Source organism: Nonomuraea sp. NPDC049486 (genome assembly GCF_040676925.1).
GTDB lineage: Bacteria > Actinomycetota > Actinomycetes > Streptosporangiales > Streptosporangiaceae > Nonomuraea > Nonomuraea ferruginea.
Window position 1 is genome coordinate 163,510 of record NZ_JBFAPV010000006.1, and the last position, 55,293, is coordinate 218,802.

The following is a 55,293-nucleotide window of genomic DNA, read 5'->3' on the forward strand; positions in this document are numbered from 1 at the left end:
CGCCGCGCACGACACCCCGTACGGGCGGGCGGCGGTGTCGTGGCGGCGGGCGGGCACGGAGCTGACGGTCGAGGTGACGGTGCCGCCCGGCACGACGGCCGAGGTCGATCTGCCGGGTCGGGCCCCGGTGCAGGCCGGGCCCGGTGAGCACGTCTTCACCTGTGACCACCGCGCGGCGGATGACGACCCGCCGATCCCGGCCACGGCGGGCCCGTTCCCGCTCCCCGAACCCGTCGCGACGTCGTAGGTCACGAACGGGCGGGGCGCCACCGGCGTGGTGTCCCGCCCCTTCCTCACTCCGTCAGGTGAAGGGCCTGGCCACCTCGTCCAGGATCTCCTCGCCGACCTCCAGCAGGGACCGGGCCTCCTCCTCCTCGATCCACTGGAAGGTCGCCAGGCGCAGCGCCCCGAGGAAGGCCGCCGCCATCACCCGCGGCCGTGCCGGGGCGCGCCGGTCGGCGATGGCCTGCGCCAGCTCGCGTTCGAGTGCGGCGTGGTTGGCGAGCTGGCGTGCCAGCAGCGCCGGGTGCTTCTTGGCCAGCCGGGTGCGGATCGCCCACTCGCGGTCGGGGGTGCCGACCTCCTCGTACAGATCCAGGATCGTGGCCCGCATGGCCTGCCACGCGCTGTGGCCGGGAGGCTGCTCCTGCACCAGCGCCACCAGCCGGCGGAAGCGTTCCTCCTCCCCGTACAGGAGGGCGTCTTCCTTGCCGGCGAAGTAGTTGGAGAAGGTGCGGCGGGAGATGTTGGCGGCGTCGGCGATGGCCTCGACCGTCACGCCGTCGAAGCCGTGCTCGACGACGAGCCGCAGCGCCGCCTCGTGCACGGCCTGCCGGGTCTCGGCCTTCTTGCGCTCGCGCAGTCCCAGCGTCGTGGTGTCCATCTTGCGGTCACTCTACCCGCCGGGAATAGATGCGCAATGCGCAAACTTTCTCAATGGGAAGTAGAGTATCCGGTCGTCACCCCGAGATCCGAAACGGAGGTCGCGCGTGAGCGCACCCATGACAGCACCTGCCGAGCCGATGACGCATCGGCAGGTGCTGAAAGCCCTCAGCGGGCTGCTGCTGGTCCTGTTCGTCGCCATGATCAGCGGCACGATCGTGTCGGTCGCGCTGCCCCAGATCATCGGCGCGCTGAAGGGCACCCAGTCGCAGTACACCTGGGTCGTCACCGCCTCCCTGCTGGCCGCCACCGCGTCGACGCCGATCTGGGGGCGGCTGGCCGACCTCTTCAGCAAGAAACTGCTGCTCCAGATCTCCATCGTGATCTTCATGGTGACCTCGCTGGCCTGCGGGTTCGCCCAGAACACCGAGCAGCTCATCGCCTTCCGGGCGCTGCAGGGGCTCGGCATGGGCGCGCTGCAGATCCTGGTCCAGGTCCTGATCGCCGCGATGATCAGCCCCAAGGAGCGCGGCCGCTACAACGGTTACCTCGGCGCCGTCATGGCCGTGGCCACCGTCGGCGGGCCGCTGCTCGGCGGGCTCATCGCCGACACCTCGTGGCTGGGCTGGCGCTGGTGCTTCTTCATCGCCGTGCCCTTCACCGTCGTCGCCCTGGGCCTGCTCCACAAGACGCTGCACGTCGCCACCGTCCGCCAGGACAACGTCAAGATCGACTATGCCGGGGCGACCCTCATCGCGGCGGGCGTGAGCGTGCTGCTCATCTGGATCACGTTCGTCGGCAACTCCTTCGACTGGCTGTCGTGGCAGACCGCGGCCATGGCCGGCGGCGGCGCCGTCCTCCTGGCGCTGGCCACCTGGGTGGAGACCAGGGCCGCCCAGCCCGTGGTGCCGCTGCACGTCATCCGCCGCCGCACCCCCGCCCTGGCCATCGTGGCCAGCCTCGCGGTCGGCATGGCCATGTTCGGCGGCTCGGTCTTCCTGGGCCAGTACTTCCAGATCGGCCGCGGCTACACCCCGACCGAAGCGGGCCTGCTCACCATCCCGATGATGGCGGGCGTGCTGGTCTCCTCCACGATCAGCGGCCGCATGGTCTCCAGGAGCGGCAAGATCAAGCCGTACATCGTGACCGGCTCGATCGTGCTCACCCTGGGCTTCCTGGTGCTGTCGACGATGGACCACCAGACCTCGCTGTACCTCATCGGCGCCGCCATGGTGCTGGTCGGCGTGGGCGTCGGCATGTCGATGCAGAACCTGGTGCTGGCCATCCAGAACACCGTCCCGCTGCGCGAACTCGGCGCGGCCAGCGGCGCCATCACGTTCTTCCGCTCGCTCGGCGGCACCATCGGCGTCTCGGTCCTCGGCGCCGTCCTCGCCAACCAGGTCGCCACCAGCATCAGCCAGGGGCTGGCCAAGGCCGGCATCCCGGCCTCGGCCAGCGGCGGCGCGGCCACCCTCGACATCGCCGCCCTGCCGGAGCCGATCAAGACGATCGTCCGATCCGCGTACGGGGACGCGACCGGTCACATCTTCCTCATCTCGGCGGGGCTCTCGGTCGTGGGCGTCATCGCCACCCTCTTCTTCAAGTCCGTCACCCTCCGCGACACCCTGGACCTCCCGGACCCCAAGCAGGCGGACGAGCACCCGGTCCCGACCTCCTGACACCGGCCCCTTCCCGTGCCGAGCCGCCAGGATGAATCCGTGACTCCTGATCATCGGGTGACCCGGGTCGAGAAGATGCTCGACGGCGGTACGGGGTTCAGCGCCGCCTGGACGGCCGTGGGGGACAAGGTCACCGTTCCCGTGGCGTCGCGGCCCGTCCCAGACTCCAGGCTCCTGTCCTCGATCGGGCGCGGCCTGCGTGCGTGCGGCCAGACCCGCGTCCTCGCCGCGCCGCTCGGTGCACGGCGAGTCGAGACGATCCTGGTGGGCGATGGCGCCCTCGCGCTCCCGGGTTCGTGGGCCGGCTCCGACGTCGTTATGACTTTGCCCGACATGTCAGGAGCGGTTTTCATGACCATGCGGCAGTACGCCCTCGTCTCCGGCCCTCGTGCGTTCGTCGCGGCCTGCCTCGCCTGCGGGACCGAACAGGCGAAGGCGGATTTCGCGCGGCTCGCGCGGCGGCTCGCCACGACGAATCCCTTCCTGCTGGAGGTCGCGGCGGCTCATCCGCCCCGATGGCCCTCCTGGCGGACGCCGGCGGAGGTGCCACCGGAGTCGGTCACCCGGAGGAAACTCTCGCTGATCGACGGGTTCGTGGCGGGCCGCCTCGACGTCGAGCGGTTCCGCCACGCTTGGGTGGCGGCGAGAAGGGAAGCCATGGCGGCGGGGGAGCGGGCGCACGGCGATCTCGGCCGGCTTCTCGACGAGGCGTTCCACGAGATCGACGACTACGACGTGTACTCCGACGAGCGGGAGTTCACCCGGAGGATGACCGTGCTGCACGCCCGGCTCCACGACATGTCGCGCACGCAGGAACCCGGCTGACAGTCGGGTTCGCCCACTCCACCAGCGCGCGGGTCAGTCCGCCTTCTTCCAGCGGGCGATCAGCTCGTCGTAGTCCAGGGTCTCCGGCTTGCCGCGCTCGTCCGGGAGCTTCGCCACGGGCGCGCCCGGCTGGTCGAACCAGTACTGCGCGTCCCGTTCCTGGTTCAGCTTGGGCGCGCACTGGCCGCCGTAGCCGCGGCGCTCCAGCCGGGACAGGATGTCGTCCTGCTGCTTGGCCAGGCTGTCCATCGACTGCTGCGGCGTGGTCTCGCCCGTGACGGCGGTGGCCACGTTCTGCCACCACAGCTGCGCCAGCCGCGGGTAGTCCGGCACGTTCGTCCCGGTCGGCGTCCACTGCACGCGCGCCGGGCCGCGGTAGAACTCGATCAGCCCGCCGTACTTCTCCGCGTTCTGCTCGAAGTACTCGCTGCGGATGTCGGTGTCGCGGATGAACGTCAGCCCGACGATCGACTTCTTCAGCGACACCGTCTTGGACGTGACGAACTGCGCGTACAGCCAGGCCGCCGCCCTGCGCTCGGCCGGGGTGCTCTTCAGCAGCGTCCACGACCCGGCGTCCTGGTAGCCGAGCTTGTGGCCGTCCTTCCAGTACGCGCCGTGCGGGCTCGGCGCCATCCGCCACTTGGGCGTGCCGTCCTCGTTCACCACCGGCAGCCCCGGCTGGGTCAGGTCGGCGGTGAAGGCCGTGTACCAGAAGATCTGCTGGGCGATGTTGCCCTGCGCCGGCACCGGGCCCGCCTCGCTGAAGTTCATGCCCGCCGCCTCGCGCGGGGCGTACTTCTTCAGCCAGTCGACGTACTTGGTCAGCGCGTACACGGCGGCGGGCCCGTTCGTGTCGCCGCCGCGGCTGACGGACGAGCCGACCGGGCGGCAGTTCTCCACCCGGATGCCCCAGTCGTCCACCGGCAGCCCGTTCGGGATGCCCGGGTCGCCGTTGCCCGCCATCGACAGCCACGCGTCGGTGAACCGCCATCCCAGCGACGGGTCCTTGCGCCCGTAGTCCATGTGGCCGTAGACCTTCTGGCCGTCGATCGTCCCGTCACCGTTCACCTTGCTGGTGAAGAAGTCGGCGATGTCCTCGTACGCGGCCCAGTTGACCGGCACCCCGAGCTCGTAGCCGTACGCGTCCCTGAACTGCTTCTTGATGGCCGGGTCGGTGAACCAGTCGTAGCGGAACCAGTACAGGTTCGCGAACTGCTGGTCGGGCAGCTGGTAGATCTTCTTGTCGGGCCCGGTGGTGAAGCTGATCCCGATGAAGTCCTCCAGGTCCAGCGTCGGCGAGGTGACCGCCTTGCCCTCCCCGGCGATGTAGTCCGACAGCGGCAGCACGTAGTCGCCGCGCGCGTGGGTGCCGATCAGGTCGGAGTCGTTGACGTAGGCGTCGTAGATGTTCTGGCCGCCCTGGATCTGCGTCTGCAGCTTCTCGATCACGTCGCCCTCCTGGATCAGGTCGTGCTTGAGCCTGATCCCGGTGATCTCGGAGAACGCCTTGGCGAGCTGCTGCGACTCGTACTCGTGGGTGGTGATCGTCTCCGACACCACGTTGATCTCCATGCCGCGGTACGGGGCCGCGGCCTTCATGAACCAGTCCATCTCGGCGAGCTGCTGCTCCTTGGAGAGCGTGCTCGGGGTGAACTCGGTGGACACCCACCGCTGGGCGGCCGCCTTGGCGTCGGCCTCCCTGAACTCGCCGCCGCCTGCCGAGCCGCCGCCCTGCGAGCAGCCCGTGACCAGCAGGACGAGCACGGCCGCGCAGATCGTGCTCCTCTTGGGGATCTTCCTGCCGAACGGCATAGCCGCCTCCTTAGTCAGCCCCACATCCCGATCGCCAGCACCACCAGGAACGCCACCGCCAGCGCCAGCCACATGGACAGATCGGTGACGGCGATCCACCCGGCGAGCACGGCGGCCGCGCTGATCAGGCCGATGTACAGCCGGTCCCCCCGATCGGTCTCGATGCGCAGGAACCCCCGCCGCGACACCGGCGGCGAGATCCTCGCCCAGATCGCCATCCCGCACAGCAGCAGGCCGAGGCCGACGAAGACGGCGGCGGTGGGCCCGGTCCACACCATCCAGTCGGGCATCGGCTACACCCTCCCCAGACTGAAACCCTTGGCGATGTAGTTGCGGACGAACCAGATGACGATCGCGCCCGGCACGATCGTCAGCACCCCGGCCGCCGCGAGCAGCCCCCAATCGACGCCCGCCGCGCTCACCGTGCGGGTCATGGTGGCGGCGATCGGCTTGGCGTTCACCGACGTGATCGTGCGCGCGATGAGCAGCTCGACCCAGCTGAACATGAAGCAGAAGAACAGCGTGACGCCGATCGCCGACCGGATCATCGGCAGGAAGATCCTGACGAAGAACCGGGGCAGCGAGTAGCCGTCGATCGCGGCCGTCTCGTCGATCTCGCGCGGGATCCCGGACATGAAGCCCTCCAGGATCCACACCGCGAGCGGCACGTTGAACAGCATGTGCGCGATGGCCACGCCCAGATGGGTGTCGAACAGCCCGACCGCCTGGTAGATCTGGAAGAACGGCAGCAGGAACACCGCGGGCGGCGCCATCCTGTTCGTCAGCAGCCAGAAGAACAGGTGCTTGTCCCCGACGAACCTGAACCGGGAGAACGCGTACGCGGCCGGCAGCGCGATGACGAGCGACATGACCGCGTTCATGGACGTGTAGACGATCGAGTTGACATAGCTGGAGTACCACACCGGGTCGGTGAAGAACGTGACGTAGTTGTCGAACGTCACCCGCTCCGGGATGAGCCGGAAGCTGCCGAGGATGTCCTGGTTCGGGCGGATCGACATGCCGAACATCCACAGCAGCGGCAGCATCAGCGTGATCCCGTACAGCCAGAACACCGTCCGCGCCCACGGCAGCCTCCGCACCGTGCTCACCTCCCGGTCCTGGTCAGCACGGTGAAGAACACGTAGCAGACGATCTGCACGGCCAGGAAGTACAGCAGCGAGAACGCCCCCGCCGGCCCCAGGTCGAACTGCCCGACCGCGATCTTCGACAGCAGGACGCTGAGGAACGAGGTCGCGTTCCCCGGCCCGCCTCCGGTCACCACGAACGGCTCGGTGTAGATCATGAAGCTGTCCATGAACCGCAGCAGGATCGCGATCGTCAGCACCCCGCGCAGCCGCGGCAGCTGGATGTGCCGGAACGTCGCCCACGCCGACGCGCCGTCGATCTGCGCCGCCTGGAAGTACGGGTCGGGGATCGACCGCAGCCCCGCGTACGCCAGCAGCGCCACCAGCGGCGTCCAGTGCCACACGTCCATGACGAGCACGGTGATCCACGCGTCGCCGGCGTCCAGCGTGTAGTTGTAGTCCAGGCCGAGCACGTTGTTGACGGCCCAGCCGCCGAGCCCGATGTCCGGCCGGGCGAAGATCTGCCAGATCGTGCCCACCACGTTCCACGGGATGAGCAGCGGCAGCGCGACCAGCACCAGCGCCGCCGGCACGCCGAGGCCGCGACGCGGCATCACCACCGCCACCGCCACGCCCAGCGGGATCTCCAGCAGCAGCACCTGCGCCGAGAACAGCAGCGTGCGGACGAACGCGGCCCGTACCTCCGGGTCGCGCGCCACCGACCGGAACCACTCCAGGCCGACGAAGAGCCGGTCGTCCGGGCTGAAGATGTCCTGCACCGAGTAGTTCACGACCGTCATCAGCGGGATGACGGCGGTGAACGCGACCGACACCACCACCGGCAGCACCAGGAACCAGGCCCGGTTGGCGCGCCGCTTGCCCTGGGCCCGGTCCTCGGCGGCCGGCTCCGTCCGCCGCGAGGGGAGGGCGGCCGTCACGGGGCGCTCCCCGGCAGCGGCTCGACCACCCCGCACCGGACCGCGTCCCTGAACAGGAACGCCCGGCCCTCCGCGAAGCGCAGGAACGTCACGGAGCCCGGCTCGTGCGCGGCCGCCGCGTCCGTGCGGGCGACCAGCGGGTGCCCGTTCACCTGGGTGTGCACCAGGTCGTACGCGCCCATCCGGTCGATCCCGGTCACCCGGGCGGCGATGCCGGGCGGCGCCTCCTCGCTTGTGAGCCGCACGAACTCCGGCCGCACCCCGATCCGCACCGGCCCCGGCGGCAGGTCGCCGGACGCCCGGCCGACCGCGGCGTCGCCCACCCGCACCAGCCCGCCGGCCACCGCCCCGTCCAGCACGTTCATGCCGGGCGAGCCGATGAAATGGCCGACGAACTCGTGCGCGGGCGACAGGAACAGCTCGCCCGGCTCGCCGGCCTGCACGATCTCGCCGTCGTTGAGCACCACCACCTCGTCGGCGAACGTCAGCGCCTCCGTCTGGTCGTGGGTGACGTAGACCAGCGTGTGCCCGGTGTCGCGGTGGATCTCCTTGAGCTTGCTCCGCAATGTCCACTTCATGGCCGGGTCCACCACGGTCAGCGGCTCGTCCAGCAGCACCGCGGCCACCTCCGGGCGGACCAGGCCGCGGCCCAGCGCCACGATCTGCTGGCGGCCCGGGTCCAGCCGCCGCGACCGGCGGTGCAGGTGCTCGTCCAGCCCGAGCAGGCCCGACACCCGGCGCACCCGCCGGTCCACCTCCTGCTTGGGGTACCCGCGGTTGCGCAGCGGGAAGGCCAGGTTGTCGTAGACCGACATCTGGTCGTACAGCACCGGGAACTGGAAGACCTGCGCGATGTTCCGCCCCGCCGGCGGCACCCCGGTCACCTCGCGGTCGTCGAACCAGATCCGCCCCCGCGTCGGCGTCAGCAGCCCGCTGACGATGTTGAGCAGCGTCGTCTTGCCGCACCCGCTCGGCCCGAGCAGCGCGTACGCCCGGCCGGTCCGCCAGGTCCACGTCATCGGCTTCAGCGCCCACGTGCCGCCGCCGTCGTAACTGTGCGCCACGCCTTCCAGGCGGATCTCAGCCATGCGGGCGGACCTCCGCCCCCAGCGGGGCATGCAGCCGCGCGCCGTCCTCGCCGAACACGAACACCCGCGCCGGATCCACGTACGCCACCGCCGGCTCTCCCGGCTCGTACGGGTGCGTGCCCGCCAGATGCGCCACCAGGTGCGTCCCGCCCTCCAGCAGCAGGTGGACGAACGTGGCGCTGCCCGTCACCTCCGCCAGCCTGATCTCGGCCGGGAACTCCAGCATCCCGGGGCCGGCCCGTTCGATGCCCACCTGGTGCGGGCGCACCGCCACCACCACCCGCCGGTCCGGCCCGGTCAGGCCCGGCGCGGGGAACGAGGCGCCCAGGCACTCGATCCGGCCGTCGCGCACCAGGCCGGGCAGCAGGTTCAGCGGCGGGTCGCTGAGCGTCGCGGCCACCTCCAGCGTCGGCGGCCCGGCGTACAGGTCCGCGGGGTCGCCCCGGTGCCGCACCCGGCCCTCGCCCAGCACCACCGCCGGCGCGGCGAAGGACAGCGCCTCGTTCGGGTCCGCCGTCGCGTACAGCACCACGCCGGGGGAGTCCCTGAACATCCGCTTGAGGTCGGCGCGTAACTGCTCGCGCAGCTTGAAGTCCAGGTTGGCGAGCGGCTCGTCGAGCAGCAGCACGTCCACCGGCCGGGCCAGGGCCCTGGCGATCGCGGTGCGCTGCTGCTGGCCGCCCGACAGCTCGCCGGGACGGCGGCCGAGCAGCTCGCCGATGCCCATCAGCTCCGCGACCTCGCGCACCCGCCGGTCCACCTCGCCCTTGGGGAACTCCGCGGCCAGGCGCAGCGGGGAGGCGATGTTCTCGTAGACGGTCAGCGACGGGTAGTTGATGAACTGCTGGTAGACGAAGGCCACCGACCGCTTGCGCACCGACACGCCGGTGACGTCCTCGCCGTTGACCACCACCCGCCCGGCGTCCGGCGGCAGCAGCCCGGCCACCACCCGCATCAGCGTGGTCTTCCCCGCGGTCATCGGCCCGAGGAGCGTCGTCATGCCACCGGATGACTCCAGGTGGATGTCGTCGAGCCAGATCTCCCCGCGCCGGCGTACGGAGACGCCATCGATGACGAGCGTCACTGTGCCCGGTCCTTCCCGGAACAGGTGTCAGCTACCGCGACGATCGAGACTTTTCACCTCTAGTTAACATGATCCACAACCTCGTGCAAAGGCCGGATTTTGTGGTGCGAAGCGGGATTTATCCGGCGGGAAGATGAGAATCCACAGGCATCTCTTGTACGCAGAGTTACTTTGTGATTACGGTGGGTAGCAATCCCGGGGTGACCCGATTACCCGCCCAAGGAGGGCACATGCGACCCACCACCCGCTCGCTGACGGCCGCCGCGCTCGTGGCCGCCGGCCTGCTCGCCGCTACCCCCGCCCACGCCGTCGTCGACCCGGTCGCGGTCTCGCTCTGTCTGGCCGAGAGCGCCGCCGGTGCGACCAGTCTCGTCGATCCCAGCTCGCCGGGTATCCCGGCCGAGCTCCCCGCCGTCCACTGCCTGGCTCCCTGACACCTTCCCCCAGGCCGGTGGCGAGGGCGGCGCGGTCTCCAGCCGCGCCGCCCGGACGGATCCCCCGGTCCCCGCCCCCGCGCGCGTCCCCCCACTCATGAACGAAGGAGCTGCGATGTCCGACCGAGCCCTGGCCGCCGCCCTCGCCGCGGCGGCGATCGTCCTGCCGTCTCATATCGGCGGCGAACCGATCGCCCGCCTGGAGGCCGTGGTCCAGCACGTGAACATTCTCACGTCCTAGATGTATCCGCAGCTGCGCACCCTTCCCGCCCGGCGACGCGCCGCCAGCCGGCTCGGCTATGTGATGTTCCTGAGCCGCTGGATCCAGGCGCCGCTCTACTTCGGCCTCATCGCCGCCCAGGTGGTCTACGTGTGGCGGTTCATGGCCGAGCTCGTGCATCTCGTCCACCTGGGATTCACCGGCCATCCGGCCGAGACCACCGTCATGCTCATCGTGCTCGGCCTGGTCGACGTGGTGATGATCTCCAACCTGCTGATCATGGTGATCGTCGGCGGCTACGAGACGTTCGTCTCGCGGCTGCGCATCGAGGGCCACCCCGACCAGCCGCAGTGGCTCTCCCACGTCAACGCCAACGTGCTCAAGGTCAAGCTCGCGATGGCCATCATCGGCATCTCGTCCATCCACCTCCTCCAGATCTTCATCAACGCGGCCAGACCGGCCGTCACCGACAGGGAGCTGCTTTGGAAGACACTGATCCACCTGACCTTCATCGCCTCGGCGGTGGCGCTCGCGCTGATCGACCGGATCATGCAGAGCAGCCGCCACCGCTCCGACCAGACGGCCGGTCCCGCCGGCGCCTCGCCGTCACGGGTCTCGGCGGCGTGATCGCCGGCCTGGTGTGCACCGCCGCCCCCGCCGCCCCCGCCGCCGCCGAGGCTCCCGAGACCGCCAAGCCCGCCTCCTCCCTGATCGGCGACGTAATCATCTTCAACGACGAGATCGTCGAGCCGGTCTCCGCGCCGGTCAGCACCTGCGGGGCCGCGCTGAAGCTGCTCAGCACGGGCACCAGCACCTGCGCCGACGCCTCCCGGGTGTCGGACGACGACGCCTGACGAGGGCCCACCAGACCGTGCCCGCCCCTCATCTCCCCCAGCGGGGGCGGGCACGCCATCATGAGAACAGGCACTTCGCTCGATGAAAGTTTCACGAGATTGCCGATAATTTCAGCTCTCCACCTGCTCTAACAGCAGCGTGCGCGCGCGGGCATTGACCCTGTCTCCTGCCTGTCCCTACCGTCCCGGCAGGGATCCCGAAGAGGCCGAAAGATTTCGGGACCGGATCTTGGCAAGCTTCCGGAGGTAGGTGCTCGTGCTTTCGTCAACCCCCATCAGACCCGGCAGCCGGCCCAGGACGCTCGCGGCGGCGGCCCTGCTCGGGCTGCTCGCCGTGTTCTTCCTGCCGGCCGGCCCCGCCGACGCCTCGGCCCCACTGCGCCAGCACGCCGCGGCGCGGGGCAAGTTCATCGGCACCGCGCTCGCCACCGGACCGCTGTCGAACGAGACCCAGTACCGGAACATCGCGGCGACCGAGTTCAACCAGATCACCGCCGAGAACGCGATGAAGTGGGACGCCACCGAGCCCAACCAGGGCCAGTTCAACTTCTCCGGCGCCGACACCATCGTCAACTTCGCCACCCAGAACAACCAGCAGGTGCACGGCCACACCCTCGTCTGGCACAACCAGACCCCCGGCTGGGTGCAGGGCCTGGGCGCCACCGCCATGCGCTCGGCCATGCAGAACCACATCAGCCAGGTCGTCGGCCGCTACGCCGATAACGCCGCCGTCGTCTCCTGGGACGTGGTGAACGAGGTCTTCGAAGAGAACGGCAACCTGCGCTCGTCGTTCTGGTACAACACGCTGGGCCAGAGCTACATCGCCGACGCCTTCCGCTACGCCCGCGCCGCCGACCCGGACGCCCGGCTGTGCATCAACGACTACAACGTCGAGGGCATCAACGCCAAGAGCACCGCCATGTACAACCTGGTGCGCTCGCTGCGCGAGCAGAACGTGCCCGTCGACTGCGTCGGCTTCCAGAGCCACCTGGCGATCCAGTACGGCTTCCCCAGCGACCTCCGGCAGAACCTGGAGCGCTTCGCCGCCCTCGGCGTCCAGGTCCGCATCACCGAGGTGGACATCCGCATGCAGATGCCCCGCAGCTCCAGCAAGGACACCACCCAGGCCAACTACTACCGGGACGTGATCCAGGCCTGCCTGGCCGTGAACGCCTGCGCCGGCGTCACCATCTGGGGCTTCACCGACCGGCACTCGTGGGTGCCCGACACGTTCTCCGGCGAGGGCGCCGCGCTCATCTACGACGAGAACTACCAGCAGAAGCCGTCCTACACCGCCGTCCACAACGCGCTCGACGGCGGCACTCCCTCCGACACCACCCCGCCCACCACCCCGGGCACCCCGGCCGCCTCCAACGTCACCGGCAGCTCGGCCACGCTGACCTGGTCGGCCTCCACCGACTCCGGCGGCAGCGGCCTGGCGGGCTACAACGTCTACCGCGAGCAGGGCACCACGGACCCGCAGCTCGGCCAGTCGTCCACCAACTCCATCAACCTGACCGGGCTGTCCGCCGACACCCAGTACCAGGTGTACGTGCGAGCACGTGACGGCGCCGGCAACCTGTCCAGCCCGTCCAGCGCGGTCACCTTCACCACCACCGGCGGCGGCGGCCCGAGCGGCCCCTGCACCGCCACCGGCACCGTCCAGACCCAGTGGGGCAACGGGTACGTCATCCAGCCCGTCACCGTGACCAACAGCGGATCGTCGGCCATCAACGGCTGGACCGTCACCTTCACCCTCCCCGCCGGCCACAGCGTCACCGGCTCCTGGAACGCCACCCTCACCACCAGCGGCCAGACCGTCACCGCCAAGAGCATGGGCTACAACGGCAACCTCGGCCCGAGCGCCAGCACCTCGTTCGGCTTCCAGGTCAGCCGGCCCAACGGCAACACCCAGACGGTGTCCGGCTACACCTGCGCCTCACCGTGAGATCCCCGCGCGGGTTCGAGGGAGGCACGGCGAGCGCCGAGGAGCCCGCGCGGTCACCCCTCTGACCCTCCGCCCCCGTTCCGTTCCTCCGTCCCCGTGACTGCCTCGACGGGGCGGAGGAACGGAACCACCCCGTCCCGCCGCCCCGTCCCGTCCGGGACACCCCTCTCCGGTACGCGACGGGGGCCGGCGGGACGGGGTTTCCGTGCGTCCCGCCCCGGCGCGCGGGCCATGATCCCTCTGCCGTACCGTCTGCTCCAGGGGACGAGAGGGGAGCGCCGATGGTGACGGAGCCCGTGCGGGCGGAGGCGCTGCGGCTGGCCGGCGGGGGAGACCTGCCCGCCTACGTGTACGACCTGCCGGCGCTGCGTGCGCACGCCGCCGGAGTGCGCGGCGCGCTGGCCGGGACCGCCGAGCTCTACTACGCCGTCAAGGCCAACCCGGCCGCCGAGATCCTGCGCGCGCTCGTCCCGTACGTGGACGGCTTCGAGGTGGCCTCCGGCGGCGAGCTGGCGCACGTGCGCGAGGTCGCCCCTGACCTGCCGATCGCCTTCAGCGGACCCGGCAAGACCGACGCCGAGCTGGCCCTCGCCCTGACGCCCGGCGTGCACCGGCTGCACGTGGAGAGCCCCCGCGAGCTGGCCCGCCTGATCGCCCTCGGCGCCCCGGCGGACGTGCTGCTGCGCGCCAACCCGGACCTGCCCGGCGAGGACACCCGGCAGGCCGCCGCCAGCCCGTTCGGCATGGACCAGGACGGCCTGGCCGCCTGCCTGCCGCTGCTGGCCGCCGCCCCGCACATCCGGGTGCGCGGTCTGCACACCCACCTGACCTGGGCCCAGCACGACGCCCCCGCCATGGCCGCTCTGGCCCGCCGGGTGACGTCCTGGGCGCTGCCCTGGCTCCGCGCACACCTGCCCGGCCTCACCGAGCCGGAGCTGGACCTCGGCGGCGGCATGGGCGTCGACTACCGGGCGCCGGACCAGGTGTTCGACTGGAAGGCGTACGCCGCCGCCCTGCCCGCCACCCTGCCCGCCACAGGGGCGCGGCTCCGGGTCGAGCCCGGCCGGTCGCTCACCGCGTACCACGGCTGGTACGTCACCGACGTGCTCGACGTCAAGCGCAACCACGGCCGCGACTACGCCGTCCTGCGGGGCGGCACCCACCACCTGCGCACCCCCGTCGCCCGCGGCCACGACCAGCCGTTCACCGTCCTGCACCGGGCGGTCGCCGGCCCCGCGCTCACCGGCCCGGCCACCCTGGTCGGCCAGCTCTGCACGCCCAGGGACGTGCTCGCCCGCGACGTCCCGGTGACCGGGCTGCGGCCTGGCGACCTCGTGGTGTTCGAGCTGGCCGGCGCGTACGCCTGGAACCTGTCCCACCACGAGTTCCTCATGCACCCCCCGCCGCGCTTCCGCTACCTCGACTGAGACCGTGCCGGGCCGGGTATCTACCGGCTCTCCTACCAAGGAACGGGTGCGAATGATCTTTGACGACCGGCGGGAACCGTTGCGGGTGTGGCAGTACGCCGAACGGTATCTGGGCGCGGGCACCCGCGCCTACAGTCGTTTCTCCGCGGACCTGGAGATCTCCGAGCCGTACCATCCGCAGCTCGGCCTCGACCGGTTCGCGGTGCCGACCTTCCGCGTGCCGCCCGAGCGGGGGACCTTCCTGCGCAACGCGCTGGAGTCCACCACGGTCAAGCTCTACCGGGGCGGCGACGGGTTCCTGCTGCCCGTGCACCCCGAGACGCTCGCCTTCCCCGGCCTGCCCGACCGGGACGCGCTCACCGAACGCGGGCCCGACCTGACCGTGGTGCCGTCGGCCAACGCCCGCACCGTGTTCGTCGAGCGCATCGGCGACGAGCCGGTGGAGCCGCACTTCGTCAAGCTCCACTACCCCCGGCGGCTGTCGCGCTTCACCCGGCGGCTGCGGCGGCCGATCATCTCGGTGCAGCTCTGGGCGGCCGAGGAGCTGTCGGCGGCCGGGCTGCCGGTCCTCCCCGAGGTCGCCGCCGGAGTCCTGGGCGCCGACCCGGCCGAGGCCTGGGGCTTCCTCATCCGTGAGATCCGCCCCCACCTGCTCCCCGGCCCGGCCCGGGGGACCCCGCGGTTCACGGTGCCGCTGTTCGCGCTGTACGGGCAGGACGTGCGCGGCCCGGACGACCCGCCGCTCATGGCGCAGCTCGCCGCCCGCAGCGGCGAGGACCCCACCGGCTGGCTGGCGAGCCGGGTCGTCGCCCCCATGGTGCGCCTCTGGCTGCGCGCCGTCTCCGCCACGGGCTGCGTACCGGAGCCGCACGGCCAGAACACGCTGTTCGCGTTCGACCCGGACGGCCGCCGCACCGCGATCCTGTACCGCGACTGCGGCGTCTACATCGACCCCGCCACCCGCGCCGAGCGTGGCCTGACCCGCGACCTGCCGCCCGTGAACGTCATCTCCCGCGACGTCGAGCAGCCGCGCGAGCGCGTCTTCAGCCTCACCTACGACAGCTTCATGGGCCACCACGCGCTCGAACGCCTCGCCAGGGTCGCCGCGGACACCCTCGGCGTGGACCCGGAGCACCTGCGGCGCGCCGCGCGGGAGGAGTTCGCCGCCGGGCCGCGCGTCGGCCTGCCGCCCACCGTCCACTACTACGAGGACCGCCTGCACGCCGACGGCAGGTGGAACCTCGTCGACACCGGCGAGCCCCCCGCCTGGCGCTAGCTACAGCAGCGCCTGGTAGACGAGCTGCCGCAGCCTGCTCCTGATCGGATGGGTGTCCGAGGGGAGGAGCTGGGTCATGAAGACGACCGTCAGCTCCTCCGCCGGGTCCACCCAGAACGCGGTGCTCGCCGCCCCGCCCCAGCTGAACTCGCCCGCCGAGCTCAGCGTCCGGTGCCGGGCGGCGTCCCGCACCACCGCGAACCCGAGCCCGAACCCGACCCCCGCGTACGGCACCTCGGCGAACACCGGCCGCCCGAACTCCTCCAGGTCGGCCCCGCCCGGCAGGTGGTTGCGCGTCATGTAGGCGACGGTGCGCGGGCCGAGCAGCCGAACCCCGTCCAGCTCGCCGCCGCGCAGCAGCATCTGGGTGAACCGGTGGTAGTCGCCCGCCGTCGAGATCAGCCCGCCGCCGCCCGACAGGAACGACGGCCGCCGCAGCTCCGCGCCCCGCGTGTCCATGGGCACGGCCCTGCGGTGGCGGTCCGCCGAGTAGAGCGTGGCCATCCGCCCCGCCCGCTCCCCGTCGATCCAGAACCCGGTGTCGTCCATGCCCAGCGGCCGGAAGATCCGCTCGCTCAGGAACTCGTCCAGCGGCCGGCCCGACACCACCTCGACCAGCCGGCCGAGCACGTCGGTGGCCACCGAGTAGTTCCACTGTGTGCCCGGCTCGAACAGCAGCGGCAGCTCCGCCCACCGGTCGACCGCCTCGGCCAGGCCCATCCCGCGCGGCGCTCCCCGGTCGAACCCGGCCCGCCGGTAGAGCTCGTCCACGACGCTCACGTGCTGGAACCCGTACACCAGGCCCGAGGTGTGGGTGAGCAGGTGCCACACCCGCACCGGCTCCGCCGCCGGCCGGGTGACGGGGGAGAAGGCCGGCCCCTTCTCGTACACGCGCACGTCCGCGAACGCCGGGAGGTGGCGGCTGACCGGGTCGGTCAGCTCCAGCAGCCCCTCCTCGTACAGCATCATCACCGCGACCGAGGTGATCGGCTTGGACATGGAGTAGATCCGGAACAGCGTGTCCGGCTCCACCGGGGCGCCCGACGCGACGTCGCGCGACCCGTACGCGGACAGGTGGGCGATCTCGCCGCGCCGGCTCACCAGCGCCAGCCAGCCGGGCAGCCGCCCGTCGTCCACGTACGGGGCGAAATGGGCGTCGATCCGCCGGAGGCGGGCGGAGTCGAGGCCGACGTCCTCCGGGTCGCAGGTCACCTTCAGCTCGCCCACCGCGCCTCCTCCGGAGCCCGGAACAAATCTAGAACAGGATTCTAGGCCGGTCGCGCGGCGTTGTGCAGCCCTCTGATCGCCAGCACGTACCCGTACACCCCGAAACCGACCACGATCCCTCTGGCCACGGGCGAGATGTAGGAGTGGTGCCGGAACGGCTCGCGGCGGTGCACGTTGGAGATGTGCAGCTCGATCACCGGCAGCTCCACGCCCTCGATCGCGTCGTGCAGCGCGACCGAGGTGTGGGTGTAGGCGCCGGGGTTCAGCACCGCGCCGACGGCCTGGCCGGCCTTGACCGCGGCGCCCGCCTCCTGGATCCAGTCGATGAGCTGGCCCTCGTGGTTGGACTGCCCGAAGACCAGCTCCAGGCCGAGCGCCTCGGCCTCCTCCCGGCACATCGTCTCGACGTCGGACAGGGTCGTGGTCCCGTACACCTCCGGCTTGCGGGTGCCGAGCAGGTTGAGGTTCGGGCCGTTGAACACGTAGACGGATGTCATCCGACTGATCGTACTCAGCCCTTGTAGTTGAAGACCTGCCGCAGCGTGTGCTGCACGGTGACCAGGTCCTTCTGGTCGTCCATCACCCGGTCGATCGGCTTGTAGGCCTCCGGGTGCTCGTCGACCAGCGCGGCGGCCCGGTCGGCGTTCCAGGTGCGGCCGCCCATCGCCGCCTTGAGCGACCTCGCCGACAGCTCGCGCTTGGCCTGGGTGCGCGACATCCGCCGCCCCGCCCCGTGCGCGCACGAGTGGTAGGAGTCGGCGTTCCCCCGCCCGCGCACGATGTACGACTGCGCGCCCATCGAGCCCGGGATGACGCCCTCGTCGCCGGTGTCCGCCTTGATCGCGCCCTTCCTGGTGATCCACAGCCGCTTGCCGTGGTGCGTCTCCAGCTGGGTGAAGTTGTGGTGGCAGTTGATGGTCCGCACCCTCCGGCCCGTGCCGACGACCTGGAACAGGGCGTTGACCAGCACCTTGTCCATGCGGGCCCGCGAGGCCATGGCGTAGTGCTGCGACCAGAGCATGTCCTCGATGTAGGCGTCGAACTCCGGCGTGTTCTGCACCAGGTAGGCCAGCGCCGGGTCCTCCAGGCCGATCGCCTGGCGCTTCATCAGGTTCTTCGCACCGGTGATGTGCATGGTGGCGAGCTGGTTGCCGATGCCGCGCGAACCCGAGTGGAGCACGGTCCACACGCGGTCGCGCTCGTCCAGGCAGACCTCGACGAAGTGGTTGCCCGAGCCGAGGGTGCCGAACTGGCGGGCGACCTTGGTCTCCTGCTCCCGCGTCAGGCTCGTGTGCGGGTGGCCGAGCTCGCTGAGCGCCCGGTCGACCGACGGGTCCTGGTGTCCCTGGCCGACGCCGGCCGGGATGCGGCGCTCGACCAGCGACATCAGGGCGGCGAGCGTGTCGGGCAGGTCGGCGGCGGTCAGCGTGGTCTCCGTGGCGACCATCCCGCAGCCGATGTCGACGCCGACGGCGGCCGGGATGATCGCGCCCTCGGTGGGGATGACCGAGCCGACCGTCGCGCCGATGCCGACGTGCGCGTCGGGCATGAGCGCGACGTGACCGGACACGATCGGCATCCGGGCGGCGCGGGCCGCCTGCTCGATCGTGCGGTCGTCGATCTCGCTGGCCCAGGACAGCAGGTTCGGGGCGGGCTGGTTCGGCATGACGGGAAACTCCTTGATCGTCCTTGATCCAGTCTGCCCTGGAACCGCCGCTCCAGCCCACTCATTTACGCTGGCACGGAATATGGGACGGTTAATTGAGCTTGTTACGATCATCCTGTTACGGCACTTTGCGGGTGGAGCGTGGGTGGAGCGTGAGCTGTGCTGCCTGACCCGACCGGATCCACGACCGAGGAGATCCTCGCGGGCGGTGGCGTCAACGTGGTCGTCCGCGTCGGCGACACCGTGCGCAGGCCGGCCGGTCCGTGGACGCCCGCCGTGCACGCGCTGCTCGGCCACCTCACCGCGCGCGGCTTCACGGGCGCGCCCCGCGCCCACGGCCTCGACGGGCAGGGCCGCGAGATCCTCGACTTCGTCCCCGGCACGGCCGCCTGCGACCCGGTGCCCCCGTACGTGCGCGACGACGCCACCCTGCGGGCCGTGGCCGGCCTGCTGCGCGCCTACCACGACGCGACCACCGGCTTCACGCCGCCCGGCGACGCCGCGTGGTACTTCCCGCCGCGCCAGCCCGCCGAGGTCGTCTGCCACGCCGACATCGCCCCTTACAACTGCGTCTTCCGCGACGGCGCGCCCGTCGCGTTCATCGACTTCGACACCGCGCACCCCGGGCCGAGGCTCTGGGACGTCGCGTACGCGGCCTACCGGTTCGTCCCCCTGACCGCCCAGGGCCACGGGGAGGCGCCCACGCCCGTGCCCGAGCAGGCGCGGCGGCTGGGGCTGTTCTGCGACGCGTACGGGCTCGCCGCCGCCGACCGCGCGGCCCTGACGGACGTGGTGGGGGAGCGCCTGCACGGCATGGCGCGGCTGATCCGCGAGAAGGCGGCGGCGGGCGATGCCGCCTTCGCCGCCCACCTGGCCGGCGGCCACGACGCGCTGTATCTCGCCGACGCGGCCCACGTGGCACGCCACGCGCTCGTCCTCCAGGAGGCCGTACGGTGATGCGCCGTTTTGAGACCGGACACAAGGCGGACGTAGGCTGTCCTTTTGGCGACCACGGGAGGTGACGCCCATGCTGCGTGACTCGTTCGGGCGGGTGGCTACCGATCTTCGGGTGTCCCTCACGGACAAATGCAACCTGCGCTGCACCTACTGCATGCCGCCGGAAGGGCTCGACTGGCTGCCCAACGCCCAGCTCCTGACCGCCGACGAGGTGGTCAGGCTCGTCACCATCGGCGTCGAGCGCCTCGGCGTCACCGAGGTCCGCTACACCGGAGGCGAGCCCCTGCTGCGCCGGGAGCTCGCCGACATCGTGGCCCGCACCACCGCGCTGCGGCCCCGGCCGCAGGTGTCGCTCACCACCAACGGTATCGGCCTGGCCCGCATGGCGGACGCGCTCGCCGGCGCCGGGCTGGACCGGGTCAACGTCTCCCTCGACACGCTCGACCGTGACACGTTCAAGCGGCTCGCCCACCGCGACCGGCTGCCCGACGTGCTCGACGGCCTGGCCGCCGCGCACCGCGCCGGGCTGCGCCCGGTCAAGGTCAACGCCGTGCTCATGCGCGACGTCAACCAGCACGAGGCGGTGCCGCTGCTGCGCTGGTGCCTGGAGCAGGGCTACGAACTGCGCTTCATCGAGCAGATGCCGCTCGACGCGCAGCACGGCTGGAGCCGCGCGAACATGGTCACCGCCGACGAGATCCTCGCCCTGCTGTCCGGCTCCTTCGAGCTCACCCCCGACGACGTGGAGGAGCGCGGCAGCGCGCCCGCAGAGCGGTTCCTGATCGGCGGCGGGCCCGCGCGGGTCGGCGTGATCGGGTCCGTCACCAGGCCGTTCTGCGGCGCCTGCGACCGCGTGCGGCTCACCGCCGACGGTCAGATCCGCAACTGCCTGTTCGCCCGCGAGGAGTCCGACCTGAAGTCCGCCATGCGGGCGGGGGCCACCGACGACGAGCTGGCCGAGCGGTGGATCGCCGCCGTCGCGGGCAAGCGTCCCGGCCACGGCATCGACGACCCCTCCTTCCTCCAGCCGGCCCGCCCCATGTCGGCGATCGGCGGCTAGTGCGGGCCCGCGACCTGGGCCTCGCCACCGGTGACAGCGGCCGGCACAACGCGATCACCGACGTGCCCGGCGTGGGCGTAGGGCACGTCACCCTCGTCCGCGACCCCGCCGTCCGCACCGGCGTCACCGCCGTCGTGCCCGGCGGGATCGGCCCGCACGCGCCGCTCCCCGCCGGGCTGTTCACCGGTAACGGCCACGGCAAGCTCGTCGGCGCCACCCAGCTGTCCGAGCTCGGCCTGCTGGAGTCGCCGATCGTGCTCACGGCGACCCTGTCGGCGTTCCGCGCCGCCGACGCGCTGGTGACCTGGATGCTCGCGCAGCCGGGCTGCGCCGGCGTACGGACCTTCAACCCGGTGGTCGGCGAGTGCAACGACGGCCACCTGTCCGACATCCGCGCCCGCCCCGTCACCGAGGCCCACGTCCTGCGGGCCGTCGCCACGGCCACCGGCGGCCCCGTCGCCGAGGGCTGCGCCGGCGCCGGCACGGGCACCACGGCCCTCGGCTTCAAGGCCGGCATCGGCACCGCCTCCCGCCTGCTGCATGCCGCGGGCGAGCAGGTCACGCTGGGCGCCCTCGTCCAGGCCAACTTCGGCGGCACCCTCCGCCTCCACGGCCGCCCGATCACCCCCTCCTCCCTGGGGCTCCCCGGCGAGCGCCTCCCTCCAGCCGGGCCGGAGGAGGCGGGCTCCTGCATGATCGTCATCGCCACCGACGCGCCCGTGGACGCCCGGCAGCTCACCCGGCTGGCCAGGCGGGCCGTCTTCGCGCTCGGCCGGGTGGGCGCCGACTACAGCCACGGGAGCGGCGACTACGCCATCGCCTTCACCACCCGCACCGGGCACGCCCCGATGCCCGACCACGAGCTGAACCCGCTGTTCGGCGCGGCCATGGACGCCGTCGAGGAGTCCGTGCTGAACTCCCTGCTCGCGGCCGAGACGACCACGGGCGCCGAGGGCCGCACCGCCCACGCGCTCCCCGCGCCGCGTCTTCTGGAGCTCCTGAGGACATGACCGCGTACGGTGGAGACGTGTTCGACGCGGTGATCCTGGCGGGCGGCAGGGCTGAACGGCTGGGCGGGGTGGACAAACCCGGCCTGGAGGTGGGCGGCACGCCGATGGTCGGCAACGTCGCCGCCGCCGCCCGTGAGGCCGGGCGCGTCGTCATCGTGGGACCTGCCAGGGCCATCCCGGGCGCCGTCTTCGTCCGCGAGGACCCGCCGGGCGCCGGGCCGGTGCCCGCGCTCCGGGCGGGGCTCGCCGAGGTCACCGCCCCCTGGGTGGTCCTCCTCGCCGGCGACCTCCCGTTCCTGGCCCCCTCCCACCTCTCCACCCTCCTGGCGCATACCGGCGCAGGGCGTGGGGCGGTCGCCGTGGACGGGGAAGGACGCGAACAGTGGCTGCTCGGCGTCTGGGAAGCCGCCGGGCTGCGGGAGGCGCTGGCGGCCTACGAGGGGCGGTCGCTGCGCGGGCTGCTGGCGCCGCTCGTGGGGCGGCGGGTGCCGCTGCCCCGGCAAGCCTGGTTCGACTGCGACACCAGGGACGACCTGGAGGAGGCTCGGAATGAACGTGCTGGCTGAGTGGACCGCGCTGGCCTGCGAGGAGTTGGGCATCGACCCGGCCAGGGTGGACCGCGACCAGATCCTGGAGCTGACGAAGGAGGTCGCGCACGGGGTGGCCAGGCCGGCCGCGCCGCTGACCGCCTACCTGCTGGGGCTGGCCCAGGGCGCCGGGACCGCGCCGGAGGAGGCGGTGGAGCGGCTGACCGCGCTCGCCAGGAATTGGGGCCAGACCACAACCGAGACGCTGACCGACCGCTGACACTGGAACGAACTCGTGCAGTCAAGCCCCGCCCGACCCTGAAGATTCCCTGTGAATTGTGGGGCTGGCGGGGTGTAAACGATTTCGGGAAAGCGGCCCTATCCGACTGCGAAGCCGGCTCGTGAACAGATCATCGGCTTCGAAAGTTTTGCCGGGAAAAGGGCGACGCCGGGTGGTTACGGGGGCAAACCACCCGGCGTCGCTTCATCGGCGTTCCGACGGGGGCCCGGAACGCCGGCACCAGCACTCCGACGGGGGACCGGAGCGCTTGGCTAAAGCGTACACCTACAACCCGTGGGATGCGTCAAGACTTAGTCACGACCCGATCTCGCGTCGGTGCATCGGTATCTCGCTTTGGTTAGCTTCCGGGGTCTGAAAGGTGGGAGGTGGGGCGTCCTTGCCACGCTCATTGGCCCCGATAACCGCTATGTACGGCAAAAAGACCGCACCGGCGATGAACAGCAGCTTGTACGGCCACGGCAGCGGCACCACCACCGCCAGGATCAGGCAGATCGTGCGGATGCCCATCTTGATGAGGTAGCTCCGCTCCCGGCGCCGGATGTCGGTGCTCAGCGAAGGCCTGGCGTCCGTGACCGTGTGGACCGCCTGCTTCCTGCGCCAACTCCTCATACCCCCCACGTTAGACCTCGGACGGGCCGGCGGCGACAGCGCCCCTGGACGGCACTATGGGTCATGCGATCATGGCCTTGGAGTAAGGAGGATTCGGAGATGACGGATCGTACGTACCGCGTGACCGAGATCGTCGGCACCTCGCATGAGAGCGTCGACCAGGCCATCCGCAACGGCATCAGGCGGGCCTCGCAGACCCTGCGCCACCTCGACTGGTTCGAGGTGACCGAGGTGCGCGGCCACATCGACGCGGGCGAGGTGGCCCACTTCCAGGTCGGCATGAAGGTCGGCTTCCGCCTGGAGGACAGCTAGCACCGTCGAGCCCCCGCGGCTCGACGGCCGCGGGCGATGCGACGGGACAGCGGACGCCACCCGGCCGGGTAGGACGGGCGAGCCCTCGCGGCTCGACGGCCGTGGGCGATCAGCGACGAGACGGCGGACGCCACCCGCCCGCGGAACCGCTCGTCCTGACTGGCTTACAGATCGAGCGCGCCCCGGGCCTCCACCGCCGGCTCACCGGCGGAGCGCGTCCCGGGTTCCGCCATCAGCTCACCGGCGGGCGCGTCCCGGGTTTCCCTGCCAGCTCAACAGCCGAACGTGCCCAAGGTCTCCGCCATCAGCTCACCGGCGGAGCGCGTCTGGGGGTTTCCGCCGCCGGCTCATGGGCGGAGCGCGTCCTGGGTTCCGCTATCGACTCACCGGTGGAGCGCGTCCCGCGTCTCCGCCACCAGTTCACGCGCCGCGTCCACCGCCGTGGCCAGCGACTCCGGGGTCTCGCCCAGGCCGCCGAGCAGCGCGCGGGCCCGGCGGCCGAACCCGGCGGGGGCGCCCGGCAGTGTCTCCGCGACCGCCAGTGCGCCCTTCTCGTTGAGGCACCACCGCCGTTCGGCCGCGAACAGCGCCTGCACCAGCACGCCGACCGCCCGCGACAGGCAGAGCGCGACGTAGAGGGTGTCCGCCCTGCCCACGCCCTTGCCCGCCACCTCCACCAGGAACCCGGCCTCCTCGGCCGCCCTCATCAGCGACTCCCGCAACCGCTCCGGGTACACGGCGGCCTCCCGCCGCAGCCGTCCCAGCTCCCCGTGCGGATCGGCGAGGATCGCGCCGAGCGCCACCTCACCCGCGTAACACGGCGACCAGAACCCCAGCGGATGCCCCACCTGGACGCCCACCTCGTAGCGGCCCTCCCGGCAGTCCTCCCACACGCGCCGCACCCGGTCGACGTCGCGCAGGATCCAGTCCACCGCCACGCCGCCGACCTCCAGCCACGCCCCGCCGTCCACCCACGGCCCCCACCCGCCCGGCCCGGCCACCTCGACCCCGGGCCCCGCGAGCTTCCGCAGCCCTTCCACGTCGAGCGGCGCCCGATAGTAGACGCCCAGATCCCAGTCGGACTCCGGCCGGTGCTCCCCACGCGCCCGGCTGCCGCCCAGCAGCACCCCCACCACCCCCGGCACCTCGACCAGCCGCTCCGCCATCTCCGCCACAACGGTCCGCACCGCCCACCCTCCCCATCCGGCATGGTCATCCAAGATCAAATAGTGCCCATCCTACGTCCGCCCTGACACCACCCCACCCGCCCCTCAACCAGCCTCCGGCGCCCGCCACCCGCAGGCCGCAATGGCGCCCCCACCGTCCCAACCCCGTCGACTACCGCTCTGCCGCCACCGGCAATGGCGGCGATCGGTTTCGGATCCCCGTAGGGACGCATCGAGGCGGGACGGCGGCGGTCGCCCCTCCGGCGGAAAGGGCGGGCATAAGGTCGGTGACCATCGGGCGTAGCCGGCCGTCGTACCGATGGCGCTGCCTCGGCGGCCACCACCGCGCGGCGGCGCCCGCGCAACCGCGGTGCCGGCGGACAACGCCGGTCCCGCACCACCGGCCTGCCCGCGTGGGCGCTCGACGCGCTGGCGGGTCGGCCGATAGCCACCTCCGTCGGCCGCACCTCCGTCGGCCGTCCGGCCGCCGCGGCACCGGCCGCATCACGTGCCGACCCGCTACGCGATCGAGGGACCTCGTCGGGCCGGGGGCGGCCCCTCGTCCGCGGTGGGCGTCAGGGGGGCGGAAGCGGCCTCTCCTCATTCACGGTGGGCGGTCAGGGGGCGGAAGCGGCCTCTCCTCGTCCGAGGTGGGCGTCAGGAGAGCGGAAGCGGCCTCTCATCCACGGCGGGCGTCGGGGTGGGATTCACGCGACTCGACGACCGGGGGCGTCAGGGGGCGGATCCGGTCGCTCCAGCCATGCCTCTCCTCGGCGGCGAACGATCACCAGAGGCTTGTAGGGGGTGACAGATGGGGGGAGTGGACGGCACACTTCGGTCATGCGCAGCCGTACCGCGGGGGTGTTGACGGCACTGCTCCTCGTCGCTTCCACAGTGGCGTGCGCGGGGGAGCCGGCGGCGCGGCGGCCCGCGGGGGAGAGCCCGGTGTTACGGCAGAACCAGGACCAGGTCGAGCGGACCGCGGGCAGCCTGCGGCGGCTGGACGACCTGCCGATGTACGAGATGACCTACCACGGCGGCTACGACGCCGAGGCGCCGCTCACCGACGAGGAACTGGCCCGCCCCGACAGCGCCTGGGCGTGCTCGCTGTTCGCCCGCGGCCCCGAGTCGGCAGGCGGCCCGGAGTTCGCCCGCAACTTCGACTGGGACCCGAACGCCGCCATGGTGGTGCACGCCAAGGCTCCCGGCGCGTACGCCTCGATCTCCGTCTCCGACGTCTCGTACGTGCTCGACGGCGGCGGGCCGGACCTGGCGGACCCTGGGCACCGGCGGCGGCTCGGCCACGCGGTGCTGCTGCCGTTCGACGGCATGAACGAGAAGGGCCTGGCCGTCGGACTGGCCCAGACGCCCGACGCCGAGCTGCCCGAACGGACGCCGGGCCGCGCGCTGGTGGGCACCACGCGCATCATCCGGCTGATGCTCGACCGGGCCGCCACCGTGGACGAGGCGATCGCGCTGATGCGCCGCTACGACATCGAGTTCACCGGCGGGCCGCAGGTGCACTACCTGATCGCCGACCGGACCGGCCGCGCCGTCGTCGCCGAGTACGGCGGCGGCGAACTGCACGTCGTCGACGACCGGATCCTCACCAACATCACCATGGCCGGCACCAGCCCGGCCGACCGGCTGTCGGACGCCCGCTACGGCGCCCTGGCCAAGGGCGCAGGCACCGGCGCCGACGCCCTCGACCTGCTGCGCCGGGTGGCGCAGCCGCACACCCGGTGGTCGATCGTCTACGACCTGGACGACCTCACCGCCCGGCTGGTCACCGGGCAGCGGTGGAGCAGGGTGCACGAGCTGGCGATCAGCTCGCCTGGCTGACCGTCGACATGTTGAAGTCCGGCACCCGCACGGCGGGCATGACGGTGCGGGTGAAGTAGTCGCCCCACTCACGCGCCAGCGTCTGCCGGGCGCCGCCCACCTCGCTCAGCCGGCCCAGCAGGTCGACCGGGCTCTCGTTGAACCGGAAGTTGTTGACCTCGCCCACCACCTCGCCGTGCTCGACCAGGTAGACGCCGTCGCGGGTGAGCCCGGTCAGCAGCAGCGTCTGCGGGTCGACCTCGCGGATGTACCACAGACAGGTCAGCAGCAGCCCGTGCTTGGTGGAGGCGATCATGTCGTCCAGCGAGCGGCCCTCTCCGGGGCCCTTCATGATCAGGTTGTCGATGGCGGGCGTCACCGGCAGCCCGCTCAACTCGGCCGAGTAGCGGGTCTGCAGCAGCGCCTCCAGCCGCCCCTCGCGGATCCAGTCGGTGGACGACAGCGGCAGCCCGTTGTCGAACACCGAGCTCTGCCGGCCGGAGGAGTGCGCCGTCACGAACGGCGAGCAGGCGATACCGGCGGCCGCGGGGTCGCTGGAGAGCGTCACGGGCACCGTGGCGAGCTGCTCGCCCACCCTGGTGCCGCCGCCCGGCCTGGCGAACACCGAGCGGCCGTCCACGGCGTCCCTCGCGCCCGCGGACCAGAAGAGGTAGACCATCAGGTCGGCCACCGCCGTCGGCGGCAGCAGCGTCTCGTAGCGGCCCGCGGGCAGGTCGACCCGCGTCTTGGCCCAGTCGAGCCGCCGCGCCAGCCCGGAGTCGAGTCCGGCGACGTCCACGTCGGTGAAGTCGCGGGTGGCCACGCCGGTCCACGCCGAGCGCTTGAGGTCCTCGGACTTGGCGTTGAGCTCCAGCCTGCCGGTCGGCTGGTCGTGGCGCAGCCGCAGCCCAGCGGAGCTGCCGAGGAAGGTCGAGGTGAGCGTGTGCTCGGCGAACCCGTACAGCTTCCTGCCGCCCGACGCGGCGGCCGAGAACGCCTCGCCGAGCGCGGGCGCGAAGTCCGCGAACACGTCGATGCCGGTCGGCGGCACCGGCTCGTCCCAGGACGGGCTGGCGGGCACCCCGGACACCAGCTCGCGGGCGTCCTCGGCGGGCCGCGCGTCGCGCGCCGCCGCGTCGGCGGCGGCCACCACGTCGGCGAGCTGGTCAGGGCGGACGGCGGCGCGCGACACCACGCCGACGCCCTGACCGGCCACCGAGATCACCGTGAGCCGGCTGGAGCGCGCCACCCCGTTGGTGGTCAGCGTGTTGCCGGCGAAACGCAGGTTGGCCGTGGACTGCTCGTCGGCCAGCACCACGCACCCGTCGGCCGTGGAGAGCTCCAGCGCCTTCTCCACCATCTGCTGGGGAGTCACTTTCCGCCCTCCTGAACGGTGTTGAGTATCCGGACGTTCCTGAACAGCGCCGACGGGCAGCCGTGGCTCACCGGCGCGACCTGCCCCGGCTGGCCCTTGCCGCAGTTGAACGCGCCGCCCAGCACGTAGGTCCGGGGCCCGCCGACGGCTTCCATCGACTGCCAGAAGTCGGTCGTGGTGGCCTGGTAGGCGAAGTCGCGGACCTGCCCGGCCAGCTTCCCGTGGGAGATCCGGTACGCGCGCTGCCCGGTGAACTGGAAGTTGTAGCGCTGCATGTCGATCGACCAGCTCTTGTCGCCGACGATGAACAGCCCGCGCTCGACGCCGGCGATCAGCTCCTCGGTGTCGGGGCCGCCGGGCGCGGGCTGGAGCGACACGTTGGCCATCCGCTGGATCGGGGTGTGGCCGGGCGAGTCGGCGAACGCGCACCCGTTGGACCGGCCGAGCCCCTTCATCAGCGCCATCCGCCGGTCGAGCTGGTAACCGACCAGGACGCCGTCGCGGACGATGTCGAAGCTCTGCCCCAGCACGCCCTCGTCGTCGTAGCCGACGGTGGCCAGCCCGTGCTCGACCGTGCGGTCGCCGGTGACGTTCATCGACGGCGACCCGTACACCAGCTCGCCGAGCTGGTCGAAGGTGGCGAAGCTGGTGCCGGCGTAGGCGGCCTCGTAGCCGAGCGCCCGGTCGAGCTCGGTGGCGTGGCCGATCGACTCGTGGATGGTCAGCCACAGGTTGGACGGGTCGACCACCAGGTCGTAGTCGCCGGCCTCGACCGACGGCGCCGCCAGCTTCTCCGCCAGGTGCAGCGGCAGCGCCTCCAGCTCCGTCTGCCAGTCCCACCCCGTGCCGGTGAGGTACTCGTAGCCGCGACCCACCGGGGGCGCGATCGTGGACATGTCGTCGAAGCCGGACTCCGACGCCTTCATCGCGTTCAGGCTCGGATGGATCCGCACCCGCTGCTGCGTGGTCGTGGTGCCGGCCGTGTCGGCGTAGAACTTCTGCTCCTTGACCTGCAGCAGCCGGGCCGAGACGTGGTCGGCGCCCTTGAGCAGCCCCGCCGACCAGTCGGCCAGCAGCGCCACCTTGTCGGCCTGCGGCACCTCGAACGGGTCGATCTCGTAGGACGACACCCATGTGGCGTCGGCGTGCACCGGCTCGGGCGCGAGCTCGATCGGCTCGCGGTTGATCGGCGCGCTCACCTGCGCCACCCGGACCGCCTGCTCGGCCACCAGCGCCGCGGCCTCCGGCGTCAGCTCGATCCCGGCGGCGAAGCCCCAGGTGCCGCCCTTCACCACGCGGACGGCGTAGCCCAGGTCGTCCGCGTCGGAGGCGCCTTCGAGGCGGGCGTCGTAGAGGCTGAGCGTCTCGGCGCGGACGCGTTCCAGCCGGAAGTCGGCGTGTTCGGCGCCCAGGTCGCGGGCGCGCTGCAGGGCGGCGTCCGCGAGCCGCCGCAGCGGCAGCGCGAGGAAATCGGAGTCGATCTGGCGCATGTCCACGATCCTAACCCCGTGATCTTGTGTCCCCCGGATAAGCGGGTACCGGCGGGTAGCCGATAGCGTCTGGTGTCATGGCACGCTCTGTACTCGTCACCGGAGGCAATCGCGGCATAGGCCTCGCGATCGCCCGTGAACTCGCCGCCGCCGGCGACGCCGTCGCCGTCACCTACCGCTCGGGGGAGCCGCCGGAAGGGCTGTTCGGGGTCCGGTGCGACGTGACCAGCATGGCCGAGGTCGAGGCCGCCTTCGACAAGGTCGAGGCGGAGCAGGGCCCGGTCGAGGTCCTCGTCTCCAACGCCGGCATCACCAAGGACACCCTGCTGGCGATGATGAAGGAGGAGACCTTCACCGACGTCATCGACGCCAACCTCACCGGCGCCTACCGCGTCGCCAAGCGGGCCATCCGGCCCATGATGCGGCTCAAGCGCGGCCGCGTCATCCTCGTCTCCTCCGTGATCGGCCTGCTCGGCCAGGCCGGCCAGACCAACTACGCCGCCTCCAAGGCCGGTCTGATCGGCTTCGCCCGCTCCATGGCCCGCGAGTACGGCTCGCGCGGCATCACGGTCAACGTGGTCTCGCCCGGGTTCGTGGCCACCGACATGACGGCCGAGCTCGACACCGAGGCGATCGTCAAGAACATCCCCCTCGGGCGCCAGGCGTCTCCCGAGGAGGTCGCGCGCGTCGTCCGCTTCGTGGCGAGCGACGACGCCTCCTACATCACCGGGGCCGTGATCCCCGTCGACGGCGGTCTGGGAATGGGGCACTGACGTGGGCATACTCGAAGGCAAGCGGATCCTCGTGACGGGCGTGCTGACCGACGCGTCCATCGCGTTCTCGGTCGCCAAGCTGGCGCAGGAGGAGGGCGCGACCGTCGTCCTCACCGGGTTCGGCCGGCTGAGCCTGGTCGAGCGGATCGCCAAGCGGCTGCCCGATCCCGCTCCGGTCCTGGAGCTCGACGTGCAGGACACCGACCACCTCGACACGCTCGCCGCCCGGGTGGGCGAGCACGTCGAGGGCCTCGACGGGGTGGTCCACTCCATCGGCTTCGCCCCGCAGACGGCGCTCGGCGGCAACTTCCTCAACACCTCGTGGGAGGACGTCGCCACCGCCCTGCACGTGTCGACCTACTCCTACAAGGCGCTCGCGGTGGCCTGCCTGCCGCTCATGAAGGACGGCGGCGCGGTCGTCGGCCTCGACTTCGACGCCACCAAGGCCTGGCCGGTCTACGACTGGATGGGCGTGGCCAAGGCCGGCCTCGAGTCGTGCAACCGCTACCTCGCCCGCGACCTCGGCAAGCACGGCATCCGCGTCAACCTCGTGGCCGCCGGGCCGCTGCGCACCATGGCCGCCAAGTCGATCCCGGGCTTCAAGGAGTTCGAGGACAGCTGGCCCGACAGGGCCCCGCTCGGCTGGGACCTCGCCGACACGGTGCCGGCCGCCCGTGCCTGCGTGGCGCTGATGTCCGACTGGTTCCCGGCCACCACCGGCGAGATCGTGCACGTCGACGGCGGCGTCCACGCGATCGGCGGCTGACCCTCAGGCGAGCCGGTGCCGCCCCGCCGGCTCGAAGGGGATCGACTCGTGCTGCTCGCTCCGGCGCCTGCGCTGCTGCACCACGCGGCTGGCCAGGACCGCCGTGGCGAGCAGCACCACGGTCAGCGTGGTGCCCACCACGTCGGAGGCCTTCGCCACCGGCCGCACCACCGGCTCCCTGCCCACCTGAAGGGGCAGCTTGTCGGTGAACGGGTCCGGCCACAGCAGGTCGATGCGCAGGTCTTCGGGGTCGGCCGCCGGGTCGTCGGTGACCGGCTCCTCGCTGCCGTCGACGGAGTGCGTCTCGCGCGCGGGCGGCTGCGTCGGCCAGGTGGTGGGCGCCGCGTCCGCCTCCTCCCGGTCGTCCTCGCGGTCCCGGTCGTCCGGGTCGCGGCGGCGCTCCTCGCGCTCCCGCTCGGGCTCGGGCTCGGCCGTCGTACGGCCGGTGGTCTCGGGCGTGGGGCGGAGCGTCTCCTCCAGCAGGCCCTCGCCCTCGCAGGCGAGCCCCGGCAGGCAGACGTCGCTGAGAGGCTCGGGCAGCAGGGTCTTCTTGGGCTTGGCGGAGGGCTTGGCGTCGGCGGAAGGCTCGGCCGACGAACGCGGCGCGGCGGTCGGCACGGCCTCGCCGACGGTGCCGAGCACCTTGTCGGTGGTCTTGCCGAGTCCTTCGGTGAGAGGCTCGGTGAGCCCGCCGGTCAGCTTGTCGACCGTGCCGGTCACGGCGCCCACGGTGTCGCACAGGCCGTCGGTCAGGCCCGAGAGCAGGCCGCCCCCGCCGTGCTCGCAGTCGAGGACCTGGGCCCCCGCCGGGGCGGCGGCGACGACGGGAAGCGTCACCATCGACACCGCGAGGATCCCAGCCGAGATCGCGGTTCTGCTCCCCATCCGTCCCCTCCCGCGTCGCTTCCGAGGAAAATCCTTATGGACACAGGCCAGACGACGCAGGGTTTTTCGGGGTAAAGTTGCGATTCGGTATCGACTAGTAACACGCGAGCGAGGCTCTCGTTCGTCATTCGGGGGACGAGACGTCATCAAGGGCCTCTCGGATCTCGATCGGGAGCTCCAGGTCTTCTGCGAGCAGCGTGCCTTTGAGCTGCGAGAGCGTGCGGGCGCCGACGATCGCCGAGGCGACCCCCGGCTGGTCGCGGACCCACGACAGCGCCACCGCCGTCGCCGAGACGCCCAGCCCCTCGGCCGCCGTCACGACGGACTCGACCACGCTGCGGCTCCTGTCGTCGAGGTACGGGCGGACGAAGTCGGCGAAGTGAGGCGTGGCGGCCCGCGAGTCGGCGGGGATGCCGGTGCGGTACTTGCCGGTCAGCACCCCGCGGCCCAGCGGCGACCAGGCCAGCACGCCCACGCCCATGTGGTGGGCGGCAGGCAGCAGCTCGCGCTCGGCGTCGCGGGCCAGCAGGGAGTATTCGGTCTGCACCGAGGTGATCGGCGCCCGGCCCGGGATCACCCGCTGCGTCACCGAAGCCGCGGCGAGCTGCCAGCCGGTGTAGTCGCACACGCCCGCGTAGAGCGCCCGGCCGGAGGAGACGATGGTGTCGACCGCGGCCAGCGTCTCGTCGAGCGGGACCTCCGCGTCGTAGGTGTGCAGCTGCCACAGGTCGACGTAGTCGACCCCGAGCCGGCTCAGCGAGGCGTCGACCGCGGCGATCAGGTGGCGCCGGGAGGCGTCGCGCTGCCGGTGGCCCATCGGCGTCACCACGGCCTTGGTGGAGATCACCAGCTCCCCGCGCGGCACCTGGTCGCGCAGCAGGCGGCCGAGCACCCGCTCGGCGTCGCCGCCGGTGTAGACGTCGGCCGTGTCGACGAGGGTGCCGCCCGCGTCGAGGAACATCCCGAGCTGGGCCGCCGCGTCGTCGGCGTCGGTGTCACGCCCCCACGTCATCGTGCCGAGGCCCAGCCGGGACACCGACAGGCCGCTGCGGCCGACATAACGCTGCTCCATGATCCCGCCAGATTACCGCTCGGGGCCGTGAAACACCGCGACAGACGCCTGCGACACTTGGGTGGATGACGACGCTGCTATTGGCCCGTCACGGGCTGACCGATCTGACGGGGCCGGTCCTGGCCGGCCGCACACCTGGAGTTCACCTCAGCGACGCCGGCCGGGCGCAGGCCGCCGCGCTGGCCGAGCGGATCGCCGGCGTCCGCCTCGACGCCATCGTCTCCAGCCCGCTGGAGCGCTGCCGCGAGACCGCCGAGGCCGTCGCCGCGGGCCGCGGCCTGCCCGTCGAGACCGACGAGCGGCTGCTGGAGTGCGACTACGGCGACTGGACCGGGCGCGAGCTCAAGGAGCTGGCCAAGGATCCGCTCTGGCCGGTGGTGCAGGCCCACCCGAGCGCGGCGGTCTTCCCCGGCGGGGAGGCGATGACCGCGATGCAGTACCGGGCCGTCGCCGCCATCCGGGGCTGGAATCGACGTCTGGGGGAGAAGGCTGTCTACCTCGCGTGCAGTCACGGAGACGTGATCAAGGCGATCGTCGCGGACGCTCTGGGGCTCCACCTCGATCAGTTTCAGCGGATAACCGCTGATCCGGCCGCTCTCACCGTTATTCGCTATGCCCCCTTGCGTCCCTTTGTTCTCAAACTTAACGATATGGGGGAATTGAAGCTTTCTGAGGATTCGGAGGAGAAAGACGGGGGAGAAAACTCCACCGGGAGCGATGCCGCCGTCGGCGGCGGGCCCGGGACCACGTAAGGTCAGGCTATGCCGGTCTTCGACTACGACCCGCCGGAGAGGTTCGTGGCGGGCGCCCTCGGCCAGCCGGGCGCGCGCGCCTTCTTCCTCCAGGCCAGGGCCGAGGGCAGACTGACCACGGTCGCGCTGGAGAAACTGCAGGTGGCCGCGCTCGCGGGCAGGCTCGAAGAGCTGCTCGACGAGGTGCTGCGGCGCAGCGGAGGCACCGCCCAGGTGCCCGCCATCGCCCCCGCCGAGCTGGCCGACGAGGGCCCGCTCGACGTCCCGGTCGCCGAGGACTTCCGGGTCGGCACGATGGCGCTGGCGTGGGACCCCGAGAGGTCGCAGGTGGTCATCGAGGCCCAGGAGATGGTCGACGAGGAAGACCTCGGGGCGCCCGAGCCCGCGGTGCTGCGGGTCCGCATCAGCGCCGGCGCCGCCAGGGCCTTCACCCGGCGGGCGCTGGACATCGTCGCGGCGGGCCGCCCGCCTTGCCCGCTCTGCGGGCAGCCGCTCGACGCCGAGGGGCACGTGTGCGTACGTCTCAACGGCTACCGCGGAGGTGAGGCGGCTTCATGACCGCTCCGGAGAGCGAGCCCGCCGTCAGGCCTGCCCTCCCCTCGGCCATGGACGAGGAGGAGACGCTCAAGCTGCTCCGTGACGGCCGCCTGGAGATGGCCGGGCGCCTCGTCGAAGCCACCAACATGACCCTCTACTGCACGGTCAGGCTGGGCGAGCGCGCGGTCGCGTGCGTCTACAAGCCTGTACGCGGCGAGCGCCCGCTGTGGGACTTCCCCGACGGCACCCTCGCCGCCCGTGAGGTGGCCGCCTACGAGGTCTCCCAGGCGACCGGCTGGCACATCGTGCCGCCCACGGTCTACCGCGAGGGGCCGTTCGGGCCCGGCATGTGCCAGCTGTGGATCGACACCGAGCGCGAGATCGACCTGATGCGGCTGGTGCGCAGCCGCAACCCGGTGGTGCGCCGGATGGCCATCTTCGACGCGGTGGTCAACAACGCCGACCGCAAGGGCGGCCACCTGCTGCCCCTGCCGACCGGCCACGTCTACGGGGTCGACCACGGCGTCTGCTTCGCGGTGGAGGACAAGCTCCGCACGGTCCTGTGGCAGTGGCGGGGCAAGCCGCTGTCGCGCGAGGCGGTGGGCGTGCTGGCCAAGCTGGAGCGCGAGCTCGACTCCGGTTCGCTGGGCCGCAAGCTGCGCGACCTGCTGACGACGGCCGAGGTCGAGGCGACCTGGAAGCGGGTGCGGCGGCTGCTCGACACCGGCGTGCACCCGTACCCCTTCGAGGGCTGGCCTGCCATCCCCTGGCCGCCCATCTAGAGCAGTTTTGTACGCTTTGCCGCATGTGCACGGTGATCGTGAGAACGGGTCGGCCCCTGACCCTGATGGGCATCAGGGACGAGTTCGCCGACCGCCCGTGGGAAGGCCCGGCCGAACACTGGCCCGACCATCCCGGTGTCGTCGGCGGGCGCGACCTCAAGGCGGGCGGCACCTGGCTCGCGGTCGACCGGCAGGCCCGCCGCGCCGCCGCCCTGCTGAACGGCCGCGGGCTGCCCGCCCCCGAGATCCGCAAGCTCTCTCGCGGCGACCTGCCGCTGCTCGCCGTCTCCTCCGGCGAGATGCCGGACGTCGACCTGACCCGCTACGACCCGTTCCACCTGGTGCTCGCCGGCCTGTCCGGGGCCCGCGTGTTCAGCTGGGACGGGCACCGGCTCGAAGCCGCCGAGCTGCCCGACGGCACCAGCGTGATCGTCAACACCGGGCTCGACCCCGGCCACGAGCGCGTCACCACCAACCTGCCGAGGTTCGCCGGCGACGCCGACTGGCACGAGCCGCTCCGCGACCCGCCCTCCGACGCGCCCGACGCGCTGATCGTCCGGCACGAGCTGCCCGACGGCCGCGTCTTCGCCTCCCTCAGCGTCACCCTCCTGACGCTGGCGCCGGACGGCGTGACGTACGAGTTCACCGACATGACCGCTGATCAGCACGGATAGGCTCGAAGACATGAAATCGTGGTCCGCCCCCAACGTTCCCAGGCTCCCCGGCGCGAGCGTCCCCCTGCGGCTCTACGACACCGCGTCCCGGCAGGTCCGGCAGACCGATCCCGGGCCGACCGCGAGGATGTACGTCTGCGGCATCACCCCCTACGACGCCACCCACCTCGGCCACGCCAACACCTACCTCGCCTTCGACCTGGTCGGCCGGATGTGGCGCGACGCCGGCCACACCGTGCACTACACGCAGAACGCCACCGACGTCGACGACCCGCTGCTGGAGCGGGCCGAGCAGACCGGCGTCGACTGGCAGAGCCTGGCCGAGCGCGAGATCGACCTGTTCCGCGCCGACATGGAGGCGCTGCGCATCCTGCCGCCCCGCGAGTACGTCGCCGTCACCGAGGTCGTCGACCGGGTGGCGGAGCTGATCGGCGAGCTGGCCGAGCGCGGCGTCACCTACACCCTCGACGGCGACGTCTACTTCGACGCGGCCGCCGCCCCCCGCTACGGCGAGGTCTCCGGCTACTCCCGGGAGCGGATGCTGGAGCTGTCCGCCGAGCGGGGCGGCGACCCGCAGCGGCCCGGCAAGCGGGACCCGCTCGACTGGCTGCTGTGGCGGGCCGAGCGGCCCGGCGAGCCCGCCTGGGACTCGCGGCTCGGCCGCGGCAGGCCCGGCTGGCACGTCGAGTGCACCGCGATCGCCCTCGACAACCTCGGCCCCGGCTTCGACGTGGCCGGCGGCGGCTCCGACCTGATCTTCCCGCACCACGAGTGCGGCGCATCCGAGGGGTACGCGGCCGCCGGCGAGTGGCCGTTCGCCCGCTTCTACACGCACGCCGGCATGGTCGGCCTCGACGGCGAGAAGATGTCCAAGTCGCGGGGCAACCTGGTGTTCGTCTCCAAGCTGCGGGCCGAGCACGACCCGATGGCGGTCCGGCTCGTCCTGCTGTGCAGGCACTACCGCGCCGACTGGGACTACACCCCTGACCTGCTCGCCGACGCCGAGGCCAGGCTGGAGCGCTGGCGCTCCGCCGTGGCCGTGACCGCCGGACCGCCCGCGGAGGCGTTGCTGGCCGAGGTGCGCGACCGGCTCGCCGACGACCTCGACGCCCCCGGCGCCGTGGCCGCCGTCGACCGGTGGGCCGGCGAGGCACTCGACGGCGGCGGTAGCGACCGGGCGGCGCCGGCCCTGGTCCGCGACCTGGCCGACGCCCTGCTCGGCGTGGCGCTCTAGACCGTCATCCGGGCCGGCCGGTGACCGTCCAGCTCGCGGGCGAACCACTCGATGGTGCGCCGCAGCCCTTCACCGGCCGGCACCTTCGCCGTCCATCCGAGCCGCTCGGCGGCCAGCGTGGTGTCCGGCCGGCGCACCTTCGGGTCGTCCTCCGGCCGCTCGACGAACTCGATCGGCGACGCCGACCCGGTCAGCTCCTTGATCATCGTGGCCAGGTCGAGCATGGTCAGCTCGTCCGGGTTGCCGAGGTTCACCGGGCCGTCGAAGTCGCTCTCGGCCATGGCCAGCACGCCCGACACCGTGTCGTCCACGTAGCAGATCGACCGGGTCTGCGAGCCGTCGCCGGTGACGGTGATCGGCTCGCCGGTCAGCGCCTGCCGGATGAACGTCGGGATGGCACGGCCGTCGAACGGCCGCATACGCGGACCGTACGTGTTGAAGATCCGCACGATGCCGGTGTCGGTGCCGCGCGAGTCGCGGTAGGCCGTGGTCAGCGACTCGGCGAAGCGCTTGGCCTCGTCGTAGACGCTGCGCGGCCCCACCGGGTTGACGTTCCCCCAGTACGTCTCGCGCTGCGGGTGCTCCAGCGGGTCGCCGTACACCTCGCTGGTGGACGCCAGCACGAACCTGGCCCCCTTCTCCCTGGCCAGCCCGAGCGCGTGCAGCGTGCCGACGCTGCCGACGCGCAGCGTCTCGATCGGGTAGCGCAGGTAGTCGGCCGGCGAGGCGGCCGAGGCGAAGTGCAGCACCAGATCCACGTGACCGGCGACGTGCACGTAGCCGGTCAGGTCGCACTCGATGATGCGGAACGACGGACGGTCGACCAGGTGTTCCACGTTGCGCGGCCCGCCGGTGAGGAAGCTGTCCATGCACACCACGTCAGCCCCCCGGTCCAGCAGCCGCTCACACAGGTGGGAGCCGAGGAACCCGGCTCCTCCGGTGACCAGCGCCCTCATGACGTGACCTCCATCGCGGCGTCGACGACCTCGGATACCTCGATCTTCAGCAGGCCCGGGTCCGGCTGGTCGCCGTGCGGGTCCCCCCGGCTGCCCGCCCACAGCGCCACGTGCCGCCACCCGGGCGGCGGCCCCCACTGCGCCGGGGAGACCGGCCCGAACAGCACCACCGACGGCACGCAGAACGCGGTCGCCAGATGGCCCACGCCGGTGTCGCCGCACACCACCAGGCGCGCCCTGCTCACCAGCTCGATAAGCTCGGCCAGGTCGGTGCGCCCGGCGAGCACCCGATCCGCCGGCAGCCCGGCCAGCTCGGCCACCCTCCTGGCCAGCCCGGCCTCCTCGGCGCTGCCGGTGACGACCACGTCGTCGTCCAGCAGCGCCGCCACCTTCGCGAACCGCTCCGGCGGCCAGCGCCTGGCCGGATAGGCGGCGCCGGGATGCACGATCGCCGGCCCCGTACGGTCGGAGACGCCGAGCGTCAGGTCCTGCGGGTCGGCCGGGATGCCGTACCACCTCAGCAGGTCGCACCAGCGCCGCACCTCGTGCACGCCGTCCTGCCACGGCGGGCCGGTCTCGTAGCTGATCAGCCGTCCCGGCTCGGTACGGCGCAGCGCCTCGATGCTCTGCGGGCCCCGGCCGTGCAGGTTGACCGCCAGGTCCGGCCGCTCGAACGGCACCGGGCCGGGCCCGGACACGTCGATCTGTTCGTCCACCGCGCCGGTGAACGGCAGCAGCGGGCCGAGATAGGCCGGGGTGGCGAGCGTGATCCGGTGCTCCGGATGCGCCTGGCGCAGCGCGCGCAGCGCGGGCACGGCCGTGAGCAGGTCGCCCAGCCCCAGCCCGCGCAGCACCAGGAGTTCTAGGGCCATGATGTCTCCGTGTCCGGGCAGACGACGAGTTCCCTGATCTCGCAGCCGACCGGCCTGCCCAGCGCGAACACGATCGCCTGGGCGACGTCCGCGGGGTCGTTCAGCCCCGCCTCCGGGCCGGGCTTGTACTGCTCGGGCCGGCCGTCGAAGAAGCCCGTCCGCATGCCGCCCGGCACCAGCAGGGTGACCCCCACCTCGCCGCGCAGCTCGACCGCCAGCGCCCGGGTCAGCCCGACCACGCCGAACTTCGACGCGCTGTAGGCCGAGGCGTCGCTCAGCGGGCGCAGCCCGAGCGTGGACGCGCAGGTGACGATCCGGCCGCGCGACCTCTTCAGGTACGGGAGCGCGGCCCGCACGACGGAGGCCGTGCCGAGCAGGTTGACCTTGACCACCTGCTCCCAGTCGTCGGCGGGCACGTCCTCCAGCCGCCCGCACCGGTCGATGCCCGCCGCGGTGACGACCGCGTCCAGCCCGCCGGCCCGCTCGGCCAGCTCGCGGACCGCGCGCTCGGCCTGCTCCCGATCGGCCAGGTCCGCGGTGGCGTGCTCGAAGCGCTGGCTCGGCTCGCGCACGTCGACGACGAACGATCGCCAGCCCTCCTTCTCGACCGCTTCCGCGGTGGCCAGGCCGAGGCCCGAGGCGCCCCCCGTGATCAGTACGTTCATCGGATCTCCTTGATCAGATTGGTTGTCGAACGTCCCGGCAGCAGGTCCAGCACCACCGTCTCGGCGCCGATGCCGGCCAGGACCTCGGATTCGGGCAGCGTGCCGCCCTCGTAGTCGCCGCCCTTCACCCACACGTCGGGGCGGAGCAGCTCGATCGCGCGGACCGGGGTGCCCTCGTCGAACACCAGCACCGCGTCCACGCAGCTCAGCGCGCGCAGGACCTCGACCCGGTCGGTCACGTCCACGATCGGGCGCGACGGGCCCTTGAGCCTGCGCACGGACTCGTCGGAGTTGACGCACACGACCAGCGCGTCACCGAGCGCGCGGGCCCGCCGCAGCAGGCTGACGTGCCCGGCGTGCAGCAGGTCGAAGCAGCCGCCGGTGGCGATCAGCCGGCCGCCGGACGCCCGGACCAGCTCGGCCACCTCGACGGCGGTGCGCGGCCGGTCGCCCAGCTCCTGCTCCTGGACGCGGACGGCGGCCGCGCCGCCGCCGGCGACGAACCGCGAGGCCTCGCCGACGCCCGTGATCACCGCCTCCGCCACGCCGGCCCCGGCCCGCATCGCGAGCGCCGCGGCCCCGGCCAGCCGGTCGCCCGCGCCGCACGGGTCCTGGCCGCTCGCCCGGACCGGCGCAGGGATCTTGAGCATCGTGCCGTCGGCCAGCGCCAGGGACGCGCCCCCGGCGCCCCGGGTGACCACGACCGCGCCGGCGTCCAGCTCCTCCCGGATGGCGCGTGCCGCCCGGTCGGCGCCCGGGAACTCGCCCGGGCACAGCAACCTGGCCTCGGCCTCGCTCGGCGTGATCAGCGCGCATCCCCGGGGCGGCCGGACGCCTCTCGGGTGCGGATCCCACACCACAGGCGCCGCACAGCCGCGCAACAACTCGCGCGCCACCGCCGCCACCCCCCGTCCGTAATCCGCCACCAGCACCGCCCCCGCTGCGGCAACCACCTCAACCGCCCGCGCATACCCATCCCCAGCGGCCAAATGTCCCCCTACGACGGCCGTATCCACGCCCTCGGCCGTCACGCCCTGGACACCGGCATCCGGCCCGAACTCCCCCATGTGTCGTTCGGCACCACTGACGCTTCCGCCTGCGGCGGTCACGTCCTTGTCGCGCGTGTTTGCCTTAGCGGCGGTTGGGTCCGATTCCGGCGTGTGTGGGTTGGCGGCACTCGCGCTTCCGCTTGCGGCGGTCAGTTCGGTGTCGCGCACGCTTCTGTTGGTGGCGGTTGGGCCCCCTTCCCGGGTGTGTCGGTCGGCGGTCGTGTTTCCGCCTGTGACGATCACGTCTGCGTCGCGGGCGTTTCCCTTCGCGAGAATTTGGTCCGGCTCCGGGGTGTGTGGGTCGGTGGTCGTGTTTCCGCCTGCGGCGGTCACGTCCGCGTCGCGGGCGTTTCCGTTGGCGGCGGTTGGGTTCGGTTCCGGCTTGTGCGGGTCGGAGGTGGTCACGTTCGCGTGCTGCGGATATTCGCCTGCGGCGATTGTGTGGCTGTCCGTGTCTTGTGTGTGGTCTTCGGTGGGCAGGGCGTGGTGGTCGAAGGGGTCAGGGTGCGCGTCTCTGGTCTCGGGGGCTTCTCGCGGTGGGACTTCGTCCTGGTGGGCGGGTCCGGTCGTGGGCGCGGCTGGGAAGGGTGGGGCGGTTCCGTCGCCGGTGTCCAGGCGCAGGAGTGTCTGGCCTCCGGCTCGTACGCGGGTCTTGCGTACGGTCTCGCCACGCAGCGGGAGTCGTACCAGCTCCAGTTCGGCCGACAGCAGCCCGCACAGGCGGCGCCCAGCCGGGTCGTCGCCGATCGCGGTGATCAGCACCACGTCGGCGCCGTCACGGGCGGCGAGCAGCGCCGCCAGCCCCGCCCCGCCGGGACGGGCGTGCTCGGCCGTCACGTCGACCACCGGCACCGGCGCGTCCGGGCAGAGCCGCACGGCTTCGCCGTCGACGTCCACGTCCAGCAGCGTGTCGCCGATCACGACCAGCGGACCCGGCGGCGGGGGACCGCGATGGACGTCCCGGTCCCGCCGTGGATCCGTCACAGGGCCTCCTCGGCCGCGTCGCAGAGCATGTGGATCATGGCGAGGTGCACCTCCTGCACCGTGGCCGTCTCGTCGGCGGGCACGGCGACCGCGTCGTCGCACAGGTCGGCGAGCGGGTTCGGCGCGGGCCCGGTCAGCGCCCACGACAGGATTCCGCGCTCCTGGGCGGCCCGCGCCGCGGCCAGCACGTTGGCGCTGCGGCCACTGGTCGACAGGCAGATCAGCACGTCGCCCGGACGGCCGTGCGCGTGCACCTGGCGGGCGTAGATCTCGTCCGCGCCGAAGTCGTTGGCGATCGCGGTGAGCGACGAGGTGTCGGCGTGCAGCGGGATCGCCGCGTACGGCGACCGGTCGGCGCGGAACCGGCCGACCAGCTCGGCCGTCAGGTGCTGGGCCTCGGCCGCCGACCCGCCGTTGCCGCAGGCCAGCAGCCTGCCCCCGGCCGCGAGCACGCCCCCGAGCTTGCCGCCCCAGGCGCGGATCGTGGTGGCGTGGTCGTCGACCCTAGTCAGGGCCGTGCGGAGCTTCTCCAGATGCGTGTCCATGATTACCCCCCCAGCGCGGCGAGACGGCTCGGCTGTCCGTCGATCACCTGCGTGTACACGGCCTCGGTCTGCTCGGCGATGCGCGGCCAGCCGTACCGTTCCCGGGCCCGGCGTGCGCCGGCCCCGCCGATCTCCCGGCGCATGTCCGGTCTGCCGAGCACCTCCTTCAGCGCCCTGGCGAGCGCCCTCGGCCTTCGCGGCGGCACCAGCAGCCCGCAGCCGGCCACGGTGTCCAGGTGGCCGCCGACCGCCGACGCCACGACCGGCACCCCGCACGCCATCGCCTCCACGGGCACCAGGCCGAACGGCTCGTACCACGGCACGGTGACCAGCACGTCGGCCGCGCGCATGAGCGCCGGGACGTGCTCGCGCGGCACGCTGCCGATCACGTGCACCCGGTCCGCCAGCCCGTAGCCCTCGGCCAGCTCGCGCAGCCGCACCGCCTCCTCGTCGTCGGTCCGCCCGCCCGCGATGACCAGTTCGGCGCCGGGCAGCCGGCGCAACGCGGCGATCACCGTGTCGACGCCCTTGCGCGGCACCAGCCGGCCGATGCTGAGCACCATGGGTCCCTCCGTGCGCGGCGCCACCGGCCCGTCCGGGCAGAACGTCTCCAGGTCGACGCCGCACGGCACGACCGTGATCCGCCGCTCGGGCACGCCCATCGCGACGAGTTCCGTGACCTCGTCGCCGCAGGTCGCCAGCACCGCGTCGGCGCGCCGGCCGATGGCCCGCTCGGTGGCCACGCGGTGCGCGGGGCTGGTGTCGGCGCCCCCCTGCCAGCGCCGCTTCACCGTGCCGAGCGCGTGGAACGTCTGCACCACCGGGAACCCGTCCGCCGCCTGCAGCGCCGCCTGCCCGCTCATCCAGAAGTGCGCGTGCGCCACGTCGGGGGCGCGCAGCGCCCAGCGGTCGGCCAGCCGGTCGGTGAACTCCGGCATGTACGGGGGAAGCTCGTCCTTCGGCACCGGGGCCGCCGGGCCCGCCGGCACGTACTCGACGGTGATGCGGGGGGAGAGCCGCACCGACGAGGGCTGGGCGGCGTGGGAGCGACGGGTGTGCACGACGATCGAGTGGCCGCGCGCGGCCAGCGCGGTGGCCAGCGCGGCCACGTACACGTTCTGACCGCCGGAGTCCACGCCGCCGATCGCGGCGAGCGGGTCGGCGTGCTCCGAGATGAGATCGATCTTCACTGCGTCAGCTCCCTCACTGCCTTGACCACCTGCTCACTCGTCACCTGCGACAGGCACGGGTGCCCGGGGACCGGGCAGACGCGCGCCCTGCTCGCCCGGCAGGGCGCGTGCTGGTCACCGAGCAGCACCGTGGGCACGCCGTACGGGGCCCACCGCTCGGCGGGAACGACAGGGGCGAACAGGCTGACCACCGGCGTGCCGACCGCCGCCGCCAGGTGTGCCGGGCCGGTGTTGCCCGCCACGAGCACCCCGGCACGCTGGAGGACGGCCGCGAGTTCGGCGAACGAAGTCCGCCCGCCGAGGTCCACGGCGTCCTCGCCGGCGACGAAGGCGGTGAGATCGCGTTCCTTGCCGGTGACCACGACCTGGTGCCCGTCGTGGACCAGCTCTCGTACGGTCTGGCGATGCCTCTCTGCGGGCCAGGTCCGGGCGGGAGCGGAGGTCCCCGGGTGCACCACGACATACGCGCCTTTGTCGGCAACGCCGCCGACATTGAGCAATTGCCCTGTTTCTCGGCTGATATCCGGAAGTGGCTGTCGAACTGCGAGTCTGCCGTCGTCGCCGGGCGGCAGCTCGAACCCGGCGGCGCGGGCCAGCGCCAGCATCCGCTCCGCCTCCGGCACGTCGACGCTCTCGTCGACCCGGTGGCGCACGTCGAGCAGCGAGCCCGGGTAGTCGTCGCTGATGGCGGCGATCCGCCGTACCCCTGCCAGCCTCAGCAGCAGGGCCAGCGGCAGCGCCGACTGATGGAACGAGGTCAGGATCAGCGCCTCTTCGCAGCCCCGTACCTCCCGGACGAGCGCGTCCACCTCGGGCCGCGTCACGGGCGGCGGCTCGCTCATGATCCACGGCGCCCGCCACTCCACCACCCGGTCCACCCCGGGCAGCAGCCCGGCGGCCGCGCTGCCATGGGGGCCGGCCAGGAAGACGACCTCGCCCGCCCGCCCGCGCACGGCCCGCACGGCGGGGCCGGCCAGCAGCACGTCCCCGGCGTCGTCGAGCCGCGCCACGAGCACCCGCGGAGCGCTCATCGCCGCACCTCCCATTCCCCCCTGAGCCGGTGCCAGCAGGCCACCGGTGGGATCAGCACGCCGGTGACGGCCATCCGCGCCACCTCGCCGGGGCTGCGCGGCCCCGGCCGCACCCGGGCCCACACGAACTCCCCGGTCATGAGCACCCACCCCGCCCCCGCCAGCCAGGCCCCGGCCTCGACCGGCCCTCTGACGCGCCTCCAACGAGAGAAGGCGGCCTGGTGAGCGGTCAGGCTGTAGGCGGTGCCCAGGGCGAGAGCGGCGGCGGCGAAGGCCGTCGTGAGGGCGTGGCGGCGCAGGCGGCCCCGGACGCCGATCGCCGCGCGCCAGGCCGGCCCGTGCAGGCGGCGCATCAGGGCGTCGTCGGCGTTGCCGCGCTGGAACCTGACGCTGGCCCAGAAGCCGTCGTCGCGCACCGGGTGAACCGTCACCCGCGCCCCCTTGACCAGCCGGTAACCGGCCCGCCGCACGCGCAGGGCCAAATCGGCGTCCTCCCGGTAGGCGCGCGGGAACCGCTCGTCGAAGCCGCCCACCCGCTCCAGCGCCGAGCGCCGGTAGGCCATGTCGGCCGTCGGCCAGTCGGCGTCCACCAGCCCGGCGGTGTGCCGCTCGCCGTCGGTGGGCCGTCGTCCGGACGGCAGCGGCACCGTGATCCGCCCCTGGCTGCCCCCCACGTCCTCCGGCAGGTCCACCAGGTCCTTCCAGGCCGCGCGCGCCCAGCCGGGCGACGGCACCACGTCGTCGTCCAGGAACGCCACCCACGGCGTGTCCGCCGCCCGCCAGCCGGCGTTGCGCGCCGCCGCGGGCCCGCGCCCGCCCGAGCGCACGACCCGTACGCCGCCGGAAACCTCCAGCGGCTCGGCGGCGCCCGGCCGGTCGTCGGCCACCACGACCGGGACGTCCGCCAGCGCGGCCAGCGTGGCGCGCAGGCTCGGCCGCCCGATCGTGGGGATCACCACCGTGATCACGACGCGAACACCTCCCCCCGCCGTATCAGGTAGGGCCCCAGGGCCAGCACCTCCACCGGCGAGGACCCGAAGCACTCCAGCGCGTCACGCGGGTCGTCCACCATGGGCCGCCCGGCGGTGTTGAGGCTCGTGTTGACCACGACGGGCAGCCCGGTCCGCGCCTCGAACTCGGCCAGCACCCGCGCCATCAGCGGATCGGCGGCGGGGGAGACGGTCTGGACCCGGGCGGTCCCGTCCACGTGCACCACGGCGGGGACGCGCTCACGCCAGCCGGGGAGCACGTCGTGCACGAACAGCATGTACGGCGACGGCACCGGCCCCCGGCCGAAGACGGCGGCGGCCCGGTCCTCCAGCACCATGGGCGCGATCGGCCGGAACTGCTCGCGCCCCTTGACGTCGTTGAGCCGCTCGGTGTTGGCCGCGTGCCCCGGGTGGGCCAGCAGCGAGCGGTGCCCGAGCGCCCGCGGCCCGTACTCCGACCGCCCCTGGAACCAGGCGACGAGCCGGTCGGCGGCCAGCTCGTCCGCCACCGCCGCCGCCAGGTCGGCGGGGCGCGTGTACGGCACGCGGGCCACGTCCAGCCACGCCCCGAGCTCCTCGTCGGTGAAGCCGCGGCCGAGCGCCGCGGTGCTCATCGGGGCGGCCGGCTCCCCGTGCACCTGGGCCAGGTGCAGCGCCCCGCCCAGCGCGGTGCCGGAGTCGCCGGCGGCCGGCTGCACCCACACCTCGTCGAACGGCCCCTCGGCCAGCAGCCGGGTGTTGGCCACGCAGTTCAGCGCGACCCCGCCGGCCAGGGCCAGCCGCCGCTCGCCGGTCCGCTCGTGCAGCCAGCGGGCCAGGTCCAGCAGCACCTCTTCGAGCCGGGCCTGCACGCTGGCCGCCAGGTCGGCGTGGTCGTCCGTCCACTGCTCGCCCTTGCGCAGCGCCTTGGCGTACCCGCCCCACTCGATCGGCGTCACGTGGAAGCCCCCGTCGCCCGTCGCGTAGACGAGCTCGCGCAGCTCCTCCAGGAACCGCGGCCGCCCGTACGAGGCGAGCGCCATCACCTTGTACTCGTCGCAGGAGCGCAGGAATCCCAGGTGCTCGGTCACGTCCTCGTACATCAGCCCGAGCGAGTGCGGCAGCGGCTGGGCGGCCAGCACCTCCAGCTCGCCGCCGGTGTAGCGGCCGGCCAGGTGGGAGACGTTCTCGCCGCGGCCGTCGCACACCAGCACCGCGCAGTCGCGCCAGGGCGAGGCCAGCCCCGCCGAGGCGGCGTGCGCGATGTGGTGCGGCACGAACCGCACCCGCGCCGCGTCCAGCCCCGGCAGCGCCGTGGACAGGAACAGCGGGGCGCGTACCGCGTAGCGGGTCCGCAGGTCCTCCCAGTCGCCGTCCGGGCGCTGCTCGACCAGGGCGGGATCGTAGGAGTAGGCCACCGCGTCGACGTCCTCGGGGCCGATGCCCGCCTCCCGCAGACACCAGGCGGCCGCCTGCTCCGGCAGCTCCCACGCGGAGAACGGGAGCGGGCGCTTGCCGTGCTTGCGCCGGCTGAACCGCTCCTCCTCCGCGGCGGCGACCACCCTCCCGTCCACGACCAGGGCCGCCGCGGGGTCATGGAAGATCGCGTTGATGCCGAGAAATCTCATCGGTTCCCTTCCTGCGAAGATTAGGAGAACGGCTACCGAGAGGAGCGCTCCTCAAACACACCCCCCTCGCTGAAATGGGCAAACACCCCCGAAATCTGGCGTCTGGTCACCCTAAGTAGTTGTTTGCCCGATATGGCGCCGGGTAGCTGTGGGCCACGCGACGGAGGTGGATGGTGTTCGAACAACGACGTCCCGGGGCGGTGCTCTTCGACAGGGATGGAACCCTGATCAGGGATGTCCCGTACAACGGCGACCCGGCCCGGGTCCGGCCCATGCCGGGCGCGCTGGAGGCGCTGAGCAGGCTGCGCCGCGCCGACCTGCCGGTGGCGGTGGTGACCAACCAGTCGGGCGTGGCCAAGGGCCTGATCACCGCGGACGAGATGGAACAGGTGAACGCCCGGGTCGAGGAACTGCTCGGGCCGTTCGACGCGTGGGCGATCTGCGTGCACGACGACGGCGACGGCTGCACCTGCCGCAAACCCGCGCCCGGCCTGCTCATCAGGGCCGCCGCGGTGCTGGACGTGAGCCCGCGCGAGTGTGTCATGGTCGGCGACATCGGCCGCGACATGGAGGCGGCCAGGGCCGCCGGGGCGCGCGGCATCCTGGTGCCGACCGTGGAGACGCGGCGCGAGGAGATCGAGCACGCTCCCGAGGTCGCCGACGACCTCACCGACGTGGCCGAACGGCTGCTGCGCGAGGCGGACGCCGCGCCGGCCCCCGTCGCCGCCGGCGGCTCCGCCTGGTCGCGGGCGCTCGGCTGGAGCCGCTGGTGAGGATCCTCCTCTGGCACGTCCACGGCTCGTGGACCACCTCGTTCGTGCACGGCCGCCACGAGTACGTCCTGCCGCTCGTCCCCGGCCGCGGCCCCGACGGCCGGGGACGGGCGGACACCTATCCGTGGCCGGGAAGCGCCCGGGAAGTGCCGTGGGACCGGCTCCGCGACGAGCCGGTCGACGTGGTCGTCTACCAGCGCCCGCACGAGCTCGACCTGGCCCGCGAGTGGCTCGGCCGCGACCTGCCCGGCGTCTACGTCGAGCACAACACGCCGGTCGGCGACGTGCCACGCACCCGCCACCCGCTGGCGGACCGCTCCGACATCACGCTCGTGCACGTCACCCACTTCAACGAGCTGTTCTGGGACAACGGCCGCGCTCCCACCCGGGTCGTCGAGCACGGCGTCGTGGACCCAGGCCACCTCTACACCGGCGAACTGCCCAGGGCGGGCGTCGTGGTCAACGAGCCCGTCCGGCGCACCCGGGTGGCCGGCACCGACCTGCTGCCGCGCTTCGCCGCCGAGGTGCCGCTCGACCTGTTCGGCATGAAGGTCGAAGGTCTCCCGTACGGGACGTACGAGGACCTGCCGCAGGCCCGCATGCACGCCGAGCTCGCCAGACGGCGGGTCTACCTGCACCCCTACCGGTGGACCTCGCTCGGGCTCGCCCTCATCGAGGCGATGACCCTGGGCATGCCCGTGGTCGCACTGGCCGCCACCGAGGCCGTCGAGGCGGTGCCGCCCGAGGCGGGCGTCGTCTCCACCCGGGTGGACGTGCTGGCCCAGGCGCTCAGGGAGTTCGCGGCGGACCCGGAGCGGGCCGCCCAGGCAGGCAAGGCCGCGCGGACGGCCGCGCTGGCGCGCTACGGGCTCGACAGGTTCCTGCTCGACTGGGACCGCCTGCTCGAAGAGGTATGACCCGGAAGGCGCTGGGTAGGCGCGATGAGCATGATGATGCTCGACTGGTCACGCAGGGCCGCCTGCTCTGACCTGGACCCTGAGCTGTTCTTCCCGATCTCGCTCCAGGGTCCGGGCCAGTCGCAGGTGGAACGCGCCAAGACGATCTGCCACACGTGCCCCGTACGGGAGCCGTGCCTCGACTACGCGATCAGCAGCGGCCAGACGCACGGCGTCTGGGGCGGCCTGGATCCGGAACAGCGCCGCGCGCTCATCCCGAGGGCAGCGCCGCGGCCAGAAAGCGTTCGCGCTCGTCCGCTGACAGGTGGTCGCTGAACAGCACCCCGTCCAGATGATCGGACTCGTGCTGCAGCACCCTCGCCAGCACGCCCAGCGCCCGCACCGTGACGGGCTTGCCGAACATGTCGCGGCCACGCGCGACGACCATGAAAGCGCGCCGCAGCGGCCACCACACGCCCGGGGCCGACAGACAGGCCTCGTCCGCCGTGATCCGCCGCTCCGACAGCTCCAGCCGCGGATTGACGAGATGGCCTGACGCGCCCTCGTAGGCGTAGACGAGCACCCGCAGCGGCACCCCCACCTGAGGAGCGGCCAGCCCGGCCCGGCCGGCGCCCGCCCGCAACGTCGCCGTCATGGACTTGACCAGCCCGCGCAGCTCCTTGTCGTAGTCCTTGACCGGCTCCGCGACCGAGCGGAGCGCCGGATCGTCGAAAGCCAGGATCGGCCGCACCGTCACCCGCGCCTCCCCGAATAGCCGCGTCGCACACCGACGGGTTTCCCTCCCGGGTCCGCCGCCAACCGCGCGGGCTGTCGCTTGTAGCACAGCGGTAACAGAAGAGACCCAGCGCGGAAACCCTCCGAATCCACGATGAAGGCGTGATCTCACTTCCGGTTCACGTACGTGTGATGCTCGGCCGGGTGCTCGGGGCCCGGCCGGGTGTCCCGATCCACGACGAGGTTCTCGCATGAGCGGGTCATCCATCGGGGACGCCGTCCTTTCGCCCGAGACGGCGCCAGACGCGCTGGCGGGCTTCACCGTCGGCGTCACGGCCACCCGCCGGCGCGAGGAGTTCGGGGCGCTGCTCGAACGGCGCGGCGCCCGCGTGCTGAGCGCCCCCGCCATCAGGCTCGTCCCGCTCGCCGAGGACGCCGACCTGCTCGCCGCCACCCGGCGGAGCCTGGAGAGGCCCGTCGACGACGTGGTCGTCACCACCGGCGTCGGCTTCCGCGGCTGGATGGCCGCGGCGGAGGGCTGGGGCCTCTCCTCCGACCTGGGCGACCACCTCGCCGGGGCACGCCTGCTCACCCGCGGGCCCAAGGCCAGAGGCGCGGTCCGCGCCGCCGGGCTCAACGACCACTGGACCCCCGCCACCGAATCCTGCGCCGAGGTCAAGGACTACCTGCTCGCCCAGGACCTGCGCGGCCGCCGCATCGCCGTCCAGCAGCACGGCGAGCCGCTCACCGACTTCGTCGCCGACCTGCGCGGGGCCGGCGCCGAGGTGATCGTGATCCCCGTCTACCGGTGGCTGCCGTACCGCGACCCGTCGCCGCTGCGGCGCCTGATCACCCAGACGGTCTCGGGCTCCGTCGACGCCGTCGCCTTCACCAGCGCGCCCGCCGTGCACGCCATGCTCAACGCCGCCCGCGCGGAGGGGGCCGAGGACGCACTGCTGGCCGCGTTCGCCGGCCCCGTCGTGGCGGCCTGCGTCGGCCCGGTCACCGCGGGCCCGCTCGCCGACCGCGGCGTGCCCACCCTGCAGCCCGACCGGGCCCGGCTCGGCGCGCTCGCCCGCGTCCTGGCCCGCCACCTGCCCGCCCAGTCCGTCACCCGGCTCGAAGCAGGCGGGCACCGCCTGGAGATCCGCGGTCACGCCGTGGTCGTCGACGGCGAGCTGCGGCCGCTGCCGCCCGCCCCGATGTCCGTGCTCAAGCGACTGGCCGACAAGCCCGGCCACGTCGTATCCCGCGCCGACCTGCGCACCGTCCTGCCCGGCAGCGCCGTCAGGGACTCGGCCGAGCACGCGGTCGAGATGGCGGTCACCCGCCTGCGCCGCGCGCTCGGGCCGGCCGGGATCGTCGAGACCGTGGTCAAGCGCGGCTACCGGCTCGCCTGCCGGTACGAGGGCGCGCGGTGACCCCGACGCTCGTCCTGGCCGCTCACGGCACCCGCAGCGAGGAGGGGGAGCGCACCCTGTCCGCGCTGGCCGGAGCCGTCCGCGCGGCCCGGCCCCGCCGCCGCGTCGAGCTCGCGTACCTGGAGATCAGCGCGCCGCTGCTGCGTGACGTGCTGCCGGCCGTCCCCGGGCCGGTGGTCGTGGTCCCGCTGCTGCTCGCCGGCGGTTACCACGTGCACGTCGACCTGCCCGCGGTGCTCGCCGAGCACCGGCCAGGCGCCCTCGTCGCCCCGCCGCTCGGCCCGCACCGGCTGCTGACCGCCACGCTCGCCCGCCGGCTCAACAGGGCCGGGCTGCGCGCCACGGACGCGGTCGTGCTGGGCGCGGCGGGGTCCTCCGACCCGTCCGCGCTGGCCGGCGTGCGCGCCGCCGCCCACCAGCTCGCCGTCCGCCTGTCCCGCCCGGTCACCGCCGCCTTCGTCTCCTCCGGCTCGCCGGGGCTGGGGGAGACGATGGAACGGCTCCGCTCCGGCCCGGCGGCCCGGGTGGCGCTGGCCTCATACCTGCTGGCGCCCGGCTTCTTCCACGCCCGCCTGGCGTCCGCCGGCGCCGACCTCGTCACCCCGCCGCTGGGCGCCGACCCCGACGTGGCCGCCCTGGTCTGGCACCGCCACGACCAGGCCCTGCGCCACCACACGGCCACTTCGGCGGCCGGCTGACACCCCACCGCCGGGCGGCCTCCCCGCATCCCCGTGCGGCCTTCGTGCATCCCCGTGCGGCCTTCGTGCACCGCCGGGCGGTCTCCCCGCACCGCCGGGCGGCCTCCGCGCGGCGGCCTGTGGCTCTGGCCGCGTCCGGAGGACGGCGCCGGGGTCCGCTCAGCCCGTTCTGTAGTCTCATCGGGGTTCCAGGCGTAGTTCGCGGACGATCTCCTCGGCGGCGGTTTCGCGTGACGGTCCGGCGTCGGCGCCGACGAAGAGCTCGACGAAGGCGTGGCGGAGGCAGCCGGCGAGCAGGAGCCGGGCGCTGGCCTCCGGGTCGACCTCCCCGGCCACCCGGCCGAGCAGCCGTTCCTCCCGCAGGTACGAGGCGAGCGGGGTCACCTCGGCGGGCGGTCCCAGCCCGTTCGCCTTGAGCGCGTGCCGGAAACGCACGGTGACCGCGGGGGAGGAGAACACCGGCAGCGCGGCCGACTGCACGTCCGCGTAGTAGCCGATGCCGGCCCGCGCCACCACGACGAGGTTGTCGCGCACCTGACCCCGGCCCGCGCGGTGCTCCAGGTCGCGCAGGACGCCCAGCCAGAGGGGGAGGCGGTCCTGGAGCAGGGCCAGGAAGTGGGTCACCTGACCGCCGGGCCCGTCCTCACGCAGGGGCGCGGCCATCTGCAGGACCAGACGCCTGGTGTCCTGGCTGGTCAGGTGCGGGCTTCCGGACGGAATCGCCATGATCGGCCTCACGTGGACGGTCAGCGGAAACCCGATTATGAACCGGCGTACGGAAAAAGTCCGGCGTTTAGGTTTTTAGTCGCAAATGTCCGCCGGCGTCCAAGGCCGCGGCCGCGGCCGCTCGGCGGGAGAGTGAACGCCGGACGTCAGCCGTCGGTGTCGCGGTCGCGGCGCCTCAGGTAGCGCTCGAACTCGGCCGCGATCGCGTCGCCGCTCGCCTCGGGCAGCTCCGCCGCGTCCTTGCGCTCCTCCAGCTCCTTGACGTACTCGGCCACCTCGCTGTCCTGCGAGGCCAGCTCGTCGACGCCGTGCTCCCACGCCCGGGCCTCCTCGTCGAGGTCGCCCAGCGGCATCGGGATCTCCAGCACGTCCTCCAACCGGCGCAGCAGCGCCAGCGTGGCCTTCGGGTTGGGCGGCTGGGCCACGTAGTGAGGCACCGACGCCCACAGCGTGACGGCGCTCAGGCCGGCGCGGCCGAACGCGTGCTGCAGGACGCCGACGATGCCCGTCGGGCCCTCGTAGCGGCTCAGCTCCAGGTTGATCGAGCGCGCCAGGCCGTCGTCGGTGGCCGAGCCGAGGACCGGCACCGGACGGGTGTGCGGCGAGTCGTTGAGCAGCGCGCCCAGCATGACGGCCATGTCGACGCCCAACTCCCGGCAGACGTCGATGATGTCGGCGCAGAACGACCGCCAGCGCATGTTGGGCTCGATGCCGCGCAGCAGCACCACGTCGCGCTCGCTGCCCGGCGGCCGGGCCCGCAGCAGCCTCGTCGTCGGCCAGATGATCGACCGGGTCAGCCCGTCGCCCATCTCCACGACGGGGCGGGTGACCTGGAAGTCGTAGTAGTCGTCAGGGTCCAGCTCGGCCAGCGGCTCGGCCTTCCAGGCGGACTCGAGATGGGCGATCACACCGCTCGAGGCCTCGCCCGCGTCGTTCCACCCTTCGAACGCGGCAATGAGCACCGGGTCGACGAGCTCGGGGAGCCCTTCGAGCTCGATCACGTGTCGCCTCCTGTCTGCACCATCGCGCTAAGCCTATGCGGTGAGGAGGTACTCCTGTCACGTGGTAAGCGCGATCAGTGGCTCCCGCCGTACAGCCTGTGATGGAACGCCAGGTCAGGCGAGGGACGGGGCGGAGCGGCGTACGCTGCGAGCTGAGCCCGCGGGCCCTGCCGGAGGACGGTTCTTCGCCGCCTTGTCCCCGTGTGTCCCCTTCCGGAGGGGAGGGCGTCGCACCAGGCGCTGGACGTGCGAGGCGGGGCCCGGCGGGCGGGGGATCCCGGTGTGGCGCAGCCGATAAGCTGGAGCGCATGAGCATCGCCCGGTCATTTCGAGAAGTGCTGTCCCAGCGAGTCGTCGTCGCCGACGGCGCCATGGGAACGATGCTCCAGGCCCACGACCCGACCCTCGACGACTTCCAGGGCCACGAGGGCTGCAATGAGGTGCTCAACGTCACCCGCCCCGACATCGTCGCGGGCGTCCACGACGCCTACTTCGCCGTCGGCGTCGACTGCGTGGAGACCAACACCTTCGGTGCCAACCTCGCCGCGCTCGGCGAGTACGACATCGGCGACCGCGTCTACGAATACTCCGAGGCCGGCGCCAGGATCGCCAGGGAGCGCGCCGACCACTGGTCCACGCCCGACCGGCCGCGTTTCGTGCTCGGCTCGATGGGTCCCGGCACGAAGCTGCCCACGCTCGGCCACCTGCCGTTCGCCGTCCTGCGCGACGCCTACCGCGACAACGCGGCCGGCCTGATCGCCGGCGGCGCCGACGCGCTCATCGTCGAGACCTCCCAGGACCTGCTGCAGGTCAAGGCCGCCGTGCTCGGCGCGAAGCGGGCGATCGACGCGGCCGGGCGCGACGTGCCGATCATCGCCCAGGTGACGATCGAGACCAACGGCGCCATGCTGCTCGGCTCCGAGATCGGCGCCGCCCTCACCGCGATCGAGCCGCTCGGCGTCGACGTGATCGGCCTCAACTGCGCCACCGGCCCCGCCGAGATGAGCGAGCACCTGCGCTACCTCGCCCGCCACTCGCGGCTGCGGCTGTCGTGCATGCCCAACGCCGGCCTGCCCGTGCTCACCTCCGACGGCGCCTACTACCCGCTGAGCGCCGAGGAGCTGACGACCGCCCACGAGACCTTCGTCCGCGACTACGGCCTGTCCATCGTCGGCGGCTGCTGCGGCACCACCCCCGAGCACCTGCGCCAGGTGGTCGAGCGGGTGCACGGCCGGGAGGTCGTCCGCCGCCGCCCGCACCCCGAGCCCGGCGTCTCCTCCCTCTACCAGACGATCCCGTTCCGCCAGGACACCTCCTTCCTGGCCATCGGCGAGCGGTGCAACACCAACGGCTCCAGGGCCTTCCGCGAGGCCATGCTGGAAGGCCGCTGGGACGACTGCGTGGAGACCGCCCGCGACCAGGCGCGCGGCGGCGCCCACATGCTCGACCTGTGCGTCGACTACGTGGGCCGCGACGGCGTGGCCGACATGAAGGAGCTGGCGTTCCGGCTGGCCACCGCCTCCACCCTGCCGATCATGCTCGACTCCACCGAGCCGGAGGTGCTGCGCGCCGGGCTGGAGATGCTCGGCGGACGCGCCGCGGTCAACTCCGTCAACTACGAGGACGGCACCGGCCCCGACTCCCGCTTCCAGCGGATCATGCGGCTGGTGCGCGAGCACGGCGCCGCCGTGGTGGCGCTCACCATCGACGAGGAGGGCCAGGCCCGCACCGCCGACCACAAGGTGCGCGTGGCCAGCCGCCTCGTCGACGACCTGACGGGCAACTGGGGCATGCGGGTCGACGACATCATCGTCGACTGCCTCACCTTCCCCATCGCCACCGGCCAGGAGGAGACCAGGCGCGACGGCCTGGAGACCATCGAGGCCATCCGCGAGCTCAAGCGCCGCTACCCCGGCGTGCAGACCACGCTCGGCGTCTCCAACATCAGCTTCGGCCTCAACCCGGCCGCCCGCATGGTGCTCAACTCGGTCTTCCTCAACGAGTGCGTCAACGCGGGCCTCGACTCCGCCATCGTCCACGCGTCCAAGATCGTGCCGATGGCGCGCATCCCCGACGAGCAGCGCCAGGTCGCCCTCGACATGGTCTACGACCGGCGGCGCGAGGGCTACGACCCGCTGCAGCGGTTCATGGACCTGTTCGAGGGCGTCGACGCGGCGGCCCTGCGCGCCGGCAAGGCCGAGGAGCTGGCCGCGCTGCCGCTGTGGGAGCGGCTCAAGCGGCGCATCATCGACGGCGAGCGCAAGGGCCTGGAGACCGACCTCGACGACGCGCTGACCCAGCGGCCCGCCCTGGAGATCATCAACGACGTGCTGCTCGACGGCATGAAGACGGTCGGCGAGCTGTTCGGCTCCGGCCAGATGCAGCTGCCGTTCGTGCTGCAGTCGGCCGAGGTGATGAAGGCCGCCGTCGCCCAGCTGGAGCCGCACATGGAGCGGGTCGAGGGCGAGACGAAGGGCCGCATCGTGCTGGCCACCGTCAAGGGCGACGTGCACGACATCGGCAAGAACCTCGTCGACATCATCCTGTCCAACAACGGCTACGAGGTCGTCAACCTCGGCATCAAGCAGCCCGTCTCGGCCATCCTGG

58 protein-coding genes (2 of these 58 cut by a window edge) are annotated in these 55,293 nt (G+C 72.5%); 30 read left to right on the forward strand and 28 right to left on the reverse strand.

What is annotated here, in order from left to right:
* Positions 1-247, forward strand: partial view of a glycoside hydrolase family 78 protein gene (locus AB0K05_RS19540; protein ID WP_364230627.1) — the 3' portion only. It extends 2,417 nt beyond the left edge of the window; 247 of the gene's 2,664 nt are visible here — the last part of the coding sequence; its start codon lies off the left edge, out of view; the stop codon is at positions 245-247.
* A gap of 54 nt (positions 248-301) precedes the next feature.
* On the opposite strand, the gene AB0K05_RS19545 is transcribed toward AB0K05_RS19540, so the two are convergent.
* Positions 302-883 carry a TetR family transcriptional regulator gene (locus AB0K05_RS19545; protein ID WP_219545772.1) on the reverse strand — a complete coding sequence of 194 codons (582 nt, stop codon included), beginning with the start codon at positions 881-883 and terminating at the stop codon, positions 302-304.
* 139 nt (positions 884-1,022) lie between these two features.
* On the opposite strand from AB0K05_RS19545, the gene AB0K05_RS19550 reads away from it, so the two are divergent.
* Both AB0K05_RS19550 and AB0K05_RS19555 read left to right on the forward strand, forming a co-directional pair.
* The gene (locus AB0K05_RS19550; RefSeq protein WP_364230937.1) at positions 1,023-2,561 is read left to right on the forward strand and encodes an MDR family MFS transporter; all 1,539 of its coding nucleotides are present in this window, start codon (positions 1,023-1,025) and stop codon (positions 2,559-2,561) included.
* 39 nt (positions 2,562-2,600) lie between these two features.
* Complete coding sequence (locus AB0K05_RS19555) at positions 2,601-3,386, forward strand: hypothetical protein (protein ID WP_364230631.1); 786 nt, start codon at positions 2,601-2,603, stop codon at positions 3,384-3,386.
* 33 nt (positions 3,387-3,419) lie between these two features.
* Here the strand turns inward: AB0K05_RS19555 and AB0K05_RS19560 are convergent, their stop codons facing one another.
* Genes AB0K05_RS19560 through AB0K05_RS19585 form a run of 6 tightly spaced genes read right to left on the reverse strand, consistent with a single transcriptional unit; the run spans position 3,420 to position 9,393 of the window.
* Positions 3,420-5,198 (reverse strand): ABC transporter substrate-binding protein, encoded by a 1,779-nt coding sequence (locus AB0K05_RS19560; RefSeq protein ID WP_364230633.1) that lies wholly within the window; start codon positions 5,196-5,198, stop codon positions 3,420-3,422.
* Between the two features lie 14 nt (positions 5,199-5,212).
* A complete protein-coding gene (locus AB0K05_RS19565; RefSeq protein WP_219545769.1) occupies positions 5,213-5,488 on the reverse strand; it encodes a DUF2160 family membrane protein in 276 nt (91 codons plus the stop codon).
* A gap of 3 nt (positions 5,489-5,491) precedes the next feature.
* On the reverse strand, positions 5,492-6,244 hold the full coding sequence (locus tag AB0K05_RS19570) for a carbohydrate ABC transporter permease (RefSeq protein WP_364230940.1): 753 nt from the start codon (positions 6,242-6,244) through the stop codon (positions 5,492-5,494).
* Positions 6,245-6,303: 59 nt separating this feature from the next.
* Complete coding sequence (locus tag AB0K05_RS19575; RefSeq protein WP_222708926.1) at positions 6,304-7,221, reverse strand: sugar ABC transporter permease; 918 nt, start codon at positions 7,219-7,221, stop codon at positions 6,304-6,306.
* Positions 7,218-8,309 (reverse strand): ABC transporter ATP-binding protein, encoded by a 1,092-nt coding sequence (locus AB0K05_RS19580; protein ID WP_364230637.1) that lies wholly within the window; start codon positions 8,307-8,309, stop codon positions 7,218-7,220. The genes AB0K05_RS19575 and AB0K05_RS19580 overlap by 4 nt, the downstream gene beginning before the upstream one ends.
* Positions 8,302-9,393: an ABC transporter ATP-binding protein gene (locus tag AB0K05_RS19585; protein WP_219545765.1), complete on the reverse strand. Its 1,092-nt coding sequence runs from the start codon at positions 9,391-9,393 to the stop codon at positions 8,302-8,304. Before AB0K05_RS19585 ends, AB0K05_RS19580 begins: the two co-directional genes overlap by 8 nt.
* A 230-nt stretch (positions 9,394-9,623) precedes the next feature.
* Here AB0K05_RS19585 and AB0K05_RS19590 point away from each other — a divergent pair, with 230 nt between their 5' ends.
* The 7 genes from AB0K05_RS19590 to AB0K05_RS19620 all read left to right on the forward strand — a co-directional run bounded on the left by AB0K05_RS19590 (position 9,624) and on the right by AB0K05_RS19620 (position 15,552).
* On the forward strand, positions 9,624-9,827 hold the full coding sequence (locus AB0K05_RS19590) for a hypothetical protein (RefSeq protein ID WP_364230640.1): 204 nt from the start codon (positions 9,624-9,626) through the stop codon (positions 9,825-9,827).
* A 115-nt stretch (positions 9,828-9,942) separates the two neighbouring features.
* Entirely contained in the window at positions 9,943-10,068 is a 126-nt protein-coding gene (locus tag AB0K05_RS19595; protein ID WP_364230642.1) for a hypothetical protein, read from the forward strand.
* Positions 10,069-10,674 carry a TIGR00645 family protein gene (locus tag AB0K05_RS19600; protein ID WP_148031365.1) on the forward strand — a complete coding sequence of 202 codons (606 nt, stop codon included), beginning with the start codon at positions 10,069-10,071 and terminating at the stop codon, positions 10,672-10,674.
* Positions 10,671-10,901 (forward strand): hypothetical protein, encoded by a 231-nt coding sequence (locus AB0K05_RS19605; RefSeq protein ID WP_364230646.1) that lies wholly within the window; start codon positions 10,671-10,673, stop codon positions 10,899-10,901. Before AB0K05_RS19600 ends, AB0K05_RS19605 begins: the two co-directional genes overlap by 4 nt.
* A gap of 256 nt (positions 10,902-11,157) precedes the next feature.
* Positions 11,158-12,849 carry an endo-1,4-beta-xylanase gene (locus AB0K05_RS19610; RefSeq protein ID WP_364230648.1) on the forward strand — a complete coding sequence of 564 codons (1,692 nt, stop codon included), beginning with the start codon at positions 11,158-11,160 and terminating at the stop codon, positions 12,847-12,849.
* Between the two features lie 281 nt (positions 12,850-13,130).
* Positions 13,131-14,276, forward strand: a complete 1,146-nt coding sequence (locus tag AB0K05_RS19615) for an alanine racemase (protein ID WP_364230650.1) — start codon at positions 13,131-13,133, stop codon at positions 14,274-14,276.
* 52 nt (positions 14,277-14,328) lie between these two features.
* On the forward strand, positions 14,329-15,552 hold the full coding sequence (locus tag AB0K05_RS19620) for an IucA/IucC family C-terminal-domain containing protein (RefSeq protein ID WP_364230653.1): 1,224 nt from the start codon (positions 14,329-14,331) through the stop codon (positions 15,550-15,552).
* Here AB0K05_RS19620 and AB0K05_RS19625 read toward each other — a convergent pair whose 3' ends face one another.
* Genes AB0K05_RS19625 through AB0K05_RS19635 form a run of 3 tightly spaced genes read right to left on the reverse strand, consistent with a single transcriptional unit; the run spans position 15,553 to position 18,445 of the window.
* On the reverse strand, positions 15,553-16,779 hold the full coding sequence (locus AB0K05_RS19625) for a serine hydrolase domain-containing protein (protein ID WP_364230656.1): 1,227 nt from the start codon (positions 16,777-16,779) through the stop codon (positions 15,553-15,555).
* Between the two features lie 41 nt (positions 16,780-16,820).
* Entirely contained in the window at positions 16,821-17,276 is a 456-nt protein-coding gene (gene aroQ, locus AB0K05_RS19630; protein ID WP_148031370.1) for a type II 3-dehydroquinate dehydratase, read from the reverse strand.
* A 14-nt stretch (positions 17,277-17,290) separates the two neighbouring features.
* A complete protein-coding gene (locus AB0K05_RS19635; protein WP_148031371.1) occupies positions 17,291-18,445 on the reverse strand; it encodes an RtcB family protein in 1,155 nt (384 codons plus the stop codon).
* 159 nt (positions 18,446-18,604) lie between these two features.
* Between AB0K05_RS19635 and AB0K05_RS19640 the strand changes: the two genes are divergently transcribed.
* The 5 genes from AB0K05_RS19640 (at position 18,605) to AB0K05_RS19660 (ending at position 22,279) form a co-directional block, all read left to right on the forward strand.
* A complete protein-coding gene (locus tag AB0K05_RS19640; RefSeq protein ID WP_271278401.1) occupies positions 18,605-19,402 on the forward strand; it encodes an aminoglycoside phosphotransferase family protein in 798 nt (265 codons plus the stop codon).
* A 70-nt stretch (positions 19,403-19,472) separates the two neighbouring features.
* Complete coding sequence (moaA, locus tag AB0K05_RS19645; RefSeq protein ID WP_219545759.1) at positions 19,473-20,462, forward strand: GTP 3',8-cyclase MoaA; 990 nt, start codon at positions 19,473-19,475, stop codon at positions 20,460-20,462.
* Entirely contained in the window at positions 20,462-21,472 is a 1,011-nt protein-coding gene (locus AB0K05_RS19650; protein WP_271278400.1) for a P1 family peptidase, read from the forward strand. The genes moaA and AB0K05_RS19650 overlap by 1 nt, the downstream gene beginning before the upstream one ends.
* Positions 21,469-22,038 carry a molybdenum cofactor guanylyltransferase gene (locus AB0K05_RS19655; protein WP_271278399.1) on the forward strand — a complete coding sequence of 190 codons (570 nt, stop codon included), beginning with the start codon at positions 21,469-21,471 and terminating at the stop codon, positions 22,036-22,038. Before AB0K05_RS19650 ends, AB0K05_RS19655 begins: the two co-directional genes overlap by 4 nt.
* Positions 22,022-22,279, forward strand: a complete 258-nt coding sequence (locus tag AB0K05_RS19660; protein WP_148031375.1) for a DUF6457 domain-containing protein — start codon at positions 22,022-22,024, stop codon at positions 22,277-22,279. Before AB0K05_RS19655 ends, AB0K05_RS19660 begins: the two co-directional genes overlap by 17 nt.
* A gap of 315 nt (positions 22,280-22,594) precedes the next feature.
* On the opposite strand, the gene AB0K05_RS19665 is transcribed toward AB0K05_RS19660, so the two are convergent.
* The gene (locus AB0K05_RS19665; protein WP_148031376.1) at positions 22,595-22,909 is read right to left on the reverse strand and encodes a DUF3099 domain-containing protein; all 315 of its coding nucleotides are present in this window, start codon (positions 22,907-22,909) and stop codon (positions 22,595-22,597) included.
* 99 nt (positions 22,910-23,008) lie between these two features.
* Here AB0K05_RS19665 and AB0K05_RS19670 point away from each other — a divergent pair, with 99 nt between their 5' ends.
* Positions 23,009-23,221, forward strand: coding sequence for a dodecin (locus AB0K05_RS19670; RefSeq protein ID WP_148031377.1), 213 nt, complete (start codon positions 23,009-23,011; stop codon positions 23,219-23,221).
* Between the two features lie 383 nt (positions 23,222-23,604).
* Here the strand turns inward: AB0K05_RS19670 and AB0K05_RS19675 are convergent, their stop codons facing one another.
* On the reverse strand, positions 23,605-24,408 hold the full coding sequence (locus AB0K05_RS19675) for a nucleotidyltransferase domain-containing protein (protein ID WP_364230662.1): 804 nt from the start codon (positions 24,406-24,408) through the stop codon (positions 23,605-23,607).
* Positions 24,409-25,227: 819 nt separating this feature from the next.
* Between AB0K05_RS19675 and AB0K05_RS19680 the strand changes: the two genes are divergently transcribed.
* The gene (locus AB0K05_RS19680; protein ID WP_364230665.1) at positions 25,228-26,229 is read left to right on the forward strand and encodes a linear amide C-N hydrolase; all 1,002 of its coding nucleotides are present in this window, start codon (positions 25,228-25,230) and stop codon (positions 26,227-26,229) included.
* Here AB0K05_RS19680 and AB0K05_RS19685 read toward each other — a convergent pair.
* Together AB0K05_RS19685 and AB0K05_RS19690 are read right to left on the reverse strand one after the other, a co-directional pair.
* Entirely contained in the window at positions 26,213-27,583 is a 1,371-nt protein-coding gene (locus AB0K05_RS19685) for a metallopeptidase TldD-related protein (protein WP_271278396.1), read from the reverse strand. The genes AB0K05_RS19680 and AB0K05_RS19685 overlap by 17 nt on opposite strands.
* Entirely contained in the window at positions 27,580-29,073 is a 1,494-nt protein-coding gene (locus AB0K05_RS19690) for a TldD/PmbA family protein (RefSeq protein WP_271278395.1), read from the reverse strand. Before AB0K05_RS19690 ends, AB0K05_RS19685 begins: the two co-directional genes overlap by 4 nt.
* A gap of 77 nt (positions 29,074-29,150) precedes the next feature.
* Here AB0K05_RS19690 and fabG point away from each other — a divergent pair, with 77 nt between their 5' ends.
* Both fabG and fabI read left to right on the forward strand, forming a co-directional pair.
* Positions 29,151-29,846, forward strand: coding sequence for a 3-oxoacyl-ACP reductase FabG (fabG, locus tag AB0K05_RS19695; RefSeq protein WP_148031381.1), 696 nt, complete (start codon positions 29,151-29,153; stop codon positions 29,844-29,846).
* Position 29,847: 1 nt separating this feature from the next.
* Positions 29,848-30,612 carry an enoyl-ACP reductase FabI gene (gene fabI / locus AB0K05_RS19700; RefSeq protein ID WP_148031382.1) on the forward strand — a complete coding sequence of 255 codons (765 nt, stop codon included), beginning with the start codon at positions 29,848-29,850 and terminating at the stop codon, positions 30,610-30,612.
* Positions 30,613-30,615: 3 nt separating this feature from the next.
* Here fabI and AB0K05_RS19705 read toward each other — a convergent pair whose 3' ends face one another.
* Entirely contained in the window at positions 30,616-31,497 is an 882-nt protein-coding gene (locus tag AB0K05_RS19705; RefSeq protein WP_271278394.1) for a hypothetical protein, read from the reverse strand.
* Positions 31,498-31,621: 124 nt separating this feature from the next.
* Positions 31,622-32,569, reverse strand: a complete 948-nt coding sequence (locus tag AB0K05_RS19710; RefSeq protein ID WP_271278393.1) for an aldo/keto reductase — start codon at positions 32,567-32,569, stop codon at positions 31,622-31,624.
* A 65-nt stretch (positions 32,570-32,634) separates the two neighbouring features.
* Between AB0K05_RS19710 and AB0K05_RS19715 the strand changes: the two genes are divergently transcribed.
* The 5 genes from AB0K05_RS19715 to mshC are packed head-to-tail and all read left to right on the forward strand — an operon-like array spanning position 32,635 to position 36,548.
* Positions 32,635-33,321 carry a histidine phosphatase family protein gene (locus AB0K05_RS19715; protein ID WP_271278392.1) on the forward strand — a complete coding sequence of 229 codons (687 nt, stop codon included), beginning with the start codon at positions 32,635-32,637 and terminating at the stop codon, positions 33,319-33,321.
* Between the two features lie 9 nt (positions 33,322-33,330).
* Positions 33,331-33,879 carry a DUF3090 domain-containing protein gene (locus AB0K05_RS19720; protein WP_219545751.1) on the forward strand — a complete coding sequence of 183 codons (549 nt, stop codon included), beginning with the start codon at positions 33,331-33,333 and terminating at the stop codon, positions 33,877-33,879.
* Positions 33,876-34,640 (forward strand): SCO1664 family protein, encoded by a 765-nt coding sequence (locus AB0K05_RS19725; RefSeq protein ID WP_271278391.1) that lies wholly within the window; start codon positions 33,876-33,878, stop codon positions 34,638-34,640. Before AB0K05_RS19720 ends, AB0K05_RS19725 begins: the two co-directional genes overlap by 4 nt.
* A gap of 23 nt (positions 34,641-34,663) precedes the next feature.
* Positions 34,664-35,314, forward strand: a complete 651-nt coding sequence (locus AB0K05_RS19730; protein ID WP_271278390.1) for an NRDE family protein — start codon at positions 34,664-34,666, stop codon at positions 35,312-35,314.
* A gap of 10 nt (positions 35,315-35,324) precedes the next feature.
* Positions 35,325-36,548, forward strand: a complete 1,224-nt coding sequence (gene mshC, locus AB0K05_RS19735; RefSeq protein ID WP_271278389.1) for a cysteine--1-D-myo-inosityl 2-amino-2-deoxy-alpha-D-glucopyranoside ligase — start codon at positions 35,325-35,327, stop codon at positions 36,546-36,548.
* Here the strand turns inward: mshC and AB0K05_RS19740 are convergent.
* The 9 genes from AB0K05_RS19740 to AB0K05_RS19780 are packed head-to-tail and all read right to left on the reverse strand — an operon-like array spanning position 36,545 to position 46,436.
* Entirely contained in the window at positions 36,545-37,504 is a 960-nt protein-coding gene (locus tag AB0K05_RS19740; protein ID WP_271278388.1) for a UDP-glucuronic acid decarboxylase family protein, read from the reverse strand. The two genes, mshC and AB0K05_RS19740, sit on opposite strands and share 4 nt — an antisense overlap.
* Positions 37,501-38,376: a glycosyltransferase family 9 protein gene (locus AB0K05_RS19745; protein WP_271278387.1), complete on the reverse strand. Its 876-nt coding sequence runs from the start codon at positions 38,374-38,376 to the stop codon at positions 37,501-37,503. Before AB0K05_RS19745 ends, AB0K05_RS19740 begins: the two co-directional genes overlap by 4 nt.
* A complete protein-coding gene (locus AB0K05_RS19750; protein ID WP_271278386.1) occupies positions 38,367-39,041 on the reverse strand; it encodes an SDR family oxidoreductase in 675 nt (224 codons plus the stop codon). The genes AB0K05_RS19745 and AB0K05_RS19750 overlap by 10 nt, the downstream gene beginning before the upstream one ends.
* Positions 39,038-41,074, reverse strand: a complete 2,037-nt coding sequence (locus AB0K05_RS19755) for a PfkB family carbohydrate kinase (protein ID WP_345482957.1) — start codon at positions 41,072-41,074, stop codon at positions 39,038-39,040. Before AB0K05_RS19755 ends, AB0K05_RS19750 begins: the two co-directional genes overlap by 4 nt.
* Positions 41,071-41,619, reverse strand: coding sequence for an SIS domain-containing protein (locus AB0K05_RS19760; RefSeq protein WP_148031393.1), 549 nt, complete (start codon positions 41,617-41,619; stop codon positions 41,071-41,073). Before AB0K05_RS19760 ends, AB0K05_RS19755 begins: the two co-directional genes overlap by 4 nt.
* A 2-nt stretch (positions 41,620-41,621) precedes the next feature.
* A complete protein-coding gene (locus AB0K05_RS19765) occupies positions 41,622-42,809 on the reverse strand; it encodes a glycosyltransferase (RefSeq protein ID WP_148031394.1) in 1,188 nt (395 codons plus the stop codon).
* Positions 42,806-43,840, reverse strand: a complete 1,035-nt coding sequence (locus AB0K05_RS19770) for a glycosyltransferase family 9 protein (protein ID WP_271280461.1) — start codon at positions 43,838-43,840, stop codon at positions 42,806-42,808. The genes AB0K05_RS19765 and AB0K05_RS19770 overlap by 4 nt, the downstream gene beginning before the upstream one ends.
* A complete protein-coding gene (locus AB0K05_RS19775) occupies positions 43,837-44,808 on the reverse strand; it encodes a glycosyltransferase (protein ID WP_345482958.1) in 972 nt (323 codons plus the stop codon). Before AB0K05_RS19775 ends, AB0K05_RS19770 begins: the two co-directional genes overlap by 4 nt.
* Positions 44,805-46,436 (reverse strand): carbamoyltransferase C-terminal domain-containing protein, encoded by a 1,632-nt coding sequence (locus AB0K05_RS19780; protein WP_364230674.1) that lies wholly within the window; start codon positions 46,434-46,436, stop codon positions 44,805-44,807. The genes AB0K05_RS19775 and AB0K05_RS19780 overlap by 4 nt, the downstream gene beginning before the upstream one ends.
* Positions 46,437-46,606: 170 nt before the next feature.
* Between AB0K05_RS19780 and AB0K05_RS19785 the strand changes: the two genes are divergently transcribed.
* The 3 genes from AB0K05_RS19785 to AB0K05_RS19795 are packed head-to-tail and all read left to right on the forward strand — an operon-like array spanning position 46,607 to position 48,441.
* Positions 46,607-47,209, forward strand: coding sequence for an HAD-IIIA family hydrolase (locus tag AB0K05_RS19785; RefSeq protein WP_246640123.1), 603 nt, complete (start codon positions 46,607-46,609; stop codon positions 47,207-47,209).
* Positions 47,206-48,126: a glycosyltransferase gene (locus AB0K05_RS19790; protein ID WP_364230677.1), complete on the forward strand. Its 921-nt coding sequence runs from the start codon at positions 47,206-47,208 to the stop codon at positions 48,124-48,126. The genes AB0K05_RS19785 and AB0K05_RS19790 overlap by 4 nt, the downstream gene beginning before the upstream one ends.
* A gap of 30 nt (positions 48,127-48,156) precedes the next feature.
* Entirely contained in the window at positions 48,157-48,441 is a 285-nt protein-coding gene (locus tag AB0K05_RS19795) for a WhiB family transcriptional regulator (protein WP_148034539.1), read from the forward strand.
* On the opposite strand, the gene def is transcribed toward AB0K05_RS19795, so the two are convergent.
* A complete protein-coding gene (gene def / locus AB0K05_RS19800) occupies positions 48,377-48,862 on the reverse strand; it encodes a peptide deformylase (RefSeq protein WP_219545739.1) in 486 nt (161 codons plus the stop codon). The two genes, AB0K05_RS19795 and def, sit on opposite strands and share 65 nt — an antisense overlap.
* Positions 48,863-49,091: 229 nt before the next feature.
* Here def and AB0K05_RS19805 point away from each other — a divergent pair, with 229 nt between their 5' ends.
* Both AB0K05_RS19805 and AB0K05_RS19810 read left to right on the forward strand, forming a co-directional pair.
* Complete coding sequence (locus AB0K05_RS19805) at positions 49,092-50,261, forward strand: uroporphyrinogen-III synthase (protein WP_364230679.1); 1,170 nt, start codon at positions 49,092-49,094, stop codon at positions 50,259-50,261.
* Positions 50,258-50,959 (forward strand): CbiX/SirB N-terminal domain-containing protein, encoded by a 702-nt coding sequence (locus AB0K05_RS19810; RefSeq protein ID WP_364230682.1) that lies wholly within the window; start codon positions 50,258-50,260, stop codon positions 50,957-50,959. The genes AB0K05_RS19805 and AB0K05_RS19810 overlap by 4 nt, the downstream gene beginning before the upstream one ends.
* A 177-nt stretch (positions 50,960-51,136) precedes the next feature.
* Here AB0K05_RS19810 and AB0K05_RS19815 read toward each other — a convergent pair whose 3' ends face one another.
* Both AB0K05_RS19815 and AB0K05_RS19820 read right to left on the reverse strand, forming a co-directional pair.
* Positions 51,137-51,685, reverse strand: a complete 549-nt coding sequence (locus AB0K05_RS19815; RefSeq protein WP_271278801.1) for a hypothetical protein — start codon at positions 51,683-51,685, stop codon at positions 51,137-51,139.
* Between the two features lie 146 nt (positions 51,686-51,831).
* Entirely contained in the window at positions 51,832-52,686 is an 855-nt protein-coding gene (locus AB0K05_RS19820; RefSeq protein ID WP_148031403.1) for a PAC2 family protein, read from the reverse strand.
* A 308-nt stretch (positions 52,687-52,994) separates the two neighbouring features.
* Here AB0K05_RS19820 and metH point away from each other — a divergent pair, with 308 nt between their 5' ends.
* Positions 52,995-55,293, forward strand: partial view of a methionine synthase gene (gene metH / locus AB0K05_RS19825; RefSeq protein ID WP_148031404.1) — the 5' portion only. The gene runs 1,166 nt beyond the window's last position; the window shows 2,299 of its 3,465 coding nt (coding positions 1-2,299); the start codon lies at positions 52,995-52,997; the stop codon falls past the right edge of the window.

Bases quoted from the DNA above. Each gene is read 5' to 3' on its own strand.
- AB0K05_RS19715 (WP_271278392.1), top strand. From the start codon at position 32,635: ATGACGACGCTGCTATTGGCCCGTCACGGGCTGACCGATCTGACGGGG.
- fabG (WP_148031381.1), top strand. From the start codon at position 29,151: ATGGCACGCTCTGTACTCGTCACCGGAGGCAATCGCGGCATAGGCCTC.
- mshC (WP_271278389.1), top strand. From the start codon at position 35,325: ATGAAATCGTGGTCCGCCCCCAACGTTCCCAGGCTCCCCGGCGCGAGC.
- AB0K05_RS19670 (WP_148031377.1), top strand. From the start codon at position 23,009: ATGACGGATCGTACGTACCGCGTGACCGAGATCGTCGGCACCTCGCAT.
- AB0K05_RS19770 (WP_271280461.1), bottom strand. From the start codon at position 43,840: ATGAGCGCTCCGCGGGTGCTCGTGGCGCGGCTCGACGACGCCGGGGAC.
- AB0K05_RS19600 (WP_148031365.1), top strand. From the start codon at position 10,069: ATGTATCCGCAGCTGCGCACCCTTCCCGCCCGGCGACGCGCCGCCAGC.
- AB0K05_RS19750 (WP_271278386.1), bottom strand. From the start codon at position 39,041: ATGAACGTACTGATCACGGGGGGCGCCTCGGGCCTCGGCCTGGCCACC.
- AB0K05_RS19595 (WP_364230642.1), top strand. From the start codon at position 9,943: ATGTCCGACCGAGCCCTGGCCGCCGCCCTCGCCGCGGCGGCGATCGTC.
- AB0K05_RS19660 (WP_148031375.1), top strand. From the start codon at position 22,022: ATGAACGTGCTGGCTGAGTGGACCGCGCTGGCCTGCGAGGAGTTGGGC.
- AB0K05_RS19725 (WP_271278391.1), top strand. From the start codon at position 33,876: ATGACCGCTCCGGAGAGCGAGCCCGCCGTCAGGCCTGCCCTCCCCTCG.
- aroQ (WP_148031370.1), bottom strand. From the start codon at position 17,276: ATGACATCCGTCTACGTGTTCAACGGCCCGAACCTCAACCTGCTCGGC.
- AB0K05_RS19615 (WP_364230650.1), top strand. From the start codon at position 13,131: ATGGTGACGGAGCCCGTGCGGGCGGAGGCGCTGCGGCTGGCCGGCGGG.
- AB0K05_RS19590 (WP_364230640.1), top strand. From the start codon at position 9,624: ATGCGACCCACCACCCGCTCGCTGACGGCCGCCGCGCTCGTGGCCGCC.
- AB0K05_RS19760 (WP_148031393.1), bottom strand. From the start codon at position 41,619: ATGGACACGCATCTGGAGAAGCTCCGCACGGCCCTGACTAGGGTCGAC.
- AB0K05_RS19665 (WP_148031376.1), bottom strand. From the start codon at position 22,909: ATGAGGAGTTGGCGCAGGAAGCAGGCGGTCCACACGGTCACGGACGCC.
- AB0K05_RS19720 (WP_219545751.1), top strand. From the start codon at position 33,331: ATGCCGGTCTTCGACTACGACCCGCCGGAGAGGTTCGTGGCGGGCGCC.
- AB0K05_RS19740 (WP_271278388.1), bottom strand. From the start codon at position 37,504: ATGAGGGCGCTGGTCACCGGAGGAGCCGGGTTCCTCGGCTCCCACCTG.
- AB0K05_RS19580 (WP_364230637.1), bottom strand. From the start codon at position 8,309: ATGGCTGAGATCCGCCTGGAAGGCGTGGCGCACAGTTACGACGGCGGC.
- AB0K05_RS19545 (WP_219545772.1), bottom strand. From the start codon at position 883: ATGGACACCACGACGCTGGGACTGCGCGAGCGCAAGAAGGCCGAGACC.
- moaA (WP_219545759.1), top strand. From the start codon at position 19,473: ATGCTGCGTGACTCGTTCGGGCGGGTGGCTACCGATCTTCGGGTGTCC.
- AB0K05_RS19570 (WP_364230940.1), bottom strand. From the start codon at position 6,244: ATGCTGCCGCTGCTGTGGATGTTCGGCATGTCGATCCGCCCGAACCAG.
- AB0K05_RS19560 (WP_364230633.1), bottom strand. From the start codon at position 5,198: ATGCCGTTCGGCAGGAAGATCCCCAAGAGGAGCACGATCTGCGCGGCC.
- AB0K05_RS19635 (WP_148031371.1), bottom strand. From the start codon at position 18,445: ATGCCGAACCAGCCCGCCCCGAACCTGCTGTCCTGGGCCAGCGAGATC.
- AB0K05_RS19815 (WP_271278801.1), bottom strand. From the start codon at position 51,685: ATGGCGATTCCGTCCGGAAGCCCGCACCTGACCAGCCAGGACACCAGG.
- AB0K05_RS19710 (WP_271278393.1), bottom strand. From the start codon at position 32,569: ATGGAGCAGCGTTATGTCGGCCGCAGCGGCCTGTCGGTGTCCCGGCTG.
- AB0K05_RS19620 (WP_364230653.1), top strand. From the start codon at position 14,329: ATGATCTTTGACGACCGGCGGGAACCGTTGCGGGTGTGGCAGTACGCC.
- AB0K05_RS19550 (WP_364230937.1), top strand. From the start codon at position 1,023: ATGACGCATCGGCAGGTGCTGAAAGCCCTCAGCGGGCTGCTGCTGGTC.
- AB0K05_RS19680 (WP_364230665.1), top strand. From the start codon at position 25,228: ATGCGCAGCCGTACCGCGGGGGTGTTGACGGCACTGCTCCTCGTCGCT.
- AB0K05_RS19730 (WP_271278390.1), top strand. From the start codon at position 34,664: ATGTGCACGGTGATCGTGAGAACGGGTCGGCCCCTGACCCTGATGGGC.
- AB0K05_RS19565 (WP_219545769.1), bottom strand. From the start codon at position 5,488: ATGCCCGACTGGATGGTGTGGACCGGGCCCACCGCCGCCGTCTTCGTC.
- AB0K05_RS19655 (WP_271278399.1), top strand. From the start codon at position 21,469: ATGACCGCGTACGGTGGAGACGTGTTCGACGCGGTGATCCTGGCGGGC.
- AB0K05_RS19780 (WP_364230674.1), bottom strand. From the start codon at position 46,436: ATGAGATTTCTCGGCATCAACGCGATCTTCCATGACCCCGCGGCGGCC.
- AB0K05_RS19785 (WP_246640123.1), top strand. From the start codon at position 46,607: ATGGTGTTCGAACAACGACGTCCCGGGGCGGTGCTCTTCGACAGGGAT.
- AB0K05_RS19745 (WP_271278387.1), bottom strand. From the start codon at position 38,376: ATGGCCCTAGAACTCCTGGTGCTGCGCGGGCTGGGGCTGGGCGACCTG.
- AB0K05_RS19705 (WP_271278394.1), bottom strand. From the start codon at position 31,497: ATGGGGAGCAGAACCGCGATCTCGGCTGGGATCCTCGCGGTGTCGATG.
- AB0K05_RS19795 (WP_148034539.1), top strand. From the start codon at position 48,157: ATGATGATGCTCGACTGGTCACGCAGGGCCGCCTGCTCTGACCTGGAC.
- AB0K05_RS19690 (WP_271278395.1), bottom strand. From the start codon at position 29,073: ATGCGCCAGATCGACTCCGATTTCCTCGCGCTGCCGCTGCGGCGGCTC.
- AB0K05_RS19805 (WP_364230679.1), top strand. From the start codon at position 49,092: ATGAGCGGGTCATCCATCGGGGACGCCGTCCTTTCGCCCGAGACGGCG.